Here is a 57,671-nt window from a genome sequence, read left to right as displayed (position 1 = left end):
CGAAGGGCTGAAGGCCTGCTCAACATGACCCTTCGTCCAAGAAGGACGGTGATCACAAGACCGCTTCACCGGCCCTCAACGAGCGGTTGCTACATGAAACCCTTCTGCGACAGGACGTCGGCCAGGTCGGGATGGCCGATCTCCTGCAGCTCGTACTTGACCCGGCTGGTCGGGCAGTTGATCTCGACGATGCGGTTGAGATCGATCGGGGTGCCGATGACCACGCTGTCGATGGCGCCGTCGGCGACCATGGCGTTGATGGTCTTCTCCAGGTCCTTGATCTGCTGGGAGCCGTAGCCCATGGCGGGCAGCAGGACGCCGATCTCCGGGTACTTCTCGAAGGTCTCGGCGATGCTGTCTACAGCCCAGCGGCGCGGGTCGACCAGGCTGCCGGCGCCGAACTTCTCGGCGGCGGCCACGGCGGCGCCGAAGGTCATCTCGCCGTGGGTCAGCGTCGGACCGTCCTCGATGCACAGCACGCGCTTGCCGGTGATGTTCTCCGGGCTCTCGACGGTCAGCGGGCTGGCGGCCTCGATGACCACGGCCTCGGGGTTGACGCAGCGGATGTTCTCGCGCAGGTAGGCCAGCTCGTCGGGATCGACGGCGCCGAGCTTGTTGACGACGATCACGTCGGCCATCCGCAGGTTGGTCTCGCCGGGGTAGTAGGCCAGCTCGTGACCGGCGCGGAAGGGATCGACGACGACGATGTGCAGGTCGCTCTTGTAGAAGGGAGTATCGTTGTTGCCGCCGTCCCAGAGGATGATGTCGGCCTCCTGCTCGGCCTCGGCCAGGATGGCGCCGTAGTCGACCCCGGCGTAGATGACGTTGCCGGCGGCGATGTGGGGCTCGTACTCCTCCATCTCCTCGATGGTGCAGTTGTGCTTGTCGAGATCGGCCAACTCGGCGAAGCGCTGGACCTTCTGCTTGACCAGATCGCCGTAGGGCATGGGGTGGCGGATGGCGACGACCTGCTTGTCGGCCTTGAGCAGGGTGTCGATGACCTTGCGCGAGGTCTGGCTCTTGCCGCAGCCGGTGCGCACGGCGCAGACGCTGATCAGCGGCTTGCCCGCTTCGATGGTCACCGCGGGACCGCCCAGCAGGGCGAAGTTGGCTCCGGCGGCGTTGACGATCGAGGCCTTGTGCATGACGTACTCGTGGGGCACGTCGGAGTAGGAGAAGACCACGGTGTGGATGTCGTTCTTCTCGATCAGGTTGACCAGCTCGCACTCGTCGTAGATCGGTACGCCGTTGGGGTAGAGCTCACCGGCCAGCTCGGCGGGGTACTTGCGCCCGTCGATGTCGGGGATCTGGGTGGCGGTGAAGGCCACGACCTCGAATTCCTTGTTGTTGCGGAAGTAGGTGTTGAAGTTATGGAAGTCGCGACCGGCGGCTCCCATGATCAGGACCTTTTTCTTCTCCATCGTTGTTTCTCCAGCGTTTGGGCCGTGCGGCCCGTGGTTGTTTTTTTGGCTCTGCAAACCGTCCGGCCGGGGGCCGGTTGGGTAAAGGGAGACCCCGTCAGGGGCCTATGCTGAAACGGGAGGTTCGGAGTCGGAGAAAAGGACGAGCAGGCGCAGGCGGCGGAAGGCCTGGCCGTGGGGGGTGCGGGCGTTGTGGTGGAAGGTGCGGAACATCGCCCGGATTCTTCTCCTCGCGGGATCGGGTTTTTAGTTGTTTTATCCGCTCAGATTGTAACGTTCCCCGCTGGGGAAGTCAAAAGGCCGCTGGAAGGTGCGCAAGGTAAGTAAAACCCGGGCCGCGAGGGCCCGGGTTGGAAATCAACAAAGAACGTCAAAGAACGTCAAAGAACATCAAAGAACTACAAAGAACTTCGGCAAGCGCGCCGAACGAACCTAATAGATGAACGTATCCAGCACGTCGTCGTCGTCGGCGTCCAGGATGACCATGGCCACGGGCTGGTAGTCGGTATTGAGGTAAACCACCCAGCAGATGTTGTCGGCGGCGGTGAACTCGCCGAGGCCGTCGTACTCTACCATCAGGGTCCGGCTGTCGAAGGTCGTTCCGGAAACGGCGTCGTCGGCCTTGGCGACCCAGTCGGCGGCGCTGCGGTACTCGGGGATCGCCGTCCAGAAGGGATCGAAGTCGCCGGCCTCGACCCACTCGGCGCCGTGGGAACCGTCGGGGAAGACCGTTACCTGATAGACCTGGTCCTGAGAGCCGTCGACGTCGCCGAAGATGAAGGTCCACGTGCCCATCTGATCGTCGAGCTCGCCGTCGCCGTCGATGTAGCCGCCGAGGATGATCAACAGGTCTTCGACCTCGCTGACGCCGTCGGCGATATCGAAGGCCCAGCCCAGCTCGCCGGGATCGTCGCCACCGTCGCCGCCGCCGTCACCACCACCGTCGCCGTCGCCGTCTGTCGCACTGTCACAGCCCGTCAGAACGAAGGTCAGCAGCAGGATGGAAAGGAATAGCACCAGTAAACGTTTCATCATCGACCTCCTCGGGTCCGGTTGGGTAAACAAGTCACTGTCACGCGTTCGCTGAACTCCGGCTCGCCGGTGACGGCAGGATCGACGTCGCCGACGACCATTCAACGGGGGCGGGTGTTCGGTTTCATCGCTCTGGATTTCGCAGCAAGTTCGTAAGGGTCAATTACACCAGTATAGCCCCTCAGTCGCACAATGACAAACCGCAGCGCGCGGGCTGCGGTTTAATCAGACCTTGAACCGGCCGGGGGTCAGCACTCGGGCAACTCGCCGAGATTGTCACGCTTTGTCCGGTTAGCGTCCGTTCTCAGATACAGATTACCCCCGACGGTGATGACATTGACCTTGGCACCCTTGCGCCACCTCCCCGCCGTTCTGACGATGGTGCAGAAGGAGTACATTGCCTTAATCCTGCCAACAATCCAAGACCTCGAACGGATGACCTTGCTTCCCAACGATCCATGCAGGTTCTCATGCACCCCGGCGCTACTGATGTGTCCGCTGCTGTATGAGCAGCAGGAGATGTAGTAATCGTATCCAGATCCCATTTACAGCCTCCTGACGTCTCGGTTGTAACAACAATCTCCAATATCAATATGTTTGACTTATTTGTCGACAGGCGATAGTCATCAATCCCGCCCACCCCGCCTTGACAGCCCCCGGGGGCGGGGCTATACTGCCAAAGCCCCCGCCAACCCCACCCGGCGCACCCGGAACGGACAAACCCCCGCCCCATGCCGCTACGGAAAAAACACAGCTTCGACCCCCACGCCGAGAAGCCGGAGGTGCCGAGCTTCGCCAGGCTGCCGCGCCACCTGGCGATCATCATGGACGGCAACGGCCGCTGGGCGGCCAAGCGTAAACGGCCCCGGGTCTTCGGCCACCGCCGGGGGATGGAGCGGGCCAAGGACATCGTCCGCGCCTGCGGCGACCTGCTGCTGGAGTCGCTGACACTCTACGCCTTCAGCCTGGACAACTGGAACCGGCCGAAGAGCGAAGTCAACACGCTAATGCGGCTCTTAGTAAAATTTCTGAAGAGTGAGCTGGAGGAGATGATGGACTCCAACATCCGCTTCCGGGTGTTGGGACGGCGGGAGCTGCTGCCGGAGTTCGTCATGGACGCGGTGCGCGAGGACGAGATCACCACGGCGGCCAACAGCGGGCTGAACCTCAACCTGGCGGTCAGCTACGGCGGCCGGGCCGAGATCTGCGACGCCGTCAACGCCCTGCGCCGCGACATGGCCGACGGGGTGATCGACGAGCAGCCGATAACCGAGGGGCTGATCGAACGCCGCCTCTACACGGCTGGGCAACCCAACGTCGATCTGCTGGTGCGCACCTCGGGGGAGCTGCGGGTGTCGGACTTCCTGCTCTGGCAGATCGCCTACGCCGAGATCTATGTAACGGAAGCCTACTGGCCCGACTTCTCCCGCGAGGAGCTCTACAAGGCCCTGGCGGCCTACGCCGGGCGGGAGCGGCGCTTCGGCCGTCTGGGCGATCAACTGCAGGGGGAGGATGATGGATAGCGCGCGGCTGAAACGGATAATCACCATCCTGCTGGTGACCTGCGCCGGCGCCGTGCTGGTCTACCTGTTGACCGACGCCGGCGACGGCTACGCCGGGGCCACGCTGACGGTGATCAACCAGAGCCGGGAGACCGTCGAGGACCTGACCGCCCACCTCGAGGAGGGGCACGAGTTCACCCTGGGCGAGCTGACCGACGGCGGACGCACCGCAGTCGACCTCGAGGGCGTCGAGGGCGAGAGCCTGGTCTGGATCAGCTACCGCCGCCCCGACGGCTCATGCGTCGAATCCCGGGGCGAGTACATCGAGGATTCGTCGGCCTACCAGGTGACGATGGTCGTCCAGCCCGACGGCGCGGTGCTCGTCGAACTCGACCTGGGCTATTGAGCCCCGCGGCTCGAGGTGGCCTTTTCCCTTCACACCTCGGGAATGCTATCATGGACCCCGCCGGGGTCCTTGCCTATGTCCGCCGCGCTGTGGCAGTTAGCTCAAATGCCGTACCGGTTGCAGCGCCGCGGCGCGGTAGACGTTGACGAGCAAGCCGAGCGGCTCTGTGCGCCCCAGAGGTTATCGACGAAGCGATGGTTGAGACGGACAACAAGCGGCGGAGCGGGATCAAGCTGCTGCTGCGGGGCATCTTCGGCCTGTTGTGGGCCGGGGTCTTCGTGGCGGCGGCCTGGTGGGGCGCCTGGTGGCCCTGGCTGGGCCTGCTGATCGCCTTGGCCGTGCTGTCTGTCAACGAGTACGCCGGGCTGCTGCCCGTGCCCTGGCGGCCGTACCGGGGGGCCGCCGTCGTTGGCGCCGTGCTGATCATCGGCGGCGCCTGGGCCCGGGACCTCGGCGGGTTGGCCCTGGGCACCCTGGGGGCGCTGATCGTCACCACCCCAGTGGTGCTGCTGGTCAAGCCCGCGGCGGGCGGCCGGCCCCTGGGAACCAGCCTGGCCGCCCTCCACGTAGGCTTAGGACTGGGCGCCGCCTTTCTGCTCGGCCGCGGGGTGTCCGGCGGACAGCGGCTGTTGCTCTTCCTGGCCGCCCTCTGGACGGCGGACACCGCCGCCTACATCTTCGGCAAACTCCTGGGCCGGCGCAAGCTGACCCCGGAGCTGAGCCCCAAGAAGACCGTCGCCGGGTTGATCTTTGGTTTGTTCTTCGCCGCCGGCGCCGCCTGGGCCCTCGACCGCTGGCTGCTCGACACCGCCCTGGGCGACGGCGTGGCTATCGGTTTCGGCCTCGTCGTCGCCGCCTTCGCCCTGGTCGGCGACCTGCTGATCTCGGCCCTCAAGCGCCGCGCCGGTCTCGACGATACCGGCAGGCTGATACCCGGCCACGGCGGCGTCCTCGACCGCCTGGACAGCTTCCTCGTCGCCGCCCCCGCGACCCTGCTCTACCTCGCCGCCGTCGAACAGGTGGTCATCTTCCTCTACCGCGTGGGCTTCGATTAAGCGCTCGATATCTCATGATAATCTACAACACCTGAACGGAAGGAAACGGATGCGCTCCCTGGCGATCCTCGGCTCGACGGGCTCGATCGGCACCAACACCCTGCGCGTGGCCCGGGAGCTGGAGCTGCCCGTGGTCGGCGTCGGCGCCCTGGACGAGGTCGACGAGGTCCTGGCCCAGATCGAGGAATTCCGGCCGCTGCTGGCCGCGCTCTACGATGTCGAGGCCGCCGAGCGGCTGCGGCTGAAGCTGCGCGAGCTCGATGCGCCGACGGAGGTCGCCGCCGGACCCCGGGGGCTGCTGGACCTGGCCGAACTGGAGGGCGCCGACACCTTCGTCGCCGCCAGCTCCGGTTCCGTGGGACTCGAGGCCGTCCACGCCGCCATGGCCGCCGGCAAGGACATCGCCCTGGCCAACAAGGAAGTCCTCGTCGCCGCCGGTAAGCTGTTCACCACGGCCGCGGCGGAATTCAACGTCCGACTACTGCCCGTCGACTCCGAGCACTCGGCCATCTGGCAGTGCCTGGGCGAACGCGGTGTCGGTGATGTCGAGCGACTGATCCTGACCGCCTCGGGCGGGCCCTTCCGCGAACGCGAAAAGCTGGGTGACGTCACCCCGGGCGAAGCCCTCGAGCATCCCAACTGGTCGATGGGCGCCAAGATCACCATCGACTCCGCCACCCTATTCAATAAAGGCCTGGAGCTGATCGAGGCCCACTGGCTCTTCGACGTCGAGCGTGTCGACGTCGTCGTCCATCCTCAGAGCGTGGTCCACAGCCTGGTCGAGTACGTCGACGGCTCCGTCGTCGCCCAGCTCGGCGCCCCGGACATGCTGTTGCCGATCCAGTACGCGCTGACGTCTCCGCAGCGCCGGCCCGGCCCCGCTCCGAAGCTCGACCTGTCAATGGTCGGCCGGCTGGACTTCGAACCCCCCGACGAGGTGCGCTTCCCCTGCCTGGGCCTGGCCCGGCGGGCCTGGGAGGCCGGCGGCCTGGCCCCCGCCCATATCTCTGCGGCCGACGAGGTCGCCGTGGCCGCCTTCCTCGAAGGCCGCCTGCCCTTCACCGGGATCCCGGTCATCCTGGAACGGGTGCTGGACGAACTCGGCGCCCCGGATTACCGTTCCCTCGACGAGGTCCGCACGGCCCTGGATCGCGGCCGAGCGACCGCCCGCCGTCTGCTGACCGAACTCGACAACCGCTGACGAGGTCGCCCGTGGAAACCATCTTCGAGTCGATCATCTACTTCCTGCTGGCCTTCTTCCCCGTGGTGCTGTTCCACGAGGCCGGTCACATGTGGGTCGCCCGCGCCCTGGGCATCGGCGTCGACACCTACAGCGTCGGTTTCGGCAAGCGGCTCTTCGGCCTCCAGCGCGGCAACACCGACTACCGGCTCTCCCTGGTCCCCCTGGGAGGCTACGTCCGCCTGGCCGGCGACAACATCCAGGACCCCCTGCAGTCCGAACCCCACCACCTGCTCAGCCACCCCCGCTCCCACCGCCTGCTGGTCTACCTGGCCGGGCCCGTCGCCAACCTCGTTCTGGCCCTGTTTATCTTCAGCGTCGTCAACTGGATCGGCTACGAAGAGGTCTACTATGAGCCAGTCATCGGCCAGGTCGTCGCCGAGCTACCCGAGGGCCAAAGCTCACCGGCCGCCCTGGCCGGTCTCGAACCCGGCGATCGCGTCCTGGCCGTCGAGGACGAACCCGTGGCGAGCTGGAAAGAGTTCACCGAACAGGTGATGATGCACTCCGGCGGCTCCTTCAGCATGACCGTCGAGCGCGGCGGCCAGCACCGCGAACTCCAACTGACTCCCTACACCAACCCCGAACTGGGATACGGCCAGATCGGCGTCGCCCCGCACATCGAGACCACGATCGCCGAAACCGGGGAGTACGCCCGGGAACTGGGCTTCCGCGAGGGCCAGCGCATCTCCGCCGTCGACGGCGTCGGCGTCACCACCCTGCAAGACTTCCGCGCCGAGTTGGCCGCCGCCGTCGACAACGACGCCGAGACCGTGCTGTTGCGTATCCATGAAAACGGTGAGGCCTTCAACCTGCAGATCGAAACCCGGGTGCTGGCCGAAGAAGCCCTGTTCATCCTCGGCGGCCGGGTGCGCGAGATCCACCCCGGACCCTTCGACGGCCTGGCCCTCGCCGCCGGCGAAACCTACGGTCAACTCCAGAGCACCTACCGCGGCATCTCCCTGCTGCTGACCAACCGACTGCCCGTCAAGCAGAACCTGGGCTCGATCCTGACCATCGCCTACGCCTCGGGCCGGATCGCCCAACAAGGCATCTCCGCCTTCCTGCGCTTTGTCGCCACCCTATCCGTCCTCTTGGCCATCTTCAACCTGCTGCCCGTCTTCCCCCTCGACGGCGGCCACCTGACCCTGCTCATCGGCGAGATGATCCGCCGACGCCCCACACCGCCCGCCGTCCAGCGCGGCTTCGCCTACCTCGGCATCCTGCTGATCGGCGGCCTGTTCATCCTCGCCGTCTACTCCGACATCAGTCGGCTGTTCTTCTAAACCTCGCGGGACGTTGACGAACCGGCGGCGGGAGGCCGCTGAAAACCCGCCAACCCCCGAAAAACCACGACCCCCGGCCGGAACTGGCACGGTTTTTGCGGAGGCCGACCGTTATCATCGTCATTAACGGTCGCCGAGATGCAAAAACCGTGCCAGTTCCGGCCGGGGGTCTGCGGCGGCCGCAGACCTCGGTATCGCTATCAACGGCCTCCCGCCGCCGTCGAGGCGTTTGTGGTTTTGGTCAAGCCACCTGACAACGGCACCGAGTTGGGCTAAAATGGTAGTAAGCATCCACCACGGCAACCAGCGGCTGCGCCGACCCGGGTGGTAGAGCTCCCGAGCCGGGTCCCGCAGGTTTAACGGAGGTTTATGCCATGCACAGGCGTTTCGTTTACACGGCATTGGTGTTGGTTTTGGCCCTCGGGACGCTGAGTCCCCTGGCGGCCCAGCGCTCGACGGGGCTGGTGTTCGCCGAGGAGGACCGCTACCGTTCGATCCCCCTGGCCAGTCCGCCGTTGATGGGCGAGGTGCCCTCGTCGGCCGACCTGCGACGTTACTTCCCCTCCCCGGGCGATCAGGGCGAGCAGTCCTCCTGTGTCGGCTGGGCGGCGGCTTACGGCGTCAAGACTTATCAGGAGGGGGTGGAGCGCGGCTGGAACATCGAGGACGACGATCACCGGTTCTCACCGGCCTATGTCTATAACCAGATCGCCTATCCTCCGGGCAACCGGATGGGCGGCGCCAGCTATATCGACGCCTTCAACGTCCTGACCGAGCAGGGTGCCCTGCCGTTGTCGGAGTTCGGTTACAACCAGTGGGACTGCTCGACCATGCCGACGCACAACGAGCGCAGCCGGGCCAACCCCTACCGCATCGCCACCTGGCGGCGGGTCAACGTGATGGACACCGTCGAGATGAAGGCTCAGATCTCCAGCGGTTTCCCGGTGATGCTGGGCATCATGGTCGACAACGCCTTGGAATACCTGGGACCCGGCGAGATTTACTCCAGCTACTCGGGCTATTCGACGGGGGGCCACGCCGTGGTGGCCATCGGTTACGATGATGCCCGCGGGGCCTTCAAGATCTTCAATTCCTGGGGCACGGGCTGGGGCGACAACGGCTGCGGCTGGATCTCCTACGAGGCGATGAAGCAGATCGTCGTCGAGGGCTATGTCTGCCAGGACCTGATCATCAGCGTTCCCGACGACGTGACCTACGACGGTCCCGACGAGATCGAGTACGATCCCTACGACGACGGCAAGGGCCCCTACCAGGTGGAGGACAGCCCGGAGGCTGATCCCACGGACTACTACGTCGATTCCTACGATCCGGACATCTACGCCCCCGCCGATTACCCCTACGCCGAAGTCGACACCACCTGGGTCGAGTACGACGTCGAGACCCCGGACGGTTTCGGCATGGTCGTCTATCTCGACGGCGAGCTCTCCAACTGCTACGGCGGCGTGGGCCAGGTAGTGCTGCAGTTCACCTTCGCCAACGGCCAGCCGCTGTACGCCAACTCCCAATACTACGCCGACATTTACGGCCAGGTGGCCGTCTACACCGAGCAGTTCATCGTCGAGGGCAACGACATCTACTTCGAGGACCTGGCGCTCTATATTCCCTACTGGGCTTTGAACATGGCGCCGGGCTTCCACAACCTGGCGGTGACGCCGATCGTCTACGTCAACAACTATAACGTGGGCACCGGCGAGCCGCTGTACTTCGACCTGACCCAGTATTGAGTCCGGCGGACGAGCGCCGGGTTCAAAGACGAGGAGCGCCGCGGGGCGCTCCTTTACTGGCCGGTCGAATCGAGCCGCAACCTGTTAATACGAGTCCATCGTCTTGACAGCAGGCCCCTTGACAGCAGGCCCCTTGACAGCAGGCCCCCGTTGAAGCGGGGGCCTGCAACCAACACTTGTTCTCGCTTAACCGGCGATGTACTTGTCGTACCAGTCCTCGAAGTCCTCCTCGCTGACGACGTAGCGCGGTCCCTTACGGCGGTGGCGCAGGCCTTCCTGGCCCTCTGTCTCGGCGGCCAGGTGCAGGTGCTTCATCACGACCTGGTAGGAGATGCCCAGGTTCTCGGCGATGCCCCGCGGGGTGAGGTAGTACTTCTCGTCGGGGGCCTCGAGCTCCTGCTTCTTTTCGTCGGGGACATCGAACTTGTTGAGGAACTTGGATTCTTTGGCCGAGCGGTTCTCCCGAGCCTGACGGGCCTTCTTGCGGGCCTTGACCAGTTTGTCTTGAGGCGTCATGATCGATCCTTCCTGTTGGTAGGCAAATCTTTACTTATCCGCTTAAACAGTTGGTTTAAACCGTAGAGTTTGATAGTTGGGGCTTGAACTCGACTTTACACTTATAACATATTATCGAACAGTTTTGCAATTATATTTTTGGATTTCATCATTTTGCTAGCCTATACCAATTCAATGCTGCATATGAAGCTAGACAGGATGAGCGTCCCTGCGTATAAATCACCGCAAGCAGGTTTGACGTTCTCAAGGTAACCGGCCTACTGATAGTTATCGGTGCACGCGAAAGTCCAACATGAAACCGACATACATTAATAAACAAGCGAACGAGTCCCCTTTTCCAACGAAAACCATGATCCACAGTCCCAGCAATCCAACCGAACCTGCGGATACGACCTAATAACTGGATCGCGCCAAGCGGGAACGGTAATCACACGTTGACGAAACTTCGAGCCATCATCCACCCATCACCCGTTGGCGGCGATAGCATCGATCAACCGATGCATCAGCGTTGTTATCGCCATTGCAGGCCTCTGCGCGGAAACCGACGCCATCGTTTGCAAGCTCACCAACGGTGCGCCGGCCATCTGTTCCAGGGCGTCCATCGGGAATGCGTGCGCCGTACCTCGGATGGCCCGTTGGCAGTGGTAGCGTGCGTCGGGGCCCGCCACACCCTCTCCCTTGACCCGGAGGCCGTCGATGGCCTAAACTTAGACCCCTTTGACAATCGCGACAAGACGGCTTGAAAGGTGGAACAGACTTGGATGAGCTGCTGGAACGCCTGACCGGCGTCGCCGGTCTCACCGGCACCGAAGGCCCCGCCGCCGAGGTGGTCCGCGAACTCTGGGAGCCCCTGGTCGATGAGTTGACCACGGACCGCGTGGGCAACGTCATCGGAGTCAAGCGCGGCGACGGTCCCGACGGCGAGCGGCTCAAGCTGGCCGCCGTGGCCCATCTGGACCAGATCGGCCTGGAGGTCTACCGTATCGAGACCGGCGGCTTTCTGCGCCTGCAGATGGTCGGCGGCGTAGATAAACGCATCCTGCCGGGGCAGGTCCTGACCGTCCACGGCAGCGAGACCCTGCGTGGCGTCGTCGGCGCCACCCCGCCCCACCTGCAGTCCCCGGATGAGCGCAAGCAGGTCGTGGGCTGGGATGACCTTTTCCTCGATCTCGGCCTCCCCGAAGCCGAGGTTCGGGACAAGGTCGCCGTCGGCGATCCGGTCAGCTTTCCCAGCGACTACACCAGGCTGGACGGCGCCGTCCGCGCCGTGGCCGCCTGCGACGACCGCAGCGCCGTGGCCGCGGTGACCTGGGCCCTGCGGCTGGCCCAACGCCGTCGCCACTTCCACGACCTCGTCGCTGTAGCCGGCGTCCAGGAGGAGTGGACGGGGCTGGGGGCCGCCGGTTTCACCTACGCCAACCGCCCCGACGCCGTGCTGGTCATCGATGTCGACCAGGGCCGCCACGAGGGGGTGCCGGAGAAGGACTCCATCGAGCTGGGCCAGGGGGTGGCCGTCACCTTCGGCCTCAACAACCATCCCAAGCTGGTCGAGGCGCTGGAGCGCGCCGCCGGGGAGAGCGGCGTCACCAAGCAGAAGATCTTCTGGCACAGCCCCTACGGCACCGACGGCTCGACGATCGAGGTCAGCGCCGGGGGCGTGCCGACGGCCAACCTGGGCATCCCCCTGCGCTACATGCACTCCACCGTCGAGACGGTCAACCTCGACGACATCAAGGCCGTCGGCCGGCTGATCATCGCCGCCGCCGACAGCCGCGACCTGCCGGTCTTCCGACCGGTCGACTGGTAGGGGGTAAGGATGCTGCTGGAGAAACTGAGCAACGTTCACGGCACCTCGGGTTACGAGGACGAGGTCCGCGAGCTGCTGCTGGCGGAGCTGGAGGGCGCGCTGACCGATCACCGGGTCGACGCCCTGGGCAATCTGCTGTGCAAGGTCGGCGATCCGGCGGCTTTCGCCGGACCGCGGCTGTTGCTCTCGGCTCACATGGACGAGGTCGGGATGTGCGTCACCGAGCTCACCTCCTCGGGAGCGCTCAAGTTCGAGAAGCTGGGCGGCATCGACGATCGGGTGCTGGCCTCGAAGCGTGTCGTCGTCGGCCGGGGCGACAAGCGCATCCCCGGCGTGGTGGGCCTCAAGAGCCCCCACCTGCACAAGAGCCGCGAGGAGTTCAACAAGATCATCAAGCACGACGCCCTGTTCATCGACGTCGGTTGCTCGAAGAAGGACGAGGCCGAGAAGCTGGTCAACGTCGGTGATCCGATCCACTTCGACACCCGTTTCTTCGCCCAGAACGGACGCTACTTCGGCAAGTGCTTCGACGACCGGGCGGGCTGCGCCGTGATCGCCGAACTGCTCAAGAGCCATCCCGACGGCGTCGACGGCACCCCCTTCTTCGGGGCCTTCACCACCCAGGAGGAGATCGGCGTCCGCGGCGGCCGCGTGGCCGGTTACACCCTGCGGCCCGACGTGTTCATCGCCTGCGAGGGCACGACGGCCGGCGACGTGCCCGGCGACTGGCGCGGCCGCGACGAGCCGCCCTCGACGGAGCTGGGCGCCGGTCCGGCCCTTTCGATCCTCGACCGCTCCCACATCGCCGACCGGGCCTGGCTGGACTTCGTCCGCGGCGTGGCCGAGGACGAGGGGATCCCCTACCAGTACAAGCGCTCGATCACCGGCGGAACGGAATCCTCCGTGGTTCAGCGCGCCCGCGCCGGTACCCGGGTGCTGACCGTTTCCCTGCCGGTGCGTTACATCCATTCACCCGTGGGCATCGCCGACGAGAACGACTATCAGAATATGCTCCGCCTGCTCGGCGCCGTCATCCGCCGCCTGGGCGAGTTCAAGGCCTAACCCGGAGCTCCGAGGAGGTCCAAGACCGCCATGCAAGACACCATCCGCACCCTCTGTCAAGCCTTCGGCCCCTCGGGCTCCGAGCGCCCCGTGCTGGAGAAGATCGCCGAAATGGTCAAGCCCCACGTCGACGAGCTACGCTACGACGTGATGGGTAACCTGATCTGCCGGGTGGGCTCCGGCGGCCGCCGGTTGATGTTCGCCGCCCACGCCGACGAGATCGGCCTGGCCTGCCATTACGTCGATGAAGCCGGCTTCCTGCGCGTCACCCCTCTGGGCGGCGTCTACCACCAGCATCTGGTGGGACGCCGGGTCGAGTTCGCCGACGGCACCGTCGGGGTCATCGGCCTCGAGGGCCGGGGCGTGGAAGCCGGCAAGCACGGCTGGCAGCACCTGTTCGTCGATATCGGCGCCCCGGATCGCGCCGCCGCCGCGAAACGGGTGGATATCGGCGACGCCGCCTGCTTCACCCGGCCGACGGTCTTCCAGGGCGACGTCGTCGTCTCCAAGGCCCTCGACGACCGCCTGGGCTGCGCCGCCCTCGTCGAGACCCTGCGCAAGCTCGACGGCGCGGCGCCCAACGAATGCCACTTCGTCTTCACCGTCCAGGAGGAGGTCGGAGTCCGCGGGGCGCGCACCAGCGCCTACGGCATCGATCCCGAGGTGGCCTACGCCGTCGATGTGACCATGTCCGGCGACACACCGCTGTGCAAACCGATGCCCTGCGAGCTGGGCAAGGGGGTGGCGCTGAAGATGATGGACGGCGGCACGGTGATCCCGACCAGCATCCGCAAGCTGATGATCGCCACCTGCGAGGAGCTCGGCCTGCCCTACCAGCGCGAGGTTCTGCGCGGCGGCACCACCGACGCCTTCGGCATCCAGTTCACCAAGGGCGGCGTGCCCGTCGGCGCGGTCAGCATCCCCACCCGCTATGTCCATCAGCCCAGCGAGACGGCCCATCTGGAAGATTACCGGGGCGCCGTCGAGCTGCTGACCGGCCTGGCCAAGGCCGACCACGGCGGCATCTAGAGCGATTTCGCGGCACTGCGCCGGGGACCCGGTCGGGTCCCCGCTTCTACGCCGCAGCGCCGAGCGGGTTCGTAAGGCCGTCATGAGGAACCGACGATGACCCTGGGACGAGACAGCCGCGGCGGCAAAGGACTGCGCAACATCAGCGTGGGGCGCAACTACCTGCTGCTGATCGTCTCGATCTTCGCCGCCGAGCTGGGCTACGGCATCGTCATCCCGGCCATCCAGCTCCACGCCACCAACAACCTCGGCGCCTCGGTGGGACTGGTCGGCGTGGCCATCGCCGCCTTCTCCTTCTCCAACACCTTCCTCAAGATCTTCGGCGGTTCGCTGGCCGATCGTTTCGGCCGCCGGTTGATGATCATCCTCGGCCTGCTGGTCTCGATGGCCAGCCCGCTGCTGTTGTCCCTGATCGGCGTAGGCTCCCTGGTCTGGCTCTACATCCCCATCCGCGCCGCCGACGGCGCCGGCAACTCCGTCATCTGGCCCGCGGCCAACGCCATGGTGGCCGACATGATGTCCCGGGGCCGGCGCGACGCCGCCCTGGGCATTCTCAACCTGGCCTTCGCCGTGGGCACCGGCGTCGGCCCGGCCATCGGCCTGTACCTGATGGACTGGTTCGGCGGGGTGGCCGGGGGCGGGGCGCGCTGGACCTTCTACTCGGCCAGCATGCTGATCGGCGCCACGGCCCTGCTGTGCTTGCTGTTCCTGCAGGAGACCCTGCGCCGGCCGCGCAAGTCCAAGCGCCGGGCGGCGGCCCGAGCCGCCGAGCATCCCTTCCTGGACTGGCTGCGTGAACTCGGCGGCGCGCTGAAGGAGCTCTACACCAACGGTCGCCTGCTGGCCCTCTCCATCCAGGGCTTCATCAACATGTTCATCGTCGGCATCAACACCTCGGTGCTGGTGCTGTTCATCAACAACGACGTCGGCTTTACCGAATCCGAGTCCGGCTTCGGCTTCCTGGTGCTCTCGATCGCCACGGTGATCGTCGTCTACCCGGCGGGACGCTTCGCCGAGCGCATCGGGCGCAAGTACCTGATGATCACCGGGATGCTGCTGATCTGCGCCGGACTGGTGACCATCCCTTTCATCACTATCATCGGCTCCTACTACGTGATGATGGCCGTTGTCGGGGTGGGCATCGCCCTGGTGCTGCCGAGCTGGATGAGCCTGATTCTCGAGCAGCTCCCGGCGCGTAACCGGGCCACGGTGCTGGGCGGTGTCGGGACGATCACCAGCTTCGGCCTGGTGGTGGGACCGATCGCCGCCACGGCGCTCTACGAGTCCGCCGGACCGGTCTGGCCCTTCTTCATCGCCGCCGCCTTCATCGGCGCCAACGCGATCTTCATCGCCTACCTCTTCCGCGACTACCACGAGCGCCACCAGCGCCGCAAAACCGAGCACCGCCTGCCCTACTACGTCGAGCAGTGACGAACGCTTGACACGCCCCGGCCGGCGTGCTAAACTTCGCCCCCGTCGCTCAAGACGACGCAAAACGACGGCCAAGGCGTCACTAAACAGTACAACAGCCAGTCCAACAGCACAGCCCGGAGCACCGCCATGAGCAACCGCTGCGCGATCTGCGGCAAACAGTCCTCGACCGGCCACAACGTCAGCCATTCCATCCGGCGGACCAAGCGGGTCTTCAAGCCCAACCTGTTCAAGGTGCGCGCCGTCGTCGACGGCCGGACCCGGCGGATCCGCGTCTGTTCGAGCTGCATCCGTGCCGGGAAGGTCGTCAAACCGGCGGGCTAGGGTCGTTTTCAATTATTCTACGGGCGCCACCGGGCGTCCGTTTTTCTTTGGTTCATTTCATTGGTCGGCTGTTCAGCGGTCGACGGTACGCCGGTGGTCGGCCTGACGCAGCACAGCAAAGGTATGGAGGTTGCAGTCCGTCCTTGTCGTTGAGGCGGTTTGCCTTTCCGGCCGACTCGAACGCAGTGAGGGCGGGGTACACCGCACCGGCGGGGCCTGGGGTCTAAGCACCCAGAGCGCCGCCGGTATTCAGCGGGCGACTGAGGACAGGCGTCCCGGCGGGTTTTCGCCGTCGTCGCTGATCAACGGGCCGACCAGCAGGGGCCGACCGGCCGGTCGGCCCCTGCTCTTCTTGACTGTGGGTAACGCTGCCGCCTACCTTAGAAACTTGGAGACGAAAGGCGAGCTTTCACCCCGGCGCATGAAGTGGCCCGACGGTCCCTCCCCCAAAAACTCGGAGAACCAGGATTCGTGCTCGATCTCTTCATTTAAGATGGCCAGGGCGAGGTCGTGGGTGCGGTGATCCTTGCCGGCCGTCATGCTGCAGATTTCCGTATAGCCTCGGACGGCGCAGCGTTCAGCCTCGACGAGCACCTTGAGGATGGCTTTGGCGTCCGGCGTCTCGGGCAGGCTTGCCGGGGGACAGGCGGAGATGTCGTGGAACTCCTTCAGGCAATCGGGGAGCTTGCCTCCCAGCTCGTAGATCCGTGGTATCAGCGCCTCGAAGTGGTTGCGGTCCTCGATGCGGGCGACTTCGGTAATCTCTTTGAGTGTCTCGCCGTCCAGACCGATGAGGTTGGCGCGCAGGATGGTGTAATAGTAGTAGGTCGTAAGCTCGGCGGCTGCGTTCTTCACCAACAGCTTCAGCAGCTTGTCCACGTCCACCCCGGCTTTTTCGACCATCTCTCTGGCGACCCTGGCCATCTTCTGCTCCTATCTGTTGGGTTTTCCTCCTTGTCCGCTGATTGTAGTGTAGCACATTATGACGATAAAGTTGCACTTTTTCTACAGGTGAACCTATATGTAAAAGCGGTTGTCGTAATATATGATCGGCTTGAACGCACATTTATATACATATTCTTAATTTATGGGGCGGTTGTAGGCAACAAAGACTCTTGTGTTCGTCATACATTTCCTTAGGGTGGACGGTGAGCGGGTCTGCGGTGGTGAGGTTGCCGGGACCGCTGGACGCGCAGAACCGCCCCGGTAGCCAGTCGCTCAGGGCACCCCTCTGCGTCGACGGCGGCACGGTTCTTGCGCACCGAGTCCACCCTGGCGGGTGGACTCGGGCAACAACCGCGCCGCCGTCTGTGTTGTCTCGTACTCCGACGGGCTAAAGGATTCGGACGGGTCGGTTAATCCTTCAGCAGCGGTATCTTGACGCCGAAGCGTTTGGCGTTATCGAGGGCGCGCTGGTAGCCGGCGTCGGCGTGGCGGCAGATGCCCAGGCCGGGGTCGGTGGTCAGGACGCGGGACAGGCGGGCGTCCATCATCTCGGAGCCGTCGGCGACGATGACCTGGCCGGCGTGTTGGGAGTAGCCCATGCCGACGCCGCCGCCGTGGTGGACACTGACCCAACTGGCCCCGCCGACGGCGTTGAGCATGGCGTTGAGGAAGGCCCAGTCGCTGACGGCGTCGGAGCCGTCCTTCATCCCCTCGGTCTCGCGGTTGGGGCTGGCCACGGAGCCGCAGTCGAGGTGGTCGCGGCCGATGACGATGGGGGCCTTGAGCTCGCCCTCGCGGACCATGCGGTTGATCTCGAGGCCGAAGCGCTCGCGGTCGCCGTAGCCCAGCCAGCAGATGCGGCAGGGCAGGCCCTGGAAGCGGACCTGCCGCTGAGCCTTCTCGATCCAGCGTTTGAGGGCGGTATCCTCGGGGAACAGTCGCAGGGCGGCTTCGTCGGTGCGGTAGATGTCCTCGGGATCGCCGGAGAGGGCGGCCCAGCGGAAGGGCCCCTTGCCGTCGCAGAACAGGGGTCGGATATAGAGGGGGACGAAGCCCTTGATGTTGAAGGCCTCGGGGGCGCCGCGCTCGACGGTCTGTCCACGGATGTTGTTACCGTAGTCGAAGGCTGCGGCGCCGCGGCGCTGGAGCTCGAGCATGGCGTTCATGTGGGCGACCATCGACTCGAGGGAGCGTGCCTTGTAGGTCTCGGGGTCTTTGGTGCGCAGCTCGTCGGCCTCGGCGACGCTCATCCCGTGGGGGACGTAGCCGTTGAGTTCGTCGTGGGCGCTGGTCTGGTCGGTGAGCACGTCGGGGACGACGTTGCGCCGGACGAGTTCGGGCAGGACGTCGGCGCAGTTGCCGACCAGGCCGATGGAGAGGGGCTCGCCCTTGGCGGTGTACTCTTCGACCAATCCGAGGGCCTCGTCGAGGTCGGTGGTCATCCGGTCGCAGTACCCCTGATCGATGCGCCGTTGGATGCGCTCGGGACGGCACTCGACGTCGAGGCAGACCCCGTCGTTCATCGTCACGGCCAGGGGCTGGGCACCGGACATGCCGCCCATGCCGCCGGTGAGGACCCAGCGGCCCTGCAGGCTGCCGTCGAAGTGCTGGCGGGCCAGCTCGGCCAGGGTCTCGTAGGTGCCCTGGAGGATGCCCTGGGTGCCGATATAGATCCAGCTCCCGGCGGTCATCTGGCCGTACATCATCAGGCCCTTGGCCTCGAGTTCGTAGTAGTGCTCCCAGTCGGCCCAGCGCGGGACGAGGTTGGAGTTGGCCAGCAGCACCGTCGGGGCCCAGGGGTGGGTCTTGAAGACGCCGACGGGCTTGCCGGACTGCACCAGCAGCGTCTCGTCGTCCTCGAGTTTGGTGAGGGTGCGCAGGATGGTCTCGAGGGCCTCCCAGTTGCGGGCGGCCTTGCCGCTGCCGCCGTAGACGATCAGGTTGTCCGGGTCCTCGGCGACCTCGGGGTCGAGATTATTCTGCAGCATTCGGTAGGCGGCCTCCTGCTGCCAGCCCTTGCAGTGCAGCTCGCTGCCCGTGGGGCTCTTCAGCTTGCGCGGCATGGTTCTCCTTTGGCGTACTTTGCGGCTGGGTACATTATGGGAATCAGTTTAGCACTCGTTCCGGTGGGGCGCAAGGCCGACGTGGAAGACGCTTTCTGGTATAATCCTTTACTGATTAGCATCCGTGCCGCCCTTTCATCCCGCGCCTGGAAAAGGACTAATGCAGACGGTCTACCCCGGCAGCGTCAAAAAAAGCGTCCCCTGGGTCTGGTGGGTGTTACTGGGGCTGGAGCTGCTGCTCTGCCTGGTGATTCTGCTCGATCTGTCCAACTACACCATGGACGACGGCTACATCTACCTGGGCGGGGCTCGGCAGCTGGCCCGGGGCGAGTTGCCGAACACCACTCCGGGGGAAGCGCCGACCAACGCCTTCGGCTCCCACATCTGGTTGACGCTGCTGGCGCCGGCCTATCTGCTGGGGCTCAACCCCCTGGTCTGGGGCAAAGTCGTCGGCTTCATCCTGCTGCTCGGCGGACTGTGGCAGCTGGCCGGCCTGCTGCGGTTGTGGCGGCCGAGCATGGAGCCGCCGGCCGCTCTGGCCCTGGCCGGCGTCGCCCTGACTGCCGTGCCCCTGGTCTACGGTTCGGTGAACCTGCTGGAAACCGCCCTCTACCTGTTCGCCCTGCTGACCGCGGTACGGCTGACGGCGCGGGACGCCGGCGCCGGCAGGCCGACCGTCGCGCTGGGGCTGTCCTGGAGCCTGCTGCTGCTCAGCCGGCCCGACGCCTTCCTCGAGCTTCTCGTGTTGCTGGGCTGCACGGCCTGGCTGGTCATCTCACGTACTCATCCCTTTCGCCCGCGCGACGCCTGGCGGCCCCTGGTCGGCCTGCTGCCCGGTCTGGCGTTGATGGCGCTGCTGTGGTCGATCTACGGCACCCCCCTGCCCCACAGCGCCCTGGCGAAAACCCCCGACCCGGCCTACCTGTTGTCCTTTCACTGGTTGAGCTACAATCTCTTTCCCATGGTCCAGGAGCTGGCCGCCTCGCCGGGGGTGTTGGTGGTCCTGCCGGCGGCGGCGGTCTTCCTGCTCCGGCGCGGCGGGGAGTCGCCGCCCGGTCTCCCCCTGCGGGTGGCCCTGGCGCTGTTGATCGGCGGGCGGATCCTGCAGATGTGGATCGTCAACGACTGGACGATGGTCAACCGCCTGTGGGTCGGCGGTCTGCTGCTGGCCCTGGCCTGTGCCGTGCTGTTGTTGTACGATCTACTGACGACGCTGCGGAGCCGGGCGGCGGCGATCCTGCTCCTCGGCGTCTCCCTCTTCGGCGGCCTGTGGGGTTGGCGGACCTTCATCTTCGCCAACTACGCCAAGCCGACCGGCCCGGCCCGGGAGATGGGTGAACTGATCAACGAGCTGGCCCGGGAAGATTCCTGGCTGCTGACACCGGACATGGGCGTAACGCCCTACTACGCCGAGATCCCGACTCTCGATGCCGAGGTCCATCCGGTGGCCAACCGCCACCTGCAGCAGCACCCCGGCGATCTGGATTACGTTCTCGAGCATCAGGTGGACTTCGTTATCGTCGTCTCCGAGCATTTAACACCCCTTGGAGGGGATTACACCCATCCCGCCGTCGGCGGCCTGCTTTACCAGACCGACTACTTCCGTGAGCACTTCCGCCCGGCGCTGATCGCCGAGTGGAGGCAGAGCCTGGCCCTGGACATCTTCCTGGAAAAGGGCGGCCGCTACTTCCACCTCTTCATCTCCGACCGTATCGACTATGACGTTCCCGAGCCGTTGCCGATCAAGCTGCGCTATTTCGGCTCCGTCCCGCCGTCCTACCCTCGACTGGGCATCGAAGAGGGCTTCATTTGGTGAGTAGCTGACGGATACGGTTTGCGCGGGCGGAAACGATTGACCGGAGCTTCTCGAACCTGTCGAACCTGGCAAGGTGAACCTTCATCCAACGCGGGCGTGATTGATGCTGGTACATGCTAATCCGTCGCTCGACGTGCAGCGAACCAGCCGGGGCTCGTCCTGGTGGTGGCTGCTGATCGCCCTTGAGGTGCTGATCTGCCTGGTAATCATCTGGGACACCGGCGCCTACAGCCCCGACGACGCCTACATCTACTTCAACGGCGCCCGGCAACTGGCCCGGGGCGAGCTGCCCAACATGACCCCGGGGGAGACGCCGACCAACGCCTGGGGCAGCTATCTCTGGCTGGCCATGCTGACCCCGGGGTACCTGCTGGGGCTCAACCCGTTATTCTGGAGCAAGCTGCTGGGCGTCCTGCTGCTGCTCGGAACGGTCTGGCAGCTCCAGGCCGTCGTGCGGCTGGTTCGACCCGGAACTCCCCGCCTGACGGCCTGGGCCCTCGGGGGTCTCCTGCTGACTTACGCCCCGGCGGTCTACTGGTCGGTGAGCGGGCTGGAGACGCTGCTCAACGTCTTCAGCCTGCTGTTGACGGTGCGTCTGCTGCTGCGCGATTACAAGAGCGGCCGCTTGAGCGCGGCCTTCGGTCTGGCCCTGGGTCTGCAACTCGTCAGCCGACCCGACGCCTTCTTCAACGCCGCCCTTCTGGCCGCGGCCGCGCTCTGGCTGCTAATCGACCGCCGTCGGCCCCACCGGCTGCGCGAGGCCTGGCGTCCCCTGGTCGGCCTGCTGCCGGGCCTGGCGCTGTTCATCCTGCCCGTCTTCTTCTATCCTACCCTGCTGCCGACCAGCGCCCTGGCCAAGGTGCCCGACATCTGGGCCAACCTGCCGGCAATCCTGTTCAACAACACCAAGTTCCTGCTCTACTACGCCTTCAAGACGCCCGGTAACCTGTTGATCTATCTCGGCGCCGGCTGGTTCCTGCTCAGCCGGGATCCCGACGACGAGACCCGGTTCGAATGGCCGCTTAAACTGATCCTGGCCCTGCTGGCCCTCATTCACATCGGCAAGTACCTGTTGACCGGCGACTGGATGGGCGTCCAGCGGCTGTGGCTGCCCTCGGCGGTGACGGCCCTGGCCGTCACCCTGCCGCTGATCTTGCGCCTGGTAGAAAAACTGAGAGGTCGTCTGGCCCTGACCCTCGCCCTGCTCTGTTCCCTGGCGGCGGGACTGACGGGCTGGCGCGCCTTTATCTTCTACCACTACAACCACCCCGGCTCTCCCGCCGAAGAGATGGGCCGCCTGATCGCCCGCCTCAAGGCCGAAGATTCCTGGATGATTACCACGGACATGGGGGTGTTGCCCTACTTCGCCGATGTACCGGCCATCGACGCCGAAGTCAAGCCCATCTGCAACTACCACCTCTTCAACAATCCCGGGGATTACGAATACATCGCCGATCACCAGCTGGATTTCATCGTCGTCACCTCGTGCTTCTACGACCAGGTGGGCTGGTACGGCCGGCAAAAGTACGGCGTGCCGGCCGAGGTGCTGCAGCGGGACTATCGTCGGGTGATGGTCGCCGAGTGGCGACCGCCCTATGACTTTGGTTTCCTGATCCCCTTCTCCGGCCGCTACTTCCACCTCTTCGTGCATGAACGGCTGGAACCGCCCGAAGTCAGCCCGGTTCCCCTGAACCTGCGCGGAACCTCCATGGCCGGTCCCAGTGTCGGACCAGCGGCCAGAATCCAACCCGCCGAGTACGGCGGATAAGCGAGTCGTCTACACAACCCCTGTGCCGCTGGACGACTTTCCGCGTCCACGGCCCACAACCCCCGATACGATGACAAGCAAACCCGCTGCGTCACCAACCGAAGCACCCCGCGGACCGCGCCGCTGGCTGATCCTGGCCGCCGTGGTCCTTGTTCAGCTCTGTGTCGGCGGTATCTACGCCTGGAGCGCCATCGCCAAGCCGTTGACCGCCGATTACGGCCTGATGGAGTGGCAGGGCCAGTTGATCTTCGGCCTCAACATCGCCGTCTTCGCCCTGACGATGCTGTTCGCCGGGCGGCTGCTGGACCGCCGCGGCCCCACCCTGCCGGTGACCATCGGCGGCCTGCTCTTCGCCGCGGGCCTGCTGATCGCCTCCCTCTCCGGCGGCCGGTTCATCTGGCTGCTGCTGGGATACGGCGTCGTCGCCGGCGCCGGCATCGGTTTCGTCTACCTCTGTCCGATCGCCACCGCCGGGCGCTGGTTCCCCAAACGCAAGGGCCTGGTGACCGGCGTCGCTGTGGCCGGTTTCGGCGGCGGGGCGATCCTGCTCTCGACCGTGATCGAGACCCTGCTGGCCCACGGCCTGGGTCCCCTGCAGATCTTCCAGTGGGTGGGCCTGGCCTACGGCGCCCTGATCATCGTCTGCGCCTTCATTCTGGCCAACCCGCCCGGGGCGAAGCTGGCCGTCAAGACCGCCGAGCTGCCCCGCGTCGGCCGGGACCCCCGCTTCTGGCGCTTCTTCGGCGCCATGTTCGCCGGGACCTTCTCCGGGTTGCTGGTGATCGGCAACCTCAAGCTGATCGGCCTGGACGGCGGGGCCGGGGAGCTGATCGCCGCCGGAGCCGTCGGTGCCCTGGCCGTCGGCAACAGTGCCGGCCGCATCGCCTGGGGACTGATCGCCGATCGCTTCGGCCGCCATCCGGCCAGCGTGCTGAGCCTGATCCTGCTGGCCGCAAGCATCCTGCTGCTGCTGCCGGCGGCGGGCTGGGGCTGGTGGTTCCTCATTGTCGCCGCCCTCGTCGGCTTCAACTTCGGCGCCGCGATGGTTCTCTACGCCACACAGACCCAGGACACCTTCGGCGCGCAAAACTTCGGCCGGGTCTACGCCTTCGTCTCCCTGGCCTACGGCCTGTCCGGAACGACGGGGCCCTTCATCGGCGGCCTGATCTTCGACCTGACCGCGGGTTACGGCGCCGCCGTCCTGGTGGCCGCCGGGGTGGCCGTCGTCGGCGCCGTTTTCTACATGTTGATGGAACCCGCCGTCGGCGCCCACGAGAACATGGGACAATCCGAACGGGCCTAGCCGGAGATGACCGATGAGCGAATGGTGGGAGGACTTCTTCGACGATGTCTGGGCCGCCGGCGGCTTCGGCGGTGCCGGCCTCGAGGCCCGGTCCGCAGAAGTCGGCTACATCTGGCGCCGGTTGAAGCTGCGCCCCGGCGCCCGGCTGGCCGACGTCTGCTGCGGTATCGGCCGCTGCGCCCTGCCCCTGGCCCGCCGCGGGGTCTGGGTCATCGGCGTCGACTTCTGCGCCGCCTACCTCGAGCGCGCCCGCCGCCGCGCCGCCGGAGCCAGCGCCGAGTTCCTCGAAGCCGACATGCGCTCCACCGGACTCAAAAGCGCCTCCTTCGATGCCGTCCTCAACTGGTGGACCAGCTTCGGCTACTTCACCGACGAGGCCGAGAACGCCCGCGCCCTCGCCGAATGGGCCCGCCTGCTGCGTCCCGGCGGCCGCCTGCTGATGCAGCTCGTCAACCGCGACGGCATCATGGCCGACTTCCGCCCCCGCAGCGGTCGCGTCGCCCCCGACGGCTGGCTGCTGGTCGAGGACTCCGAGCCCGATTACCACACCGGACGGCTGAAAACCCGCTGGACCTGGGTCTCGCCGCAGGGCCAACGCCACCAGCGCCTGGTCGATCTGCGCCTCTACACCCTTCACGAGTTGGTCAACCTCGCCGCCCCTCACGGCCTCGACCTGGTCTGCGCCCACGGCAATCTGCTGGAGAAACCCGCCGGTCGCGAGTTCACCCACATGTACGTCACCTTCGCCAAGCTCGACGAGAGCTGACAAAGACCCCGGCGACCAGCGAAAACGGCCGCCGAAAAGACACACACCGTTGACGTCTGCCCCGGAACCGGCACGGTTTTTGCGGAGGCGCAGCGTTAAACTCGCCCGTAACGTTCGCCGAGATGCAAAAACCGTGCCGGTTCCGGGGCGCCGGAGTCTTTGCCGGGTCGGATTCTTCAAGGGCCGTTTTCGCTGGTCGCCGCAGCGCCTGGAGGAGTCATGAACGAGGAGCCCCTGGGACGCTTCGAGTTCTGCCTGAACGTGGCCGAGCTGGGCAGATCGCTGGAGTTCTACCGCAGGCTGGGCTTCGAGATGCTCGGCGGCGTCGTCGAAGAAGGCTGGGCCATCATGCGTCACGGCGACTGCACCCTGGGGCTGTTCCAGGGTCACATCGAGCGCAACCTGCTCAACTTCCGCGGCGGTGACGTTTTCGCCATCGCCGAGGCCCTCCGGGCCGCGGGCTTGAAGCTGAGCAAAGAAGCCCGCGCCGAGGAGGACGGCAGCGCGGCGGCCGAGATCCTCGATCCCGACGGCAACTGCATCTACTTCAACACCTTCCCGGGGGAGGAGCTGTAATCCAGTCGGCTTGACCACGCTTCTGGACCATCAGCAACCTGTCATTACGACATTGCTGAGAAGGCACTCTATCGAGCGTAATGAACATCGGTTTTCACCGTCAACTCATAGGTTGTTCCATCAGCCCGTCTGCCAACACATCGATTTCCAGCCCTAACCGGTAGCTTCAAACGGCACAGGACCAGCCGTCCCTGATGGGGCGAGCAGCGTCGGGCAGTCGCTTGATCACTGCCAGGCCGCCGGCGGGAGTCTTGCGACGTGAAAACCACGCAAACTCCCTGGCTGTTACGCACTCCCATCCACAGTAAGCGGTTGGTAATTGGTACCTTAAGAAACCAGGGCGGGTACAGGCGCCCGCCCGGCGGTTAATGGTGTTAAAGGGCATGGATTCCCCTTCTTGGGGCGCCCTGTCAAGTCTCTACCAACCAGCAACACAAGAACCGCCCCCGGCCACGGGGGCGGTTCGGCGTTGCCGCGGCCCAGCCCGGGTTACTGGGCGTCGGCGGGGCTGATGCGATAGGCTTGTCCGGCGACGACGACGATCAGCTCGTCGCCCAGGGCGAAGGCCCGGGCCAGCTCGGGGTGTTCTGTCAGCAGGGTGAAGTAGTCGTCGGAGGCCTGGACGACTTCGGTCGGCGTCATCGAATCCTCGTCGTAGATGGAGTCGGTCCAGACGCCGTCACGCAGGTAGAAGGCCCGGCCCATGGCCCGGCGGACCTGAGCGGATTCGTCGTCGCCCACCCCGGCCTGCAACTCGTCGATGGACTCGCTGGCGGCGACGCCGGCGGCGCCTTCGATGGCCCGGAGCTCCATCTCTGAAGCCGACGGGGCGTCACCGGCGGCCGTTCCGCCGGAGAAGTGCCCATGACCACCGTTGGCGGCCAGGGGCTCGCCGCGGTCGTCCTCGGCCCAGGCCAGGCTGGTGTAGGGGGTGACGATGCCGAAACGCAGGGCCAGCTCGGTGATCGTCTCGACGGTTTCCTCGTCCTCGCCTTCGAGGCGGACCAGCTCCAGCAGGTAACCGACCTTGCGCCGGGCCCAGATCAGCTCGACGGCGGGGTTGTCGACGGCGGCGAAGTCCAGCTCGAACTCCCGACGCAGAATCTCGCCCCCGGCGCGGCCGCTGAGGGTGACGGTCCGTCGCCCCGGTTCAGCGAAGCGCCCGGAGAGGGTCAACTGCTCGCCGGAGAACAGGTCCGGCAGGATCGGGGGGTAGAGTTCAGCGACGTCGGTGCCGCCGAAATCCAGCTCCAGGTCGGTCAGCACGGGACCCTGGATCTTCTCGTAGAAGCTGGTCACGGCGGCTTCCAGGTCCTCGCCGGGCTCGACGTAGACCACGCTGCCGCGCTGGACGACGGCCAGATGGTCCAGGAGCAGGCTGTTGAGGTCGTGGCCGACACCGAAGATGTAGGCCCGGGCGCTGGAGCCGCGTCCCTCGACGTTGGCGACGATGTCGACGGGCTCGCGTTCGCCGACGGTGGGCTTGCCGTCGGTGAGGAAGATCAGCGACTGCGGCCGCTGTCCGGGATCACCGAGGGCCTCGAGGGAGGTCTGCAGGGCGCCGTCGATATTGGTCCGCGCCTGGGCCTCGAGACCGGCGATGAACTCCAGGGCTCGACTGCGGTTGTCCTGGTCGGCCGGGCGCAGCTCGCCGAACAGGCTTTCGACCTCCGTGGTGAAGGTCACGACCTCGAAGCGGTCGGCGGGGTTGAGCCGCTCCAGGCAGTAAGCCAGGGCCGTTTTGGCCTGGGTCAGTTTGTCGCCGCGCATCGAGCCCGAGATGTCGAGGCAGAAGACGATGTCCTTGGGCAGCACCTCGTCGTCGGCGCGCCGCTGGGGCGAGAGGATCAGCAGGAAGGCCCCGTCTTCTTCGAGCCGATGGGTCAGCAGGGCGGCGGCCAGCTCCTGCGTCGAGGTCTGGTAGTAGAGCTCGAAGTCTCCGGCGGGGCGGGCGTTTTGTTCGTAGTAGGTCACCTTGACGCCGTCCTGCAGCTCCTCCCGCGTCAGGGTGTGGCTGGTGGAATAAACGTTGAGCACGGGGGCGGCCGAGGCGATGGTCACCTCGAGGGACAGGTTGTCGACGGTGCGGTAGGTGAAGGTGTCGATGTCCAGGGGGTAGGAGTAGTGGTAGAGGCCGTCCTGGGGCTCCAGCAGCTCGGTGTACTCCAAGCGGACGGGCCGGCGCTCCCCGGCGGCCATCTCGCCCAGCGCGGCCCGGAAGGCCCCGCGACCCATGAATTCCAGCAGGGCGGCGTTGCCGCCCTGGCGCAGGGCGTCGGCATAGAGCTCGGCCGCCTCCGCGGCCTCCAGCACCTCGGCGCTCACCTCGCGGCCGTCGACGGTAACGCTGAACTCGCTGACGGCGGCGCCCTCCGGGACGGGGAAGATGTAAACGGCCTCGATGGCGTGATCGTAGTCGTTGACGAAAACTTCCTCAACGCTGGTCACGGCCAGGCCATCGTCGATGGTGGTGGTGACGTGGTGCTCGGCGATGGTCACCCGGAGCTCCGGCGGCCCCAGGGGCTCCTGGAAGTAGGATCCGGGCACCACGACGCCGTCGGCCAGACAGGCGACGGCCAGGATCGACAACAGCAGCGTGGTCGCTTTACGCATCTCGACCTCCCCGTAAGGTCTGTGGGTTTATCACGCCGACGAGGGCCGGCGATTGGAGTCGGTTATCAGTATACGACGACGGGGCGGTGTTTGTCCCGTCGGCTCGGGTTCTTGCCTCCAGGCGCCGCCGGGGCTATACTAAAGCCGCCGCCCCGACCGGGAGAAGATCGATGCTCCAACGTTCGACCGTCCTCGCCCTCTGTCTTCTGGCCGCCGCCGCCCCAGCGGCCTGGCTGACCGCCGTCGAGACCGGCGACGCTGCACCCGCCGGTGTCTACTACGGCTCCGTCGGTGACTGGGAGCTCTACCGCACCGCCGAACCCGCAGCCGCGGCCGTCGGACTCGACGACGCCCCAGGTGGGCTGTTCTACGTCGGTTCCTACCGCGGCGAACCCGACGCGGCGGTCCTCCCCGGTGTCCAGGGCGCCCTGCCCGACGGCGGTTTGGTCTGCCGCTGGAGCGAGGACGAACTGCTCGCCGCCTGCGGCGATCCCAACCTCTACTACATCCGCCTGCAGCCCCAACGGCGGCTGGAGCGGCTGGACGTCGATCAGCGCCCCCGCGCCGCCGACGAGGAGGTGGTGGCCTACCTGGTCGAGCAGGTCAGCCTGGACGCCATCCAGGGCTTCGATGCGGACCTGGCCGGCTTTCGCACCCGCTATGTCGGTACCGACGGCAACCATGCCGCCCAGGACTACCTGGCCCAGACGCTGAGCGATTACGGCTACACCGTAACCTACGACAATTATCTGAGCGGCAGTCTGGCCAAGGTCCACGCCGACGGCGACCTGCTGCTGTTCTGCGGCGGCGGCTACGATGTTTCCCCCTTCTGCTTCTACTCCAGCGACGGCGGCGGGAGTTTTTCCCTGCTGCTCTCCGCCGACGAGTCCTCGATCACGGGTTGGGGCGGGGTTTGCTGTTTCGCCCCGGCGACCTTCCACTACGGCGCCTACAACCACTACTACCGCTCGACGGACGGCGGGGCTTCCTGGGAGGAGCAAACAATCTTCGAGGACCCCCAGGAGGCCTTCCTGGCCCTGCACTTCGCCGACGAACAACACGGCTACGCCTTCAGCAACGCCGGCGGGGTCTACCGCACCAGCGACGGCGGAACAAGCTGGGATCGCCGGACCGGGCTGGTCAACAGCGCCCAGGACGCCGGCACTCTACCGGGCGACCCCGACACCGTCCTGTTCTGCGCCGGTACCGGCCGGGTGCTGCGCTCCACCGACGGCGGGGCCGACTGGACGATCGTCTATCCGACGACGGATTACTTCTTCTACCAGCTTCTGTTCACCGATACCCAGCGCGGTCTGGCCGTGGGCGACAACGTCATCCGCACCAGCGACGGCGGGCTGAGCTGGGAGGAGCTGGGTTGTCCCGCGGAGACCTACCTGCGCGCCCTCTACCACCGCGGCGGCGACGAGTTCATCGCCCTGGCCGAGGACGGCGCGGCCTACCAGACCGACGACTACGGCTCCACCTGGCAGCTGCTCGACAGCGCTCCGGTCGCCGAGATCCGGGACGGCGACGCCGCCGGGGACCGGCTGTGGTTCATCGCCTCCCAGCAGCCCGGCTACACCGACGACGACGGCGGTTCCTTCACCCTGCTCGAGGACTGGCTGCCCCGGGACGTCGGGCGGGGCATTTACATCACCAACATCCTGGCCGACAAGATCGGCGGGGTCGAGCCGCTCAACTGGATCTACGCCACGGCGCACTTCGATTCGATCAGCTCCGACTCCGACGTCCAGGTGTTGGCCCCCGGAGCCAACGACAACGGTTCGGGCTCGACGGCGCTGCTGGAGGCAGCCCGGGTGCTGGCCGAATTCCCCACGGACAAGAGCCTGCGCTTCGCCTTCTTCGACGCCGAGGAGGTCGGTCTGGTCGGCAGCGGCTATCACGCTCAATGGGCGGCTGCGGAGGGCCTGGCCATCGAGGGGCTGTTGAACCTGGACATGGTGGTCTGGAGCAGCGATCCCGCCGAACAGGAGGACTTGGACATCTTCCACAACGGTGACAGCCTCTGGCTGGCCGAAGCCTTCGCCGAGGCCTGCGCCGACTACGGCGACGGCCTGACGACCAAGGTCCTGGAGAGCGAACACGGCGGTTCGGATCACTACCGGTTCTGGCGCTACGGTTACGACGCCCTGCTGGGCATCGAGGACATACCGCTCGAGTACCCCTACTACCATTCCCGAAACGACGACTATCCCAACCTGCTGGACCACTTCCCGCTGACCCGCCAGGTGACCCGGGGGCTGGTGGCCGCCCTGGGCCGCCTGGCCGGCGTCGGACCCACAGATGATTTCGAAGATCGTCCCACGGGCCCCTACGCCTACCCCAACCCCTGCCGGGCCGAGCACGAGGGTCTGACCTTCGCCCGTCTCGAGCCGGGCAGCGAGCTGTCGATCTACGACACCGCCGGCGCCCTGGTCTACCGGGTGACCATCCCCCTGGAGGAGTTCACCTGGCGGCTGATCAACGACAGCGGGTATTCGGTGGCTTCCGGGGTCTATCTCTGGGTTATCGTTCCGCCGCAGGGTGAACCGACGACGGGCAAGGCGGCGTTGATCCGCTAGGTCTGGTGTTGAATCGTATCATGGGCGGGGAACTGCGGCGCGCCCGGTCCTGAATGAGCTTGGTCAAACGCCTGGGGCCGACCTGCTGGTCGGCCCCATATTCGTCCGGCGGTTTGCTGAGCTTGGCCTTGGGCGTTGAGCGCGAACGAACCTATCGAAGCCGGAGCTTGCTCGGCTCCGGCTTGGTGATTCCGCCTCGCCGGAACCGTTGTCGGCGGCGCCCCACTCTCTACGTTATCCGTACCACCACGGGATCTGCGGTCTGCGATCTGCGACGGCTTAACGCTTCCCGGGCCGTCACGGTTTTTGCATTCCGCAGACCTCCCTTGACCGGGAGGTCTGCGGGCAAAAACGCGTGCCGGCCCGGCGCTTGTCGGTGCCGTTGAGTTCCTGGAGGACCCCGCGTCCCGCGCCGGATAAACCCAGCACTACTGACTAGGTTGTGGAGGGCGAAGCCGTCGGCCTAGCGACCGAGGGCCGCCAGCATGGCGAAGAAGATCGCGGTGTTGTCGATGTACTCGCCGCGCACGGGGTCCTCGGCGATGATGAAGCCGTGGAAGGCCTCGGCGCGGTTGCCGCGGGCGTAGAGGGGGATCAACTGGTTGGTGTGCTCGCCGGAGTTCCAGGCCCAGTAAACCTCCTCGTCCTCGTCGATTTCGCCGTCGGCGTCGGCGTCCCCCCAACTGACCCGGCGGGCGCCGGTGGGACGTTCCAGCTCCAGGGTGCGCTCGGAGACCTCGCCCAGGGGCTGGTCGGCGAAGACGCCGGGCCCGGCGGTCAGGTAGCCGCACTCGTGGTCGCCGGTGACGATCAGCAGGGTGTTGTCCCAGTCCGCCGGGGTGGTCTCGTCCTCGATCCAGTCGACGACGGTTTCGACGGCGGCGTCGAAGTCCCGCTGCTCGCCGATCATGTAATCCATGCTGTTGGCGTGTCCGGCCCAGTCGACGGCTCCGCCTTCGATCAGCAGGGCGAAGCCGTTACCGTCGCGGCCGAGTACTTTGAGGGCGGCCCGGGAGCATTCGGCCAGGGTCGGGTTCTCCGGATCGCGGCCTGAAAGGTCGGCCAGGGTCCAGTCGAAGCAGCCCTCGCGTCCGCCGAACAGGCCGAAGAGGCGTTCGACGGCGGGATCGGCGGCGGCGCTCAGCAGGCGTTCTCCGGCGTCGTCCCGGCCGTCGAGGCGCTCGACGAGAGCCCAGTCGTCGCGCCCGGCGCAGTCGGCGGCCAGCCTCTCGACCTGGTCGGCGTCGACGTAGGAGTCGTTGTAGTCGGGGTGACCGGCGCCGATGAGCACCTCGGGCAGGATCGGTTCGACGTCGTAGGCGCCGCCGTAACCGGGGCCCTCGCCTTGGATGCCGCCGAAGCCCCAGACGCCCTCGGCGAAGATGGCGTAACCGTTCTTGCGCGTCGAGTTGTGGGCGTACCAGCAGGCCGGGGTGGCGTGGGAGGCCTGGACGGTGCTGACGACGCCGACGGCCAGCCCGGCCCGGCGGGCGTAGGCGCTGAAGGGCTCCAGGGGCAGAACATCGGCCGGCGCGGTGTTGATGTTGGCCTTGTCGACCTTGAAGCCGGTGTACATCGCCGTGGCGGCCGAGGCGCTGTCGGTGTAGGCGGCGGCGACGTAATCGAACTCGCTCCAGGCGCGGGCCGGGTCGTACCCCGTTCCGCCGGCCAGACGCCGGGCGTTGAAGTCCCAGGTGCTCATCGGGAAATGCAGCCAGTCGGTGTAGGCGGGCTCCCGGCCGGTGTAGGCGGCGGCGGCGGCGAGGTGATTGTAGCTCCAGCCGTCGGAGATCATCAGGATCACGTAGCGCGATTGTTCTGCGGCGGCGGCAGGCGCAGTGCCGTCAGCGTCGAGCTCGACGCAGCAGCCGGTGACGAGGGCGCCGACGGCGATGGTCGTCAACAGCGCGGTCCAGCGTAGCGTTTTCATGCTCCTCCCCGATTGGCGGTGAAAAAAAGACCCCGGCCGGCCGCGGGGCCGGAGCGGGGCGCCGTTGAAGCTGCTGGTGGTCCTGGCAAACCCAAAGGTGGCTGTCGTGTCACGGAGAGTATAGCAGAGGCCGCCGGGGTGGACAATACGTCCGGCCCCTCAGGTGCTGCGTAACAGGTGTTCCAGCCGGCGGCGGAGACGCCCGCGTCGCAGCAGATCGTGGAGGAAAACGGCCAGGCCGACGGCTCCCCCGGCGCCGAAAAGCCAGGTCAGCCAGCCGGGCCAACCGGGGCTGGCGGTGGCCAGCCAGGCCAGCAGGGCTCCGCCGACGGCGCCGGACAGGGCGTAGGCCGTACGCCGGGGCGGCACCAGCCGGCGGCGCAGCTCGGCCTCGGCCAGGCTCAGCTCATCGATGCGCAGCAGCAGCGGATCGAGCTCCGCCAGCCCCTCCCGTCGGGCGGCGACGAAGGCCTCCAGATAGCCGCGCCGGTGGAAGCGCCAGCGCAGCCGGAAGCCCCGCCGGTCGTCGTCGAACAGGGCCTCCAGCATCACCCCGGGGGTCGACAGGCGGTTGACGGCGGCCCGCCAGTCCCGGTCGGGCTGGAAGCCCCGGCCGCCGTCGGGCAGGCGGGGCTCGGTGGTGGCCAGCAGCTCGCGCAGGTCCTTGCCGAAGAACTCGTCGTAATGCGCGGCGCAGTAGGGCAGCTCGAGGGGCAGCTCGAAGCTGCGCTCGATGCGGGCGTCCTTCTCTCCCCGGGCCTCGATGGTCAGGTGGCGGCCGCCGAAGTTGACGCCGACGGTCCGCGCCGCCGGCTCGGCGCAGAGCAGGCAGTGTTCCCGGGGCGGCGCCAGTTCGACCAGGCGGCGTCGACGCTGGGCGGTGTCCCGCTCCAGGGGGTTGCTCTCGTCGACCCAGTCGTCGGTTCCCCGCAGATCGTACTCCAGCAGCCAGTGGGCTCGAGTGAGGAAATCCTCGGACTCCCGGCGATCGTCTTCCCGCGCAGAGAGGGCGAAGTCGGGCGGTGCGTGGCGGGCGGACGGCTCATCACCAGCGAGGAACTCGTCGAGGTCCAGGTGGCGGGCGCTCTCGGGCGGCGGCGGGTATCGCATGGGCCGATTCTACACCGCCGGACCGTCTTTGTCATCCCGGTGCGGTTCCGCGGCGCGGCCAAGCGGCCCCGGACGGGGCTGCGGTGTGACAATTGCCTCAAGCCGCCGCCGGTGTTATTATCAATAAGTCGTTTTTCGCTGACAACGAGCCCCAGATCCAGGAGGTACAGGATGGGAACCCGTGGACGCGCCATCGTCGGCGTGGATGTCGATGAACTCCTCGTCGTGATGAACAAGGCCCTGGCCGACGAGTGGCTGGCCTACTACCAGTACTGGGTGGCCTCGAAGATCGTCGCCGGACCGATGCGCGAGAACGTCATCGCCGAGCTCGTCGAGCACGCGAACGACGAACTGCGTCACGCCGAGTTGCTGGCCGACCGTATCGCCCAGCTCGGCGGCACCCCGCTGCTGGAGCCCCGGGCCTGGTACGACCATACCAACTGCGGCTACGAGCCGCCGACGGACCCCTACGTCCGGGTGGTCATCGAGCAGAACATCAAGGCCGAGCAGTGCGCCATCGACGTCTACCAGAAGCTCTCCGACATGGTCTACGACAAGGACCGCACGACCTACAACATCGCCCAGAGCATCCTGGAGGACGAGATCGAGCACGAGGACGATCTGGAGGCCCTGCTGGAGGACATGGACCTGATGAAGCAGCGTGGCTGAGCCACGCAGCGACGACGCCTTCGCCTGAGCTGCGCCCGCCGGGCCGGGAGCCGGCATCCCGCCCGGCGGTTTTAGTTAACTACCGCGCGGCGGGGCACCGCCTTGAGGAAAGGCGGTTTTCGCTGTGAAGCCGGCCATTCCCGAGCGGCCCGAGATGTTACCAATCGAGGGTCGCTTTATCTTAGGCCTGCGGAGCCTGCGAGCTTTTTTTTACGCTTCCCGGGCCGGCAGGGTTTTTGCATCGACGACGGAGCTCCGGGGCTCCGTCGTCGCAAAAACGCCCGCCGGCCCTGGGTTATCGCCGTGCGGTAACGTCAGGGCGTTTTGCTAAACGACCCACGGGCGGCCGGTTGCCCCTCCCCCGGTCCGTTCCCCAAGGATGCGAGGAGGCGCAGCGCCGTTGGCCGGTGTTGACGGACCGGCTAATCCAATACCAGGCGGGGCCCGGAGCTCCCGCCCCAGGGAATGGGGGCAGCCGTCGCTCCGGTAGTTTTGGCGGTAGAGAAGCGGGCTGCTGGGGACAGTCGTTGCCGCGGTTATTGTATACGCCAGGACCGGCCACTGGGACGGTCCTGGCGCAATCGGTGTTCACCCTGTGGGGGCCTTTACCCCCTCGTCCAGCCCACCCACCAGGCGGGGTGTCGGCCGACTTGGTGCCGGTTTTTCGTGGATGACCTCCGGCGGTCCGGCCCCGAATCCAGCCCCTCCAGCCCACCGGGCGGGGTGTCGGTCGACTTGGTGCCGGTTTTTCGTGGATGACCCCCGGCGGTCCGGCCCCGAATCCAGCCCCTCCAGCCCACCTACCAGGCGGGGAGGTAGTCGGCGACGTCCTCGTTGTTGGTGAGTTGGCGTTTGCCGGTGCCGTCGGCGTTCATGATCCAGATTTCCCAGTCCATGTCGTAGTCGGTGGCGTAGAGCAGTTGGGAGCCGTCGGCGGAGTAGTGGGGGAAGCGGTCGGCCATCGAGGAATCGTAGGTCAGATCGATGGGCTGGCCGCCCTCGAGGTCCATCACCACGACGTCCTCGTCGCCGTAGGTGTCGGTGGAGAAGGCCACGCGGTCGCCGGCGGGGTGGAAGCAGGGATCGCCGATCCAGGAGTAGCCGTCGCCCCACAGGGCGACGGGGTCGGAGCCGTCGGCGTTCATCAGCATCAGGTTGCGGTAGCCGTCGCGCTCGGAGCAGAAGATGATTTTACGGCCGTCGGGGCTCATGCAGGCGTCCTCGTCGAGGCCCGGGGAGTCGGTCAGGCGGCGCTGCTCGGAGCCGTCGGCGTTCATGATCCAGATCTCCCAGTCGCCGCTGCGGTCGGAGTCGAAGAGGATGCGGCCGTCGGGGGTGAAGCAGGGGCAATCCTCGCCGTCACCGTTGTCGGTGAGCTTCTGACGGTTGGAGCCGTCGAGGTCGCAGAGGTAGATTTCGCCGTCGCCGTCGATATCGGAGACGAAGGCTATCCGCTCGCCCCTGGGGCACAGCGAGGCGTGGGGCAGGAAGTCGGGGCCCAGGTCGCTGGTCACGGGGCGCAGCTCGGCGGCGGAGAGCTTGGCGGTGTAGAGGTTGGTGCCGCCGTCGCGGTTGGAGGCGAAAACGTAGAGGTCCGAGGTGCGCTGCGGTCCGCAGGCGCCGACGAGGAGTAGAGCCGCCAGGGCGGCCGAGAGCAGTAATTTGCGCATCGTGTTCTCCTTGGGGGGTGGCGGACCGCGGGGCGGTCGAGGCGGAGCCGAAGGCGGCGGGGCGCTAGTCCAGCTCGATCCAGGCGGGATAGGTCTCCCGGGCCAGGGTCGAGGTCACCCGCACCGGGGGACCCCAGCCCCGGGCGTCGATGAGGTAGATGTCCGAGCCGCCGTCGGGGTAGTAGGTGGCGAAGGCGATGAACTCGCCGTCGGGGGAGAAGCTGGGGTAGCGCTGATCGCCGGGCAGTTCGGCCACCCGGCGGGCTCCCGCGTCGCCCGTGAGTCCCATGACGTAGAGGTCGGTCTCGCCGCCCTCGCGGCGGGCGTAGACGATAGCGGCGCCGTCGGGGGAGAAGGCGGGGTCGAGGTTGGAGACGCCGCCCCTCGTCAAGGTCCGGCGCTCGCTTGTGACCAGGTCGAGATACTGGAGCTGCAGGGCCTCGAGCTCCCCGGCGCAGTAGACGATGGCGCGTCCGTCGGGGGAGAAGGCGGCGGCCTCCTCGAAGATCTCCTCGTCACTGAGGGGCTGCGGGGGCCCGCCGTCGAGGTCGAGGCGGTAGATGTCCCAGTCGCCGCCGGCGTCCTGACGATCGAAGGCCAGGTAGTCGCCGTCGGGGCTGAAGGCGGGCCGGTCGGCGCCGAAGCCGCCGTGATCGAGGTGGGTCAGCTCGTCGCGCCGGCGGTCGTAGAGCATCAGTTGGGCGCCGTTGCCGAACTCGGCGGTGAAGTCGCGACCGCGCTGCAGCGGCTGGTCGGTAACGTAGGCCAGGTAGCGGCCGTCGGGCGACACGGCGGCGCGGGGGTACCAGTTGTCGCCGGTGTCGGTGAGCAGGGCGACGACGCGGCGCGGTCGGGCGGTGCTGACGGCGACGACGTCGACGCCCTCGCCGCTGGAGCGGCTGAAGACCAGGGCCGGGGCGTCGGCGGCGGCGGCGGGAGCGGCGAGCAGCCCGAGGAGGAGCAGAGCGGTTCCGCGCGGCGGAGTCTCCATCAGCGCTCCTCCAGCCAGAGGGGGAAGAGGTCGTCGGCGGCGTCGTTGAAGGTCACCTGCTTCTCGAAGCCGGTTTCCAGATCGTAGACGAACAGCTCGTAATCGCCGTTGCGGTCCGAGGCGTAGGCCAGATAGCGACCGTCGGGGCTGAAGGCGGGGTTGATGTCGCGGCCGGCCGAGCGCACCGGGTACTCGACGCCGCCGCTGTCGACATCGAGGATGACGATGTCGAGATTGGTGTCACCGGCGGCGGAGCGCTCGCCGGGGACGGTGGTGGCCAGGGCCAGTCGGCTGCCGTCGGGGTGCCAGGCCGGATCGCTGTCCGACCACTCGTTGTCGGTCAGGCGCTCGTGGAAGCTCCCCACGGCGTCGGTCAGGTAGACGTCCTTGTCGCCGTCGCTGTCGCTGACGTAGGCCAGGCGGACCGAGTCGGGGTGCCAGGCCGGATCTGACTCCCGGGCGACGGAGTTGGTCAGCCGCCGGCTGAGCTCGCCGGTGCCGGTATCGACGACGTAGAGGTCCGGGGTGCCGTCGCGGTCCGAGATCAGGGCCAGCATGGTACCGTCGGGGCTCCAGGCCGGGGCGGTGTCGGCGGCGCTGTTGCGGGTGAAGTTGCGGTAGACGCCGGGGCGGTCGATCTCGGTCAGGTAGATCTCCAGGCTGGACGGTTCCAGGCCGCCGGCCTCGAAGGCCACGGTGCGGGCGTCGGGGGACAGGCTGGCGTTGGTGGCCAGGTTGGGTTCGCCGTCCTCGTCGACGGCCGGGGTCAGCGGCCGGGGCAGCAGGGGCAGGGCCAGTTCGAGGATCATCACCGCGGCTCCGGCGCTGGTGCGATCGCTGGAGATATAGACCAGGGCGCGATCCTCCAGGTCGCCGGCCGTCGCGGGAACGGCCAGGGACGCGACTAGCAGCAAAGCTGGGACGAGTCTTTTTCTCATCTGCTCATCGGAGTGAAACATCGCTGGAATTATAGTTCCCCGGGGCGCGGGACGCAAGCGGCGGGATGGTTAAGGAACAGCGGCCGGAGCATCAGCTGCCGCGGCTCAGCTCCAGCGGCAGATGACCGTCGAGGACGACCTCGAGGGGGCCGCCGTTCTCGGCGCAGGGTTCGATTCGCAGGCGGCGGACGTGGACCTCCAGCCCCCGCTCGACGGCCCGGCGCAGGGCGGCGCCGAAGGCGGGATCGGTCGCGTCGTTGGGAGCGAAGCGCCGCGGATCGGCCCGCTGGACGAGGAACAGCAGGGCGGCGGCCTCGTGCCCGGCGGCGGCGATCCCGCCCAGCTCCTCAACATGTCGGGCGCCGCGGCTGGTGACGGCGTCGGGGAACAGGGCCGTGCCGTCGAGGGCCAGGGTGACGCTCTTGACCTCCAGCCAGCAGGGCGGTCGGCCGGCGGCGTGGTCGTCCAGGCGGAAGTCGAAGCGCGGCAGGCCCTTGACCGAGCCCGAATGGCCCGGCGGCTTGCGCACGACCTCGGCGCGCACGGCGCCGTAGCCGGCGAAGGGCTCCAACAGACCGCGCCGCAGCAGCTCAGCGGCGATGCGGTTGGTGGCCTGGGTGTCGATCAGCACCCAGGCGTCGTCGTAATACACCGCGACCACGCTGGAGGGATACTTGCGCGCGCCGCCGTAATGCACCAGCAGGCAGGGCAGCCCCGGGGTGAACAGCTCGGGCAGACGGCCGGAATTGGGAACGTGAACGTCCTCGCAGCCGCCGTCGGGACGGCGCACCCCGGCGACGAAGCGGTTGTGGCGCTTGATGGTGACGGCGCGGTCGAAGGCGGGGTAGAGGGTCAGGCGGCAGGAATTGCTCATGGGATACCCTAACGCTTATGGATCATCATATATTGTGATAATCTTGTAGTCACGAGAGTTACCAGGATGCTTTCATGCCACAAGTAAAGGCGGCGCTGTGGCCGCCGGCTCAAAGGGTAATCCCGACAGGCGCGTCAAGTGTGCGTAGTTTAACTTTCGCTATCAGTAGAGGTTTGGCGACGGGCGGCGGATGTGTAAGCGCCTTAGAACAGCGCGAGTTGATCGCCGTGCTGTTGTGGCTTGAAGTAACCGCGGCCAGGACGGCAAAGAAGGCTCGCGTCCAGCCCAGTACGCTCGCCAAGTACGAGCGTATCATTGGCGAGCGCATCGCCGCCGCTCGGGAGGCCGAACTGGAGAAGTTCGAGGTGGAATCGATCGTATACTCCGACGGCTGGAAGGTCTGTAACTGGCCGTCGCTCAATGGATTACACCACAAGCGCATCAATCATGACAAGACCCCGGTCAATGGTAAAGTGCATATCAAGGGCCTCGAGAGCTTCCGGGGCTATTCCAAACGCCGGCTAAAGGCCCACCACGGCGGTTTCAAGCGCAACTTCAGTCTCTTCATCAGGGAGATGGAGTTCAGCTTCAACCACAGAAACGATCCCGGCAGGCTAGACTACCCCAACAACAGCCTGATTGGTCCATGATCGTGTGTGATCCCTTGCTCATTCGTCATCGGGCAGCCCGCGGGCCAGGCCGGCGGTGAAGCTCCGCGCTGCCGGGCGGCTGCAGATGAACTGGCGCAGGAACTTCTCGATCCGTTCCAGCCAATCCTCGGCGTTGTGCAGGCCCACGGTTCCGGCCTGAATCTCATCCACCAGGGCCTTGGCGCGGTAGCCGAACTCCGCGTTGAGCTGTTCGATGAACAGCTTCTTCAGCCGACCGGGGTCGAAGTCGGCGACCTCGAGCTCCTGGAAGAGCAGCCGCTCCGGCCGGTAGTTGTAGACATCGATGAGGTAATCGCGCGCGGAGCGGAAGCGATCGAAAGCCTCGTCGAGGCTGGAGGGCTTGTCGACGATCTGACCGCGGTTGATGTGAATGTAGTACTCACTGCGCTCGTTGTACATCTGGATCAGACCGCTGCGGTTGCCACGAACCAGGCGGGAGTAGAACAGGGTCAGCTCGTCGCAGACCGGGGTCAGGCCGCGACCGGCGGCTTCGGCCTGAGCGATGATCCGGGCGTAGTCGAAACGTTTCTTGTCCAACTGGACGACGCGCAACCGCATTCCGTCGGCCCGTTGGGCCAGGTGGGAGGCGGCGTGGACGCCCTCGCAGACCAATTCCCGCCCGCTGGACCAGCGGGCGTAGATCGGCCGGCCGGCGCCGAGGATGACGCTGCCGGCGCAGCGTCCGTCGGTCAGTTGTAGATAGCCCGAGAAAGCGCCGGCGGAGAGGATGCGCAGCACCTGGTCCAGCCCGCCCTGCAGGGGACTCAGCTCGGAGAGGATTTGCGTACCCTGAGGCAGTCGCATGGGGGTGTCGATATCCGGGGTGGGGTGGAGGATTGACGGTTTCATCGCCCTCGTCTACGTGGTGACGTTGGGGTGGCAAAATACTACTTGATTTTATCTTAACTCAGCCGATCCAGTTAAGCCAAGGCCGGAGAATGCTATCAAAATCACAGTATTGCGCGCCGTCGGCGGCGATAATTGCCCCTGCTCATCTTGAAAAGGACCATGTCATTCTGCCAGGGAGTCCGCTGAAGCAATTAGACCCGCAGCGGCTGGTTCTGAGCGGCGGCGCCGGCGCTGGGAGGGGCGAGGCGTTCGGCCGGTCTCGGCTGGTCAACAACCACCGTAAAGGTCAGAGATAAAAAGGCGGGGCCCTGGCGGGCCCCACGGCGGTCATCCGGCACCGGCTCGACGTGCGCAACTCCGCGCCGCCGGGCTCGCTCGGCTCCAGCCCAGATGTTCGCCGGCACTCCGGGCGGCTCCCTACCGCTGCTCCCTCCCGGGCCTGACGGGGTTCGGGAGTACCCGGATGCGACGGTCCAGACCTTCACGGCTTCGCTCACCCGACGCCCCGAAGCCCGCCTGCGCCTCACCGGGCGTTCGCCCCGGCATATAGCGGGTTTCCGGCGGGAGGGCACCGCTGGCGCCCCGGCTAGGATGACCGACGTGGAGCGATATTAGGTCTTCGGCGGGCGTTCGTCAAGGGTGTAACCGACGACGTCGATGGTTTCGCAGGGCAGCCGCGGTGGAGTGACGTCGGGGTCGACGGCGCCGGGGAAGCGGGGAAAGCGTCGGCCGGCCGGCTCGGCGGAGGGCGGCAGGCCGCGCAACAGGACCCGTTCGTAGAGCCGGGCGTGGGCCTCGACCATCGCCGCGACGGTGAATTCGACGCGCACGCGCTCGGCGGCCAGGGCGGCCAGGCGGCGGTAGCGGACCGGATCGGCCAGCACCTCGCGCAGCTTGGCGGCCAGCAGCTCCGCCTCGTAGCGCGGGATGAGCAGCTCCCAGCACTCCCGGGGCACCACGGCGGGTACGCCGCCCTGGGCCAGGCCCACGGCGGGAATGCCCATCAGCAACGGCTCGACCAGCCCGCGGTTGAAACTCTCGCCGCGGCCGACGGCCACGGCGACGTCGCTGGCGGCGTAGACTGGACGGGGATCGGCCAGGCGGCCGGTGAAGCGCAGACGCCCGCCCAGCCGCAACCGCCGGGCCAGGCGCTCCAACTCGTCGCGGTAGTCGCCGTCGCCAACGAGAACGAGAACGGCCCCCTCCAGCCGGACCAGGGCCTTGAGCGCCGGAGCCAGGCCCTTGCGATGGGCCAGACGACCGACGTAGCACAGCACCGGGGCTTCGGCGGGCAGCTCCAGCTCGCGACGCGCCCGCTCCCGGCTCATGAAGCCGGGGTGGAAGCGCTCGGTGTCCATGCCGTTGGGGATGTAGACGACCTTGTCGGCGGGCAGGCCGACGCGGTCGACGGCGTAGCGGCGCACCCGGCGGCTGACGGCGCCGAAGCCCGCCGTCGCCGGGGCGGCCAGCCGGGTCAGCAGACGGATGGCCCGGCCGTCGAAACCGTAGCGGTGGAAGGTGATGAAGACGGGCAGGCCGGTCAGCAGGCCGGCGATCCAGCTCGGCACGCGGTCCGGGTGACCGTGGAGGGCCGTGGCGCCGAGGCGCCGGGCCAGGCGGGCCAGCTTGAACCCCAGGACGAGCTGGGAGTCAGCGGGTCGGCCGACGGGGTGGACCTCGAGGCCCCGGGCGTTGAAGTAGGCTCGGGCCGGGCCGTCGCCGGTCAGGCTGGCCGCCGCCGTGGGCCAGCCCCGCGCGCGCAGCCCGGCGCAGACGTCGGCCGTGCCGCGCTGGGGACCGGAGAGGGGCAGGTCGTGGGTGTAGTGCAGGATGAGCATCGTCTTCCCGGCGCCGTTTTCAGCATTGTTTACTCTTGACCCGGATACCGTACCCCAGCGCCGCCGACCTGTCAATGTGTCGGGATCTTGTGCCGAGGCCGGGGATGGCGCCCGGCGCTCGCAAGCGGATCGCTGAAGGGGCGGGGAGTGCGCTGGGGCTGCAGCGTCCCCGAGCACCCCACCAGATCATCCGCTCCGGGGGTCGCGCCGCCTGCGGTTGAGCGGCAGTGACGTGCGCCGGCCGAGCCGCTACGGGGCCGGGGCCCTCGACATACCAGGACCGGGTGACGCAGCGGCCGACAGCACCGAACCGCCGCGTCTGAGGTCGATGAGGGCCCGAGCGAACCGGAGACGGTCAACCCGCCTACGGCGGCGCTTCAGAGCTCCAGCAGCAGGCTTTCGCAGAAGCTCTCCAGGCGCAGCAGGTCCCGGCCGTCCAGGGGACCGGGGCGGTCGCCTTCGAGCGTCAGCAGGGGTACATCGGGCAAAATACGCCGAACCAGTATGTCTTCGATTTGGCGGAAGCAGAAGGCCTGGACGTAGTGGACGAGGCCGTCGAGACGGCGGCGGGCGGTCTGGCGAGCGATGTCGCGCAGGCGGAAGGCCATGCCGTAGGGATAGCTGTAGGCGCGGTACTGGGCGACGAGATCGGCGCTGTCGTGGGGCATGGTGAACTGACGGGGGATCTCCCAGTAGACGATCTCGGCGCCGAAGTCGGCCAGGCGCTCGGACAGGTCGCTGAAGGCCGGGGGCACGCCGAGGCAGCCCAGGCGCAGACCGCGGGCCGTCGGCGGCGGACCGTGGCGCAGGACCTCTTCAAGTCGGTTTAGATAGGCGGCCGGGTCACCGCCGAAATCGGTGGCGGTCAGGGCCAGCTCGAAGTAATCGACCCCCCGACGCTCGCCGCGGACGACGAGTTCGTCGAGGCGTTCGAGTCCGGCCCTCTGGGGGCGCAGGCCTTCGCGGCACTCCTCGGCGGCGGCGAGGGTGGTACCGAGGTCGGCGGCGAAGCCCTCCATGGCCCGGCGCAGCTCGGCGGGCTCGCGCGAGGCCGGGTAGGCGAAGGGCACGGTCTCGACGCCCTCGTCGGTCAGCAACTCCAGCAGGGCCTCGGTGTTGGAGCAGTCGCCCTGGGTCACCCCGACGACGCGCTGGAGGCCCAGCCGCTTGATCGTGGTGTAGATGCCCTTGATCCAGGCGCAGGTGTTGCGGGGAAAGCCGTCGGCCTCGGCGGCGGCGACGGCGCCGGCGGGGTCCGGACCGCGAACCAGGGCATTGTTGAGGTCCACCAGGCGCAGCCCCGCCGCCAGGGCGATCTCGAGGGGAACAGTGGCTGTGATGCCCAACGGCCGGCGGGGGGTCATAGCGGTCCTGTTGTATTGGAGAAACGGCGGTGTCGGCCGCGGGGGTGGAATCGACCCCACCGACGGGCCGGCCTCGTGTTACAATGGGCAAGATTAACATTCCCCACCGGTTCCAACAAGCATCCCGCTGAACTAACAGACAACCGCCCAGCCTACAGCTAAAGCGAGAATCCGGTATGCTACCGACCATCCTCACCTGTGGCCCGCTGACCCTGCGCGCCTACGGCCTGATGCTGGCGACCTCCTTCATCGTCGGCATGCTGGTCTCGGCCAACCGGGCGCGTAATCGTGGTATCGATCCCCGCCACGTCTACGACCTCTCCCTGGTGATCCTGCTGTCGGCCGTCATCGGCGCCCGGCTGTTCCATTTCGCCTTCCACTACGAGGCCTACGCCGTCACCGGCGAGCCCTGGCTGCAACTGCTGCGCATCTGGGACGGCGGCCTGATGCTCTTCGGCGGTTTCATCTTCGCCTTAATCGGCTCGCTCGTCTACCTGCGTGTCAAGAAACAGCCCCTGTGGGAGATCACCGACATCATCGCCCCGGCGGTACCCCTGGGGCTGGGCTTCACCCGGATCGGCTGCTTCCTCAACGGCTGCTGCTTCGGCCGGCCGACGGATTCCTGGCTGGGCGTGGTCTTCCCCAACAACGCCCCGGCGTACTCGATCAAAACGGGCATCCTGCCGGGTACGCCGGTCCTGCCGACCCAGCTGTTCGAATCCGCCGCCGGCTTCGCCTTCTTCGGCCTGCTGCTGCTGGTCGAGCGCAAGTGGAAGCGCTTCCACGGCCTGCTCTTCGGCCTGATGGTGGCCCTCTTCGGCGCCTGGCGCCTGTTCATCGAGTTCTACCGCTACCGCGAGGACGACATGCAAGCCCTGGGCGGCCTGCTGTCCAAGAACCAGATCATCAGCATCGTCATCACCCTGGTCGGGGTGGCGATCATCATCTGGCGCTGGCTCTACGTGCGCAAGAAGGGCGAATTGCTCGATCCGGCCGCCGAGTGGCAGACGATCGCCAAGCGCAGCGCCAACTACCGCAAGCAACGCGGCAAGAGCCGGGCCAAGAAGAGCGGCTCGGGGAAGTAGCGCGACGATGGAGCGGGAGGACCAGCGCGGTTTCGACACCCGCCCGGCCTACCGCAGAACCGAACGGCCGCCGCCGGCGTCACCCCTGGTGCTGCTGGCGGCGGCCTGCGCTTTGGGCGCCGGAACATCGGCCTGGCTGGATCCGCCCGTCGCGGTGGGCGCGGCCGGGGTGCTGGCCGGCCTGACCCTGATCCTGCTCTGGGGCCGAACGGTCAAACACCTGGCCCTCGTCGCCGCCACCCTGGCTTCGCTGGCGGCGGGGTTGGGACTCCACGCCGCCGCCCACGACGAGCTGACCGCCCAGCGGGCGCGGCTGGAGGCCCTGAGCGGCGCCAGCGAGCTGACCGTCCGGGTGGTCGGCCCCGTCGACGTCGACGACGAGCGCTGCCGGGCCGTCGTCGAGATCGTCCACACCCCGGCGGCCCTGGACGACCTGCGCGGCGCCCGCCTGAGCCTGGGCGTCTACGACGCGCCGGAGCTGACGCCGCGGCCCGGCGAGCTACTCCACGGACCGCTGTTCCTCGACGGCGTGGACCCGCCGGCCAATCCCCTGGTCCCCGACTACGGCGAGTATCTGAGCGCCCGGGGCGTGGCCGGTTGGGCCAGGAACGTCAGCGGACTCGAACGGGTCGGCGAGGCCGTCGGGCCGCTGGAGGCCTTCCTCAGGCTGCGGGCCTGGCTGACAGCTCACGCCTTGACGCCGCTGGAGGAGGAGGCCCGGGGCCTGGCAAGTGCCTTGCTGCTGGGCGACCGCTCGGGTATCCCGACGCAGGAGCTGGAGCGCTACCGCCGCTCCGGCGTCTTCCACGTCTTCGCCGTCAGTGGGCTCCACGTCGGCCTGGTCGGTTATCTGCTGTTCGCCCTGGGCGGGACGCTGCCGCTGAGGCGTCGCGGTCGCTACCTGCTGGCCCTGGTGGGGATCGCGGCCTTCACCCTGCTGACCGGGGCCCGCCCACCGGCGCTGCGGGCCTGCCTGATGGCCGGGATCTACCTCGGCGGTCGCCTGCTGGGTCGCCCGGCCCACCTGGGCACCTCGGTGGCCGCCGCCGGACTGCTGCTGTTGCTCGTCGAACCGCTGCAGATAACCGACATCAGCTTTCAGCTTTCTTTCACCGCCGCCGCGGGCATCGCCGCCTTCACTCCGCGGACGGCGCGCTGGTTGAAACGGCGGCGGCTGCCCGGCCTCGTTGCCGAACCCCTGGCGGCGACCTGCGGCGCCCAACTGGCGCTGTTCCCGCTATTGGCCCTGCACTTCTCCCGGGTGCCCCTGGCGGGCATGCTGCTCAACCTGCTGGTCGTCCCCCTGGTGGGGATGATCCTGCTGGTCGGCCTGCCCTATCTGTTGCTGGCCGCCGCCTGGAGCGCGGCGGCGCCCCTGCTCGGCGTCCCCCTGACCCACCTGCTGCGGGCCCTGGACTGGCTGGTCGGCGAGGCCCTGGCCTGGGCGCCGCTGACCGTCGACGTGCGTCAGCCCTCGTGGTGGCTCGTACTGGGCACCCTGGGCTTGCTGAGCCTCGCCTGGTGGCTGCTGGTTAAGCTCGAACGCCGACGGCGGCTCTGGGCTCTGGCGCCCGCCGCCGTTCTCCTGACCCTCTGGGCCGTGCAGGTGCTGCGAACCGCCCACCCCGACGAGCTGCGGCTCACCTTCTTCGACGTCGCCCGGGGGGACTGCATCCTGCTCGAGAGTCCGGCGGGCGACCGGATCCTGCTCGACGGCGGGGCGGATTGGGCCGATCCGGCCGCCGAGTATCTGCGGCGGCGGGGCATCGACGAGCTGGACGCCGTCGTGCTGACCCACCCCGACGAGGACCACTGCGCCGGACTGGTTCCAGTACTGCAACACTGTACCGTCGAGCGCGTCTACCGCCCGCCGGAGGTCCTGGGCACGGCGGCCTTCAGCGAGTACCTCGGCGCCGAGGCGGCTTGCGGGGCCGCGGTGATCCATCCGGCCTTCGGAACCCGCCCACCGACGCGGGATCCCGCTTTGAGCCTGACCGTGCTGTCGAACTCGGCGGTCGGTTACCCCGGCGACGACACCAACAACGCCTCGCTGGTGCTGTTGCTGAACTACGGCGGTTTCAGCGCCCTGTTCACCGGCGATCTCGAGGCCGAGGGTGAAGCCGCCTTGCTGTCACGCTGGCCCGGCGAGGTCGTCGACCTGCTCAAGGTGCCCCACCACGGCTCGCTCAGCGGGACGACGCCCCAGCTCCTCGAGGCGCTGCGTCCCGGACACGCCGTGGTCTTCCCGTCGGCGGGCACCTTCGACGAGCCGGTGCGCTGGCGCCTGGCCGAGCACGGCTGCTGGCTGTACAACGTCGGCGAACTCGGCGCGGCGGTGCTGCAGACCGACGGCCGGCGGTTCAGTCTGGGGCGCTTCGACGGCGCCTTCGCCCCGGCGGTGGTCGAGTCGGCCGGAGGTAGGTAGACAACCGCTCTCCTCGTCAAGCCACCCTCAGTTCCGCGCGGACGGTCGTCCCCCCACCTCCCGACCGCTCGCCGACCCCCCGCGGTTGCGCTTTATCCTCCGTCGCTCAGCGCTTTCCCCTTTCCCGGCCCCGGCCCCGTCACGGTTCTTGCATTCCGCGGTCCGCCGTCGGCGTCCCGCGGGCAAGAACCGCGCCGGGGCCGCCGCCTGCAGCATAAGCTGTATCGCCTGGTGACGCTTCAGCCGGGCGTCCGGGACGTTCTCGGAGCCCCGCAGCGCCCGGCCCTGGTCGTTGGGCGCAGCAAATCATGCACGGTTCTGGCTCAACGGGCCGTTCCGCGGGGTGCATACTGCGCATCTTGTTGATAATGAACGACTGGCACACTTCTTGCATTTAGCTGATGGTGCGGTGCAGCGGCCGCGAGGCGTTTGAACCCGATCCGAGGAGGATACCGATGCGACGCACCAACAGGCGATATCTGTTCATCTTGCCGGCCCTGATCCTGTTCGCGGTCGCGGCCTGCGACAGCGTCGCCGCGGCGGGCGACGGCGAGGCGGCGGGCGACGGTTCCGTCGTCGATACCGAGCAGAGCACCTGCTACGACAACACGGGCCCGATAAACCCCCCGGGCTCCGGGGAGGCCTTCTACGGACAGGACGCTCAGTATGACGGCGTCCAGCCGTCGTACCGGGACAACGGCGACGGCACGGTGACCGATCTCAACACCGGCCTGGTCTGGCAACAGGACTTCGCCGGGCGGATGAGCTGGGAGGAGGCCGGCGACTACGCCGCGGAGCTCGAGCTGGCCGGTTGCGAGGACTGGCGCCTGCCGACGATCGAGGAGTTGACTTCGATCGCCCTGTTCTCCGGCGGTATGCTGACCCAGACCCCCTATCTGGACACCGACTACTTCGCTTTCGAGTACCCCCGGCCGCCGTACCGGGACATCGACGGCCAGTACTGGTCGAGCAATCTGTACGTCGGCCTGGTTTTCGCCGGCGATGAAGCGGCCTTCGGCTTCAATTTCGCCGACGGTCACATCAAGGCCTACCCGACGCGGCACGGCCCGGACGGGAGTCCCTTCGAGGCCTATGTACGCTGCGTCCGGGGCGAGGCTTACGGCGAAAGCGTCTTCATCGACAACGGCGACGGCACGCTGACCGACCAATCGACGGGGCTGATGTGGCAGCGGGGCGACGACGGTGAATGCTACAACTGGGAGGAGGCCCTGGCCTACGCCGAGGGGCTCGAACTGGCGGGCTTCGACGACTGGCGCCTGCCCGACGCCAAGGAGCTGCAATCGATCATCGACTACTCCAGCAACGACCCGGCGCTGGACCCCCTCTTCGAGCTCAGCGATCCCGACGTCTGGGGCTGGACGGCGACCACCCACGGCGACGATTATCGTAGCGCCGTCTACGTCTGCTTCGGCAAGGCCGTCGACTACCGGGGGACCGACGTCCACGGCGCCGGAGCCCTGCGCAGCGATCCCAAGAGCGGCGACCCCGGGGATTATCCCACAGGCCGCGGACCGCAGAACGACGAGGTGCGGATCTACAACAGCGTGCTCGGTGTCCGCGACGCGGATTAAGCCTGTGCCGTCAAGCAGTAAATCGCCGACCCGGTCTAACCACCGGGCCGGCGTCAGCTATGGCCGGGAGCCTGGTTAGCCAGGGCTCCAAAGCGGCAAAGGGTCAATAACCGGGTTCACTTGGCAGCGGACCCGGCTACTTCAATAATGAAGTCTTACTATTGTATTTTGGAGCCATTGACTCCTGGAGCTATTGACTCCTGAATGGGGGGTGTTGGTTTTCGGCTACCCTAACGCCCATGGGTCGTCATATGTGTGATTGTCTTGTCTTCACGAGAGTTGACGGGATGCCGCCACGTCACGGGCAAAGGAGGCGCTGTGGCCGCCGGCTCAAAGGGTAATCCCGCCAGGCGCGTCAAGTGTGCGAAGTGTAACTACCGCTATCACTACAGGTTAGGCGACGGGCGGCGGACGTGCGAGCGCCTTGGAACAGCGCTGGTTGATCGCCGTGCTGCTTCGGCTTGAAGCAACCGCAGCCGGGAAGGCCAAGAGGGTCGGCGTCCATCCCAGTACGGTCGCCAAGCACTAGCGCATCGCCGCGGCTCGGGAGGCCGAGCTGGACTCGAGCGTCCACTCCGACGGCTGACAGGCCGCTAACGAGCTGTCTCATTCAACGGCTTCCATCACAGGCGCATCAATCATGACAAGACCCCGGCCACTGGCAGGGTGCATATCAAGGACCTCGAGAACTTCCGGGGCTACGCCGAACGCCGGCGAAAGGCCCACCACGGCGGTTTCAAACGCAACCTCAGCCTGGTTATCAGGGAGGCGGTGACAGATTGACACAAGCAACCTAAGCGGTTTGTAACCAAGACTATACGGTTCAACACCTTCAGTCTCGGGTTGCTCCTCGAGTAGTTGCAGAAGGCAGTCGTTATCGACAGTGGTCGAGATGTCCTCTACCAGCCCTCTTCTCTCAGCCGTTTTCGCGATTTGAGCTTTTGCTCTCTATTCGCTGCGAGTCGGTCTAGCAGGGTGGACGATGCCGCTAAAAAAACCGGGGCCGTCGGCCCCGGTGTTATTGATCAACTGACGGCTTGCTAGTCGGCCAGACCGGCCTTGAGCGCCCCCCAGGAGGTTGGCTGAACCCCGCTCCACTCGTCGCCGCCGACGACGAGGACGGTGGAGTTGCCATCGAGGAAGCTCGAGTTGCTGAAGATCTTGTAGTAGTAGTTCTCGTCGTAGTCGCGGATGACGGAGAAGATCTCGTTTTGGATGTTCCACTCTGCCTCGTCGATCCCCGCGGCGATCGGATGACCGGGATCGGCGGGGGGCAAGGGGAAGGTGCCAAGCACACTCTCGAACATCCAGATCTGATCCTTGGGCAGAAAACTCAAGCGGGTACCCGTGATCGAGTCGACCTTGGTGCTGCCGGCGATGATCACCTTGCCGCCGGCGGCGATGAACGAACTGATCTCCTGGCGGGTGTGCAGGTAATTGTCGCCGTCTTCGATCTTCCACTCCTCGCTGATCATCAGCAGATCGTAGAGCGGTTCATTGTTGAGCACCAGGGGATCGTCCTTGGTGATCTGGGTCATATCGTAGCTGCAGTGGTAGGGATGATTGCCGGGCAGGCTGGGGTTGGTGCCGTTGAGGTTCTCCTCGACGAACTCCATGTAATTCTGATCGTAATCTGCGAGGTAGAAACCGGTCTGCAGACCGGAAAGGCTGTATTGACCAAAGTCGCCCATACAAGCAACGTTGCCGGTGTTGCCGATCAGGTAGAACATGGAGTTGAAAACCAGATCCAATCCCTCGCGGTTGGCCGGGTATGCGTCGCCGTTTTTGGTTTCATGGCAGTACCAGGCGGCGGCGATGAACATCGTCGAGCCGGTGATCACCACGTCGTCCTCTTTACCCCAACTGGGTTGCGGGGGCGCCTGCTCGGTGCGCGGCGGTATCGCGGAGTTGACGCACAACCCTCCAGCCGCCCACAGGGGAACGACCAGACACAGAAACAGCAACAGTAAACGACGCGACATGATCCACTCCTCGCTCGTTGGAGTTCGGTTTTGTCATCGTTTATTCATAGAGTAATTTAGCTGATGAGAAAGCCATTGTCAAGGTGTCACCGGACCGATTTTTCATCCCTTCGCCAAGCGGTGGGGGAAAAAGTGACGCTTGCAACAGGTATATCGGCGATGGGGTGAGGAGGTAGCGGGCAAGGTGCACTAGTTTCTTTAATAACTGGGTAATTCGTTAACGGTTTTGAGATATGAGCGCATTTTAACTGGTCCCGGACCGCAGGGCAGGCCTATCCGTCAGGAGATTGCGCCGGATCTTGGGTGCAAAGGGCGGGTAAAGTGAATAGTGCCCCGGGAGTCTGCCATGCACGCCCGGCAGCTTGACCCAGTGTCGGCTGATCCGGATTGGCGCAGGCCGTCCGGGATGAACGAAGTGCGAAACATTGTTAAATGAGTGTAAACCGCAGCTTTAACAAATGCGGAATGGTGATTAAACCGCCGAATCGTCAATAATTGCGTCGGATAGCTACTTCAGTTCAGCTTCACCACCAACTCCAGGACAATCCGGGCTGACTTGGCCCTGGAGCTGAGGATTAACTCCTGAAGCGCTGACGATGGATAAGGTGTTGTCCCGACGGATGTTATCGTCAGAGACCACCTAGTCAACTCGACCATGAAAGGACCAGGGGGAGTGTATTGACAACACAGGCTTCGAGGGCTCAGAGCCAAATCACCGCAGTTGCTCAGCGAACATGGGCGTGGCCGCTCGATGCTGCGGCAGGCTGAGGGGTCGGCTGGACCGCCGACGGTGGTTGCGCCTCTGTCTCAGCGAGGGGCCTTCAGGCTGCGGTTAAGCCATACTACTGTTTGAATGGGAGACCATCTAGATAGGTCCAATCGACTGAGCCGGCCCGCAACACTCACGGTCTGGACGGATCGAGTCAACGGAAACCCGGTGAAAAACCGACGACGCCCTGGCGGGGTTACAATCCGCCAAACCGTCGCCGGTAGCCCGAAAGCGAGCTGGAAGCCGGGTCTACTGGGAAACCGAGGCTTTCAAGGCGCCCCAGCTTGTCGGGGCCACGTCCTGGGCGTCGAGATCGCCGACGAGTAGGGTGGGATAGCCGTCGTCATCCTCGAAGACGACAACGTAATACTGCTGGTCCCAGTTGTCTACGTGAGCGTAAATCTCGTTCTGGATATCCCATTCCTCGCGATCGATCCCCTGGGCCACCGGATGTCCGGGCCGCACCGGCGGGAGGTTGAAGGGTCCCGTACTGGCGTACATCCAGATCTGGTCCTTCGGCAGGAAGATCAGCTGCTGGCCGGTCACCGGATCGGATTTGGTGGAACCGGCGATGATGATCCGGCCGCCGGCGGCGACGTAGGCGGTCAACTCCGCCCGCTCATGGAGGAAATTCGTCGGGTAGAGCGCCCACTCCTCACCGATCATCAGCAGATCATAGTATGGAGTGCCCCCGCCGGTGAGGGGATCGGAGTTGGTGACCTGGACGAAGTCGTAACTGCAGCTGAAGGGCGGGCTGGGCATGTTCGGGTTGGTGCCGTTGAGGTTCTCCTCGAGAAACTCCATGTAGTTCTGATCATACCGTGGTATATAGTAATCCGTCTGCAGTCCCGAGAGACTGTAGGGTGAAAACTCGCCCATACAGGCCACGCTGCCCGATTCTCCGATGAGATAGTTCATGCAGTTGTAAACCAGCTCCAGGGGCTCGCTGTTGGCCGGATATATCTCCCCGTCCTGGTAATCGTCATCGCCGTCGTCGTCATTGTTGTAATGATAGTACCAGGCGGCACCAAGGAACATCGTCGAGCCGGTGACGATGACCTGGGGGTCCATTAACGGTTGGGGCTCCAGGCCCAGGTTACCCGAACCCGCCGGGGGATTGGTCGAGTGTATCGAGATGCCCGCCGCGGCGAAAACCAGGCTGCCGAGGGCCAATACTAGTAGCAGTGCAACAGTCCTTTTCATCTGTCGGTCTCCCTTCGTTGATGCCTCATAGTCGACGGAACCGCGTTTACCACCGGTTCGCCGTCCAAGGGGGCGTCTGTTTACTCATCGCCGACCGTGTTACTCGTAATCCGGGTTGGTTTGAGCCGACGTTTCTTAAAAGATGCGGTGTCCGGCGGGTACTCGGCTTACCATTTATCGCTCCCGGCCGCGGGGGTGAGAAGAACCGCGGTAGTTGCTCGAGGCCGGGTTGTCGGATTTGAACGCCGTGGATCCCGACGCCGGGTCGGCGCTCATTAATCACCGATACCCGTTGTACTTGGAGGGGATAGGCGAAAACCATCTGACAATGAACCCTGGATCATTGTTTATCGTTCAACGTAAAACCCGACAGATAAACATTAGTGTAAAACTTCCCCGGCGTCAACCCGAATTGGTGAAGGGATGCTGCAAGACAACGTTCCCGTCGCCCGGTGCCGCCTCGGCAAACGAGACTCCGTTGTCTCACGGAAGTGGCGGTTTTGAACAGCTTGCATTTAACGGCGTCCGGGACTAAAATTGTCTAAACTAGGAAAGCAGCTACCAAGGGAAGACGGCCGCCTCGGGGGCAAACCTCCGATCAAGCGAAGACACGCAGCGGCCCGACGCCGTGATCAAGCGGGAGAAGCAAATGAAGGAACAGCTAAAACTAGTCGCCAAACTCCAGGAAGTAGACCGCCTGCTCAACCGACTCGGCGAGGTGCTGGAGGACCTGCGCGAGCAGGGACTCTCCCCCGAGGAGATCCACGGCATCTCCCAGGAGCTGGAACAGATCGCCGTCGGGAAAGAAGAAATGAAGTCCAAGATCCGCCAGGACCTCCTCCAGCACTACCAGCGCTTCTACCGCCGCCACCACGAACACGCCGTCGCCAAGCTCTCCGGCGGAGTCTGCACCAATTGCTTCGTCTCAGTCCCCAGCGCGAAGTCCATGCGCGTGCGCCGCACCGAGGGAATCGAATACTGCGAGAACTGCGGCGCGATCCTCATCTGGGACGAACCCCAGAATAAAGACGACAACGGCGACAAGAAGAAGAAATAGCGCCGCCTTGACACCCACGAGAACGTCGGCTATATTCAGGCCCACGCGCCCGCCACCGCAGCGGAAAACAACCACCCGAGCTGCTCCACCATGAAGACATCTACAGTCAAACCCAGCAAAGATTACGGCGCCAGCCGCCGACTTACCCTGCCGCCCACCCTCCACGGTTGACGGCCGGTAGAGCTTCTTCGCGCATTACATAAAACCGCCGTCGACAACCCGGGACGGCGGTTTGGTACAATCTGCGACAACACACCGGCGACCTTTGAAAACACGAAACCAACGCCCCGTGAAAACCACCTGCCGCCCCGCCGGAACTGGCACGGTTTTTGCGGAGGCCGACCGTTAGCATCAATCGTAACGGGCGCCGAGATGCAAAAACCGTGCCAGTTCCGGCGGTGGAGCAGTCTACGACCGCCGAAACGACGAGGGCTGTTTTCAAAGGTCGCCGGCACCGGTGCACCACACAGTCGATGTCACCGCGCCACACCCGGCCTGAGCAGCGGCACCCATGCCATTTCCCCCGGAGTCCAAGTATGAGTCCTGCAGAGCACTACGATCCCCGCGGCTTGGAGGAGCGCTGGCAGCACCGCTGGCGCGAGGGTTTTTGTCGATTCGCCCAGCCGGATCGTCTGGGGCTGGAGCCGCCGCGGGACAAGTACTACGTCCTCGATATGTTCCCCTACCCCTCGGGCAAGCTGCACATGGGCCACGCGCGCAACTATGCCATCGGCGACGTCATCGCCCGCTACCGCCACCGCAACGGGCATACTGTGCTGCACCCGATGGGTTGGGACGCCTTCGGCCTGCCGGCGGAGAACGCCGCCATCCAACGCGACATCCATCCCGACGAGTGGACCCAGGCCAACATCGCCACCTTCAAGGAGGCCATGAGCCGCCTGGGGATCCCCTATAACTGGGACCGCGAGGTCGACACCTCCAAGCCCGACTACTACGGCTGGACCCAGTGGATCTTTTTGCAGCTTTACGAGATGAACCTGGTGGAGCGCAAGGCCAGCCCGGCCAACTGGTGTCCGAGCTGCCAGACGGTGCTGGCCAACGAGCAGGTCGTCGGGGGGCTTTGCGAGCGCTGCGACGGCAAGGTGACCCAGAAGCATCTCGAACAGTGGTTCTTCAAGATCACCGACTACGCCCAGGAGTTGTTGGACGATCTCGAAGCGCTGCCCGAGTGGCCGGAGCAGGTGCGCACCATGCAGCGCAACTGGATCGGCCGCTCCGAGGGCGTCGAGTTCGAGCTGCCCATCGATGGGCTGGACGAAGCCTTCTCCGTCTTCACCACCCGAGTGGATACGGTCTACGGCATGACCTACGTGGTGCTGGCACCGGAGCACCGGCTGGTCGAAAAGCTGGCGCAGGGAACGGGACACGAAGCCGAGGTGCAACAATTCGTCGACGAGGTGCTGGCCCAGGACCGCTTCCTGCGCGCCGCCGACGAGACCGAGAAGGTCGGCGTCTTCACCGGACGCTACGCCGTCAATCCGGTCAACGGTCGCCGGGTGCCGATCTGGGTGGCCAATTATGTCCTGCTGGAATACGGCACCGGCGTGGTGATGGCGGTTCCCGCCCACGACACCCGGGACTTCGCCTTCGCCCGCAAGTACGGTCTGGAGATCCTCCCGGTGATCATGCCGCCGGGGGAGACCCTGACGGCCGCCGCGATGAACGACGCCTACGTCGAGCCCGGGGTGATGGCGAACTCCGGCGCCTTCGACGGCCGCGAGAGCACGGCGGCGCTGGACGACATCGCCAAGATGATGGAGCGGGAGGGCTACGGTCGCCGGGTGATCAACTACCGCCTGCGTGACTGGTGCATCAGTCGCCAGCGCTACTGGGGCACACCGATCCCCCTCGTTCACTGCCCGAAATGCGGTGTGGTGCCGGTACCCTACGAGAAGCTGCCCGTCGAGCTGCCCCACTTGGTCGATTTCCGCCCCCAGGGGATCAGCCCCCTCGAGGAGGCCGCGGACTGGGTGGCCGTCGACTGTCCGCGCTGCGGCAAACCCGCCCGGCGCGAGGTCGACACCATGGACACCTTCGTCGACAGCTCCTGGTACTTCCTGCGCTACTGCGCCCCCAGCGCCGAGCTGCCCTTCGACAAAGAGCAGGCCGACATCTGGATGCCCGTCGACACCTACATCGGCGGCATCAACCACGCCGTGCTGCACCTGATGTACGCCCGCTTCATCACCAAGGCGCTGCGCGACGCCGGCCTGCACTCCGTCGACGAGCCCTTCAAGCGCCTGTTCACCCAGGGGATGGTCACCCTGGGCGGCAAGGCGATGAGCAAGAGCCGGGGCAACGTCGTCGGCATCGATACGGTCTGCGATAAATACGGCGCCGACACCGGGCGCATCTTCACCCTCTTCGCCTCGCCGCCGGACCGTGAGATGGAGTGGACCGAGGAGGGCGTCGAGGGCATCTATCGCTTCCTGAGCCGGCTCTGGCGGCTCTTCGACGGCCGCTGGGAGCTGGCTTCGACCGAGTACGATCCCGACTCGCTGGACGATGAGCTGAAGGCCCTACACCGAAAACGTCATGCGGTAGTCAAAAAGTTCACCAAGGACATCGAGCGCATCCACTTCAACACGGCCGTCGCCGCGGCGATGGAGCTGGTCAACGACACCTACGGCTACGAGGCCCACGGCGAAGTCGCCGAAAGCGCCCATCCCGTCGTCGCCGCCTGTCTGCGCGACCTGGTCGACGTGCTGGCGCCCTTCGCCCCCTTCCTCTGCGAGGAGCTCAACGCCCGTCTGGGCGAGAGCACCTCGGTCCACGACCGACCCTGGCCGACCTGGGACGAGGACGCCCTGGAGGCCGACATCGTCACCCTGCCGGTTCAGGTCAACGGCAAGATTCGCGGCCAGGTAACCGTGGCCGCCGACGCCGACGAGGAAACGATACGCGAGATCGCCCTGGCCGACGAAAACGTCGCCCGCTACACCGATGGTAAAGAAGTGAAATTCTTCAAGGTCGTACCGGGCAAGCTGGTGACCATCGCCGTCAAGTGAACAACCGACGGTCCCTCGAACAAGCCCCGTCGGTAACCCGCCGGTGGGCGACCGACAACCGCCGGAACTGGCACGGTTTTTGCATCTCGGCGGGCGCTACACTTGATGATAACGCCCCGCCTCCGCAAAAACCGTGCCAGTTCCGGCGGCAGCGGACCAAACGCAACGCACCACGTTCGTGGGTCGTGTCACCGACGGGTCATGTTCGGATTCTTAGCCTGGGATCACCGAAACTGTGACGGAGGTATGAACTACTAATGGAAGGCAGCAGCGAGCGACCGCGCTGGGGTCGGGTGATCCTGGTGTTGATGGTTTTCCTGGTCCTCTGGGGCCTGCTGCAATGGTTGAGTCGGGTGTTGGGGGCGGACTACCGCGAGCTGGTCCTGCTCAGCTACATGGTGCTGTTCGTCGCTGGGGCGGGGATAGTCCTGCCGCTGATTAGCGGGTTGCGCGGCGGGCTGGAGCTCTTTCAAGGACGTCGCGGCTCCCTGCTGTGGGGCTCCGTCGTCCTGGTCGCCGCGGGTACGGCCCTGGGGATACTCGGTTCGGGCTCCCTCGAGTTGTTGCTCGCCGACCCGCCGTCATTCGGCGTGATCGTCAAGTACGTTCTGTTGTTCGCGCCAATGAGCCTGGCCGTCGCCCTGGTAAGCTTCTGGCTGGTGCCGCTGACGGTGGAACGCTCGCTGGGGACGGGATTTCTGGGCGGTCTGGCCGCGATCCTCGCCGGCGGGGCGGTCTGTTTTCTGGGCTTCCTCGTCGACGGCCTGTTCACCGACCTCTCGCTGGCGGCGACCCTGGGCCTGTTGGGGCTGATCTTCAGCGCCGCTCTGGTGCTGGGAGGATCCTTCTGGCTGGTCTACCCGCCCTTCGCCGTCGTCTTTCTGGTCAACACCCTGGCCGCGGGCAGGTACGACGGCGAGAGCTGGTGGGTGCTGATCAGCGGCGCCCTGGCCGCCGTCGGCGCCCTGATAACCGTGCTGCGGACACGCTCTGAGACCCGGGATTGAGCGCGGCGGACCTAACTGATATTGCTTAAGGGGCCACCCACCGGCAGCGGACCCCTGCATATCGATAACTGATCGCTGAGAACGGCGGTTGGAAGCGAGCCGGTCATGCACGTTGGTGTTCTTGCTGCGGCGTGGCTTACGTGGCTTCAACGTCGCATAGCGCTGCCGGAGACGCCCTCAATCAGCTTTGGCATCATGTAACCTGAGCGGACCAGATGAGCAGTGCATCCTGCGGGTAGTCGGGAGTGTTTTCGTCGTCGCGATGCTTGAAGCGGAACGACCCTTCTCTGATAAAGCGCCTGAAGTTGCGTTTGAAGCCAGCGTGAGCGG

At 66.1% G+C, this 57,671-nt stretch carries 43 protein-coding genes and 1 other RNA gene; 25 read left to right on the top strand and 19 right to left on the bottom strand.

Annotated features, from left to right (window positions below; genetic code table 11):
• Nucleotides 1-89: 89 nt before the first annotated feature.
• The 3 genes from GF399_03875 to GF399_03865 all read right to left on the bottom strand — a co-directional run bounded on the left by GF399_03875 (nucleotide 90) and on the right by GF399_03865 (nucleotide 2,998).
• Entirely contained in the window at nucleotides 90-1,421 is a 1,332-nt protein-coding gene (locus tag GF399_03875) for a GTPase (protein ID MBD3399452.1), read from the bottom strand.
• 432 nt (nucleotides 1,422-1,853) lie between these two features.
• Entirely contained in the window at nucleotides 1,854-2,453 is a 600-nt protein-coding gene (locus GF399_03870; GenBank protein ID MBD3399451.1) for a hypothetical protein, read from the bottom strand.
• A 248-nt stretch (nucleotides 2,454-2,701) separates the two neighbouring features.
• The gene (locus tag GF399_03865) at nucleotides 2,702-2,998 is read right to left on the bottom strand and encodes a DUF3892 domain-containing protein (GenBank protein MBD3399450.1); all 297 of its coding nucleotides are present in this window, start codon (nucleotides 2,996-2,998) and stop codon (nucleotides 2,702-2,704) included.
• 186 nt (nucleotides 2,999-3,184) lie between these two features.
• On the opposite strand from GF399_03865, the gene GF399_03860 reads away from it, so the two are divergent.
• From GF399_03860 to GF399_03835, 6 genes are all read left to right on the top strand, one after another.
• Nucleotides 3,185-3,976 carry an isoprenyl transferase gene (locus GF399_03860; GenBank protein MBD3399449.1) on the top strand — a complete coding sequence of 264 codons (792 nt, stop codon included), beginning with the start codon at nucleotides 3,185-3,187 and terminating at the stop codon, nucleotides 3,974-3,976.
• The gene (locus GF399_03855; protein MBD3399448.1) at nucleotides 3,969-4,361 is read left to right on the top strand and encodes a hypothetical protein; all 393 of its coding nucleotides are present in this window, start codon (nucleotides 3,969-3,971) and stop codon (nucleotides 4,359-4,361) included. Before GF399_03860 ends, GF399_03855 begins: the two co-directional genes overlap by 8 nt.
• A gap of 194 nt (nucleotides 4,362-4,555) precedes the next feature.
• Entirely contained in the window at nucleotides 4,556-5,416 is an 861-nt protein-coding gene (locus GF399_03850; protein MBD3399447.1) for a hypothetical protein, read from the top strand.
• Nucleotides 5,417-5,465: 49 nt separating this feature from the next.
• A complete protein-coding gene (locus GF399_03845; GenBank protein MBD3399446.1) occupies nucleotides 5,466-6,617 on the top strand; it encodes a 1-deoxy-D-xylulose-5-phosphate reductoisomerase in 1,152 nt (383 codons plus the stop codon).
• Nucleotides 6,614-7,942, top strand: coding sequence for an RIP metalloprotease RseP (rseP, locus tag GF399_03840; GenBank protein MBD3399445.1), 1,329 nt, complete (start codon nucleotides 6,614-6,616; stop codon nucleotides 7,940-7,942). Before GF399_03845 ends, rseP begins: the two co-directional genes overlap by 4 nt.
• A gap of 374 nt (nucleotides 7,943-8,316) precedes the next feature.
• Nucleotides 8,317-9,687, top strand: coding sequence for a hypothetical protein (locus GF399_03835; GenBank protein MBD3399444.1), 1,371 nt, complete (start codon nucleotides 8,317-8,319; stop codon nucleotides 9,685-9,687).
• Between the two features lie 186 nt (nucleotides 9,688-9,873).
• Here GF399_03835 and GF399_03830 read toward each other — a convergent pair whose 3' ends face one another.
• Nucleotides 9,874-10,203, bottom strand: a complete 330-nt coding sequence (locus GF399_03830) for a hypothetical protein (protein ID MBD3399443.1) — start codon at nucleotides 10,201-10,203, stop codon at nucleotides 9,874-9,876.
• A 739-nt stretch (nucleotides 10,204-10,942) separates the two neighbouring features.
• Here GF399_03830 and GF399_03825 point away from each other — a divergent pair.
• The 5 genes from GF399_03825 (at nucleotide 10,943) to rpmB (ending at nucleotide 15,856) form a co-directional block, all read left to right on the top strand.
• A complete protein-coding gene (locus GF399_03825; GenBank protein ID MBD3399442.1) occupies nucleotides 10,943-12,010 on the top strand; it encodes a M20/M25/M40 family metallo-hydrolase in 1,068 nt (355 codons plus the stop codon).
• A 9-nt stretch (nucleotides 12,011-12,019) separates the two neighbouring features.
• Nucleotides 12,020-13,072: a M42 family peptidase gene (locus GF399_03820; GenBank protein MBD3399441.1), complete on the top strand. Its 1,053-nt coding sequence runs from the start codon at nucleotides 12,020-12,022 to the stop codon at nucleotides 13,070-13,072.
• Nucleotides 13,073-13,102: 30 nt separating this feature from the next.
• Nucleotides 13,103-14,101, top strand: coding sequence for a M20/M25/M40 family metallo-hydrolase (locus GF399_03815; protein MBD3399440.1), 999 nt, complete (start codon nucleotides 13,103-13,105; stop codon nucleotides 14,099-14,101).
• A 96-nt stretch (nucleotides 14,102-14,197) separates the two neighbouring features.
• Entirely contained in the window at nucleotides 14,198-15,532 is a 1,335-nt protein-coding gene (locus GF399_03810) for an MFS transporter (GenBank protein MBD3399439.1), read from the top strand.
• 129 nt (nucleotides 15,533-15,661) lie between these two features.
• Nucleotides 15,662-15,856 carry a 50S ribosomal protein L28 gene (gene rpmB / locus GF399_03805; protein MBD3399438.1) on the top strand — a complete coding sequence of 65 codons (195 nt, stop codon included), beginning with the start codon at nucleotides 15,662-15,664 and terminating at the stop codon, nucleotides 15,854-15,856.
• A 375-nt stretch (nucleotides 15,857-16,231) separates the two neighbouring features.
• Here rpmB and GF399_03800 read toward each other — a convergent pair whose 3' ends face one another.
• Both GF399_03800 and hutU read right to left on the bottom strand, forming a co-directional pair.
• Nucleotides 16,232-16,780: a DNA protection protein DPS gene (locus GF399_03800; GenBank protein MBD3399437.1), complete on the bottom strand. Its 549-nt coding sequence runs from the start codon at nucleotides 16,778-16,780 to the stop codon at nucleotides 16,232-16,234.
• 431 nt (nucleotides 16,781-17,211) lie between these two features.
• Nucleotides 17,212-18,864 (bottom strand): urocanate hydratase, encoded by a 1,653-nt coding sequence (gene hutU, locus GF399_03795; GenBank protein MBD3399436.1) that lies wholly within the window; start codon nucleotides 18,862-18,864, stop codon nucleotides 17,212-17,214.
• A gap of 160 nt (nucleotides 18,865-19,024) precedes the next feature.
• Here hutU and GF399_03790 point away from each other — a divergent pair, with 160 nt between their 5' ends.
• From GF399_03790 to GF399_03770, 5 genes are all read left to right on the top strand, one after another.
• On the top strand, nucleotides 19,025-20,680 hold the full coding sequence (locus tag GF399_03790) for a hypothetical protein (protein ID MBD3399435.1): 1,656 nt from the start codon (nucleotides 19,025-19,027) through the stop codon (nucleotides 20,678-20,680).
• A gap of 103 nt (nucleotides 20,681-20,783) precedes the next feature.
• The gene (locus tag GF399_03785; protein MBD3399434.1) at nucleotides 20,784-22,448 is read left to right on the top strand and encodes a hypothetical protein; all 1,665 of its coding nucleotides are present in this window, start codon (nucleotides 20,784-20,786) and stop codon (nucleotides 22,446-22,448) included.
• Nucleotides 22,449-22,518: 70 nt separating this feature from the next.
• Nucleotides 22,519-23,751, top strand: a complete 1,233-nt coding sequence (locus GF399_03780; protein MBD3399433.1) for an MFS transporter — start codon at nucleotides 22,519-22,521, stop codon at nucleotides 23,749-23,751.
• Nucleotides 23,752-23,764: 13 nt separating this feature from the next.
• Nucleotides 23,765-24,517, top strand: a complete 753-nt coding sequence (locus GF399_03775; protein ID MBD3399432.1) for a methyltransferase domain-containing protein — start codon at nucleotides 23,765-23,767, stop codon at nucleotides 24,515-24,517.
• A gap of 219 nt (nucleotides 24,518-24,736) precedes the next feature.
• A complete protein-coding gene (locus tag GF399_03770; GenBank protein ID MBD3399431.1) occupies nucleotides 24,737-25,093 on the top strand; it encodes a VOC family protein in 357 nt (118 codons plus the stop codon).
• A 489-nt stretch (nucleotides 25,094-25,582) separates the two neighbouring features.
• Here GF399_03770 and GF399_03765 read toward each other — a convergent pair whose 3' ends face one another.
• A complete protein-coding gene (locus GF399_03765; protein ID MBD3399430.1) occupies nucleotides 25,583-27,706 on the bottom strand; it encodes a VWA domain-containing protein in 2,124 nt (707 codons plus the stop codon).
• Between the two features lie 170 nt (nucleotides 27,707-27,876).
• Here GF399_03765 and GF399_03760 point away from each other — a divergent pair, with 170 nt between their 5' ends.
• A complete protein-coding gene (locus tag GF399_03760; protein MBD3399429.1) occupies nucleotides 27,877-30,288 on the top strand; it encodes a M28 family peptidase in 2,412 nt (803 codons plus the stop codon).
• Between the two features lie 463 nt (nucleotides 30,289-30,751).
• Here the strand turns inward: GF399_03760 and GF399_03755 are convergent, their stop codons facing one another.
• Together GF399_03755 and GF399_03750 are read right to left on the bottom strand one after the other, a co-directional pair.
• Nucleotides 30,752-32,218, bottom strand: coding sequence for a hypothetical protein (locus GF399_03755; protein MBD3399428.1), 1,467 nt, complete (start codon nucleotides 32,216-32,218; stop codon nucleotides 30,752-30,754).
• Nucleotides 32,219-32,377: 159 nt separating this feature from the next.
• Entirely contained in the window at nucleotides 32,378-33,328 is a 951-nt protein-coding gene (locus GF399_03750) for a hypothetical protein (GenBank protein MBD3399427.1), read from the bottom strand.
• Nucleotides 33,329-33,499: 171 nt separating this feature from the next.
• Between GF399_03750 and GF399_03745 the strand changes: the two genes are divergently transcribed.
• The gene (locus GF399_03745) at nucleotides 33,500-33,997 is read left to right on the top strand and encodes a ferritin (GenBank protein MBD3399426.1); all 498 of its coding nucleotides are present in this window, start codon (nucleotides 33,500-33,502) and stop codon (nucleotides 33,995-33,997) included.
• A gap of 800 nt (nucleotides 33,998-34,797) precedes the next feature.
• Here the strand turns inward: GF399_03745 and GF399_03740 are convergent.
• The 4 genes from GF399_03740 to sfsA all read right to left on the bottom strand — a co-directional run bounded on the left by GF399_03740 (nucleotide 34,798) and on the right by sfsA (nucleotide 38,470).
• Entirely contained in the window at nucleotides 34,798-35,667 is an 870-nt protein-coding gene (locus GF399_03740) for a hypothetical protein (GenBank protein MBD3399425.1), read from the bottom strand.
• Between the two features lie 64 nt (nucleotides 35,668-35,731).
• Nucleotides 35,732-36,658, bottom strand: coding sequence for a hypothetical protein (locus GF399_03735; protein ID MBD3399424.1), 927 nt, complete (start codon nucleotides 36,656-36,658; stop codon nucleotides 35,732-35,734).
• Nucleotides 36,658-37,617, bottom strand: coding sequence for a hypothetical protein (locus GF399_03730; protein MBD3399423.1), 960 nt, complete (start codon nucleotides 37,615-37,617; stop codon nucleotides 36,658-36,660). Before GF399_03730 ends, GF399_03735 begins: the two co-directional genes overlap by 1 nt.
• Before the next feature lie 70 nt (nucleotides 37,618-37,687).
• A complete protein-coding gene (gene sfsA / locus GF399_03725; GenBank protein ID MBD3399422.1) occupies nucleotides 37,688-38,470 on the bottom strand; it encodes a DNA/RNA nuclease SfsA in 783 nt (260 codons plus the stop codon).
• A gap of 74 nt (nucleotides 38,471-38,544) precedes the next feature.
• Between sfsA and GF399_03720 the strand changes: the two genes are divergently transcribed.
• Entirely contained in the window at nucleotides 38,545-39,120 is a 576-nt protein-coding gene (locus tag GF399_03720) for a hypothetical protein (protein MBD3399421.1), read from the top strand.
• Nucleotides 39,121-39,138: 18 nt separating this feature from the next.
• Here the strand turns inward: GF399_03720 and GF399_03715 are convergent, their stop codons facing one another.
• From GF399_03715 to GF399_03700, 4 genes are all read right to left on the bottom strand, one after another.
• Complete coding sequence (locus tag GF399_03715; protein MBD3399420.1) at nucleotides 39,139-39,990, bottom strand: hypothetical protein; 852 nt, start codon at nucleotides 39,988-39,990, stop codon at nucleotides 39,139-39,141.
• A 380-nt stretch (nucleotides 39,991-40,370) separates the two neighbouring features.
• Nucleotides 40,371-40,470: signal recognition particle sRNA small type (gene ffs / locus GF399_03710), an RNA gene on the bottom strand.
• A 131-nt stretch (nucleotides 40,471-40,601) separates the two neighbouring features.
• Nucleotides 40,602-41,828, bottom strand: coding sequence for a glycosyltransferase (locus GF399_03705; protein MBD3399419.1), 1,227 nt, complete (start codon nucleotides 41,826-41,828; stop codon nucleotides 40,602-40,604).
• A 377-nt stretch (nucleotides 41,829-42,205) separates the two neighbouring features.
• Entirely contained in the window at nucleotides 42,206-43,192 is a 987-nt protein-coding gene (locus GF399_03700) for a 2-hydroxyacyl-CoA dehydratase (protein MBD3399418.1), read from the bottom strand.
• A 176-nt stretch (nucleotides 43,193-43,368) separates the two neighbouring features.
• Between GF399_03700 and lgt the strand changes: the two genes are divergently transcribed.
• From lgt to GF399_03685, 3 genes are all read left to right on the top strand, one after another.
• On the top strand, nucleotides 43,369-44,277 hold the full coding sequence (gene lgt, locus GF399_03695) for a prolipoprotein diacylglyceryl transferase (protein MBD3399417.1): 909 nt from the start codon (nucleotides 43,369-43,371) through the stop codon (nucleotides 44,275-44,277).
• A gap of 7 nt (nucleotides 44,278-44,284) precedes the next feature.
• Nucleotides 44,285-46,702 (top strand): DNA internalization-related competence protein ComEC/Rec2, encoded by a 2,418-nt coding sequence (locus GF399_03690; GenBank protein MBD3399416.1) that lies wholly within the window; start codon nucleotides 44,285-44,287, stop codon nucleotides 46,700-46,702.
• 455 nt (nucleotides 46,703-47,157) lie between these two features.
• Nucleotides 47,158-48,294, top strand: coding sequence for a DUF1566 domain-containing protein (locus tag GF399_03685; protein ID MBD3399415.1), 1,137 nt, complete (start codon nucleotides 47,158-47,160; stop codon nucleotides 48,292-48,294).
• A gap of 1,040 nt (nucleotides 48,295-49,334) precedes the next feature.
• Here the strand turns inward: GF399_03685 and GF399_03680 are convergent.
• Together GF399_03680 and GF399_03675 are read right to left on the bottom strand one after the other, a co-directional pair.
• Entirely contained in the window at nucleotides 49,335-50,276 is a 942-nt protein-coding gene (locus GF399_03680) for a hypothetical protein (protein MBD3399414.1), read from the bottom strand.
• 1,018 nt (nucleotides 50,277-51,294) lie between these two features.
• Nucleotides 51,295-52,248, bottom strand: coding sequence for a hypothetical protein (locus GF399_03675; protein ID MBD3399413.1), 954 nt, complete (start codon nucleotides 52,246-52,248; stop codon nucleotides 51,295-51,297).
• A 649-nt stretch (nucleotides 52,249-52,897) separates the two neighbouring features.
• Here GF399_03675 and GF399_03670 point away from each other — a divergent pair.
• From GF399_03670 to GF399_03660, 3 genes are all read left to right on the top strand, one after another.
• Complete coding sequence (locus GF399_03670) at nucleotides 52,898-53,305, top strand: hypothetical protein (protein ID MBD3399412.1); 408 nt, start codon at nucleotides 52,898-52,900, stop codon at nucleotides 53,303-53,305.
• Nucleotides 53,306-53,841: 536 nt separating this feature from the next.
• On the top strand, nucleotides 53,842-56,334 hold the full coding sequence (locus GF399_03665; protein MBD3399411.1) for a leucine--tRNA ligase: 2,493 nt from the start codon (nucleotides 53,842-53,844) through the stop codon (nucleotides 56,332-56,334).
• A gap of 257 nt (nucleotides 56,335-56,591) precedes the next feature.
• Nucleotides 56,592-57,341: a hypothetical protein gene (locus GF399_03660; GenBank protein ID MBD3399410.1), complete on the top strand. Its 750-nt coding sequence runs from the start codon at nucleotides 56,592-56,594 to the stop codon at nucleotides 57,339-57,341.
• Nucleotides 57,342-57,671 lie beyond the last annotated feature (330 nt).

The organism is Candidatus Coatesbacteria bacterium (genome assembly GCA_014728225.1).
Lineage (GTDB): Bacteria > RBG-13-66-14 > RBG-13-66-14 > RBG-13-66-14 > RBG-13-66-14 > WJLX01.
This window is presented reverse-complemented; position numbering and strand designations above follow the sequence as displayed.

Excerpts from the sequence above, each read along its gene's own strand:
- GF399_03845 (MBD3399446.1), top strand. The coding sequence starts at position 5,466 with ATGCGCTCCCTGGCGATCCTCGGCTCGACGGGCTCGATCGGCACCAAC.
- GF399_03815 (MBD3399440.1), top strand. The coding sequence starts at position 13,103 with ATGCAAGACACCATCCGCACCCTCTGTCAAGCCTTCGGCCCCTCGGGC.
- GF399_03735 (MBD3399424.1), bottom strand. The coding sequence starts at position 36,658 with ATGGAGACTCCGCCGCGCGGAACCGCTCTGCTCCTCCTCGGGCTGCTC.
- GF399_03665 (MBD3399411.1), top strand. The coding sequence starts at position 53,842 with ATGAGTCCTGCAGAGCACTACGATCCCCGCGGCTTGGAGGAGCGCTGG.
- GF399_03765 (MBD3399430.1), bottom strand. The coding sequence starts at position 27,706 with ATGCGTAAAGCGACCACGCTGCTGTTGTCGATCCTGGCCGTCGCCTGT.
- GF399_03730 (MBD3399423.1), bottom strand. The coding sequence starts at position 37,617 with ATGTTTCACTCCGATGAGCAGATGAGAAAAAGACTCGTCCCAGCTTTG.
- GF399_03875 (MBD3399452.1), bottom strand. The coding sequence starts at position 1,421 with ATGGAGAAGAAAAAGGTCCTGATCATGGGAGCCGCCGGTCGCGACTTC.
- lgt (MBD3399417.1), top strand. The coding sequence starts at position 43,369 with ATGCTACCGACCATCCTCACCTGTGGCCCGCTGACCCTGCGCGCCTAC.
- GF399_03860 (MBD3399449.1), top strand. The coding sequence starts at position 3,185 with ATGCCGCTACGGAAAAAACACAGCTTCGACCCCCACGCCGAGAAGCCG.
- GF399_03850 (MBD3399447.1), top strand. The coding sequence starts at position 4,556 with ATGGTTGAGACGGACAACAAGCGGCGGAGCGGGATCAAGCTGCTGCTG.
- GF399_03820 (MBD3399441.1), top strand. The coding sequence starts at position 12,020 with ATGCTGCTGGAGAAACTGAGCAACGTTCACGGCACCTCGGGTTACGAG.
- GF399_03750 (MBD3399427.1), bottom strand. The coding sequence starts at position 33,328 with ATGCGATACCCGCCGCCGCCCGAGAGCGCCCGCCACCTGGACCTCGAC.
- GF399_03740 (MBD3399425.1), bottom strand. The coding sequence starts at position 35,667 with ATGCGCAAATTACTGCTCTCGGCCGCCCTGGCGGCTCTACTCCTCGTC.
- GF399_03670 (MBD3399412.1), top strand. The coding sequence starts at position 52,898 with ATGAAGGAACAGCTAAAACTAGTCGCCAAACTCCAGGAAGTAGACCGC.
- GF399_03835 (MBD3399444.1), top strand. The coding sequence starts at position 8,317 with ATGCACAGGCGTTTCGTTTACACGGCATTGGTGTTGGTTTTGGCCCTC.
- GF399_03715 (MBD3399420.1), bottom strand. The coding sequence starts at position 39,990 with ATGAAACCGTCAATCCTCCACCCCACCCCGGATATCGACACCCCCATG.
- sfsA (MBD3399422.1), bottom strand. The coding sequence starts at position 38,470 with ATGAGCAATTCCTGCCGCCTGACCCTCTACCCCGCCTTCGACCGCGCC.
- rpmB (MBD3399438.1), top strand. The coding sequence starts at position 15,662 with ATGAGCAACCGCTGCGCGATCTGCGGCAAACAGTCCTCGACCGGCCAC.
- GF399_03720 (MBD3399421.1), top strand. The coding sequence starts at position 38,545 with ATGCCACAAGTAAAGGCGGCGCTGTGGCCGCCGGCTCAAAGGGTAATC.
- GF399_03870 (MBD3399451.1), bottom strand. The coding sequence starts at position 2,453 with ATGAAACGTTTACTGGTGCTATTCCTTTCCATCCTGCTGCTGACCTTC.
- GF399_03745 (MBD3399426.1), top strand. The coding sequence starts at position 33,500 with ATGGGAACCCGTGGACGCGCCATCGTCGGCGTGGATGTCGATGAACTC.
- GF399_03760 (MBD3399429.1), top strand. The coding sequence starts at position 27,877 with ATGCTCCAACGTTCGACCGTCCTCGCCCTCTGTCTTCTGGCCGCCGCC.
- GF399_03660 (MBD3399410.1), top strand. The coding sequence starts at position 56,592 with ATGGAAGGCAGCAGCGAGCGACCGCGCTGGGGTCGGGTGATCCTGGTG.
- GF399_03855 (MBD3399448.1), top strand. The coding sequence starts at position 3,969 with ATGGATAGCGCGCGGCTGAAACGGATAATCACCATCCTGCTGGTGACC.
- GF399_03865 (MBD3399450.1), bottom strand. The coding sequence starts at position 2,998 with ATGGGATCTGGATACGATTACTACATCTCCTGCTGCTCATACAGCAGC.
- GF399_03775 (MBD3399432.1), top strand. The coding sequence starts at position 23,765 with ATGAGCGAATGGTGGGAGGACTTCTTCGACGATGTCTGGGCCGCCGGC.
- GF399_03790 (MBD3399435.1), top strand. The coding sequence starts at position 19,025 with ATGCAGACGGTCTACCCCGGCAGCGTCAAAAAAAGCGTCCCCTGGGTC.
- GF399_03755 (MBD3399428.1), bottom strand. The coding sequence starts at position 32,218 with ATGAAAACGCTACGCTGGACCGCGCTGTTGACGACCATCGCCGTCGGC.
- GF399_03785 (MBD3399434.1), top strand. The coding sequence starts at position 20,784 with ATGCTGGTACATGCTAATCCGTCGCTCGACGTGCAGCGAACCAGCCGG.
- GF399_03680 (MBD3399414.1), bottom strand. The coding sequence starts at position 50,276 with ATGTCGCGTCGTTTACTGTTGCTGTTTCTGTGTCTGGTCGTTCCCCTG.
- GF399_03770 (MBD3399431.1), top strand. The coding sequence starts at position 24,737 with ATGAACGAGGAGCCCCTGGGACGCTTCGAGTTCTGCCTGAACGTGGCC.
- GF399_03830 (MBD3399443.1), bottom strand. The coding sequence starts at position 10,203 with ATGACGCCTCAAGACAAACTGGTCAAGGCCCGCAAGAAGGCCCGTCAG.
- hutU (MBD3399436.1), bottom strand. The coding sequence starts at position 18,864 with ATGCCGCGCAAGCTGAAGAGCCCCACGGGCAGCGAGCTGCACTGCAAG.
- GF399_03780 (MBD3399433.1), top strand. The coding sequence starts at position 22,519 with ATGACAAGCAAACCCGCTGCGTCACCAACCGAAGCACCCCGCGGACCG.
- GF399_03690 (MBD3399416.1), top strand. The coding sequence starts at position 44,285 with ATGGAGCGGGAGGACCAGCGCGGTTTCGACACCCGCCCGGCCTACCGC.
- GF399_03700 (MBD3399418.1), bottom strand. The coding sequence starts at position 43,192 with ATGACCCCCCGCCGGCCGTTGGGCATCACAGCCACTGTTCCCCTCGAG.
- GF399_03685 (MBD3399415.1), top strand. The coding sequence starts at position 47,158 with ATGCGACGCACCAACAGGCGATATCTGTTCATCTTGCCGGCCCTGATC.
- GF399_03675 (MBD3399413.1), bottom strand. The coding sequence starts at position 52,248 with ATGAAAAGGACTGTTGCACTGCTACTAGTATTGGCCCTCGGCAGCCTG.
- GF399_03800 (MBD3399437.1), bottom strand. The coding sequence starts at position 16,780 with ATGGCCAGGGTCGCCAGAGAGATGGTCGAAAAAGCCGGGGTGGACGTG.
- GF399_03705 (MBD3399419.1), bottom strand. The coding sequence starts at position 41,828 with ATGCTCATCCTGCACTACACCCACGACCTGCCCCTCTCCGGTCCCCAG.
- GF399_03810 (MBD3399439.1), top strand. The coding sequence starts at position 14,198 with ATGACCCTGGGACGAGACAGCCGCGGCGGCAAAGGACTGCGCAACATC.